The organism is Micromonospora sp. NPDC049171, from assembly GCF_040648275.1.
Lineage (GTDB): Bacteria > Actinomycetota > Actinomycetes > Mycobacteriales > Micromonosporaceae > Micromonospora.
Genome location: NZ_JBEZDJ010000017.1, coordinates 111485 through 165964, shown reverse-complemented (window position 1 = coordinate 165964; position 54480 = coordinate 111485). Strand labels below are relative to the sequence as shown.

General features: G+C 71.9%; 61 protein-coding genes and 1 riboswitch (1 of these 62 running past the window's edge). Of the genes, 33 read left to right on the top strand and 28 right to left on the bottom strand.

Annotated elements, in window-relative coordinates:
- The 6 genes from AB0B14_RS22215 to AB0B14_RS22190 form a co-directional block, all read left to right on the top strand.
- Positions 1 to 448 carry the 3' portion of a MerR family transcriptional regulator gene (locus AB0B14_RS22215; protein ID WP_357067565.1) on the top strand. 254 nt of this gene lie to the left of the window's left edge, so only the last 448 of its 702 coding nucleotides appear in the window; its start codon lies beyond the left edge, outside the window; the stop codon is at positions 446 to 448.
- Between the two features lie 186 nt (positions 449 to 634).
- A complete protein-coding gene (locus AB0B14_RS22210) occupies positions 635 to 1099 on the top strand; it encodes a bifunctional nuclease family protein (RefSeq protein WP_357067563.1) in 465 nt (154 codons plus the stop codon).
- A gap of 198 nt (positions 1100 to 1297) precedes the next feature.
- On the top strand, positions 1298 to 1894 hold the full coding sequence (locus tag AB0B14_RS22205; RefSeq protein ID WP_357067561.1) for a MerR family transcriptional regulator: 597 nt from the start codon (positions 1298 to 1300) through the stop codon (positions 1892 to 1894).
- Between the two features lie 258 nt (positions 1895 to 2152).
- Positions 2153 to 2551: a group 1 truncated hemoglobin gene (locus AB0B14_RS22200; RefSeq protein ID WP_357067559.1), complete on the top strand. Its 399-nt coding sequence runs from the start codon at positions 2153 to 2155 to the stop codon at positions 2549 to 2551.
- A 2-nt stretch (positions 2552 to 2553) separates the two neighbouring features.
- A complete protein-coding gene (locus AB0B14_RS22195) occupies positions 2554 to 3735 on the top strand; it encodes a globin domain-containing protein (protein WP_357067557.1) in 1182 nt (393 codons plus the stop codon).
- Between the two features lie 52 nt (positions 3736 to 3787).
- Complete coding sequence (locus AB0B14_RS22190) at positions 3788 to 4483, top strand: cell division protein DivIVA (RefSeq protein ID WP_357523908.1); 696 nt, start codon at positions 3788 to 3790, stop codon at positions 4481 to 4483.
- Between the two features lie 47 nt (positions 4484 to 4530).
- On the opposite strand, the gene AB0B14_RS22185 is transcribed toward AB0B14_RS22190, so the two are convergent.
- The 3 genes from AB0B14_RS22185 to AB0B14_RS22175 are packed head-to-tail and all read right to left on the bottom strand — an operon-like array spanning position 4531 to position 6428.
- Positions 4531 to 4809 (bottom strand): DUF1905 domain-containing protein, encoded by a 279-nt coding sequence (locus tag AB0B14_RS22185; protein ID WP_357067553.1) that lies wholly within the window; start codon positions 4807 to 4809, stop codon positions 4531 to 4533.
- Between the two features lie 23 nt (positions 4810 to 4832).
- The gene (locus tag AB0B14_RS22180) at positions 4833 to 5489 is read right to left on the bottom strand and encodes an NAD(P)H-binding protein (protein WP_357523906.1); all 657 of its coding nucleotides are present in this window, start codon (positions 5487 to 5489) and stop codon (positions 4833 to 4835) included.
- Positions 5490 to 5498: 9 nt separating this feature from the next.
- Positions 5499 to 6428 (bottom strand): sigma-70 family RNA polymerase sigma factor, encoded by a 930-nt coding sequence (locus AB0B14_RS22175; protein WP_357523904.1) that lies wholly within the window; start codon positions 6426 to 6428, stop codon positions 5499 to 5501.
- Between the two features lie 168 nt (positions 6429 to 6596).
- Here AB0B14_RS22175 and AB0B14_RS22170 point away from each other — a divergent pair, with 168 nt between their 5' ends.
- The 4 genes from AB0B14_RS22170 to gcvP all read left to right on the top strand — a co-directional run bounded on the left by AB0B14_RS22170 (position 6597) and on the right by gcvP (position 12253).
- Positions 6597 to 6932 carry a DoxX family protein gene (locus tag AB0B14_RS22170; RefSeq protein ID WP_357523902.1) on the top strand — a complete coding sequence of 112 codons (336 nt, stop codon included), beginning with the start codon at positions 6597 to 6599 and terminating at the stop codon, positions 6930 to 6932.
- A 148-nt stretch (positions 6933 to 7080) separates the two neighbouring features.
- A complete protein-coding gene (locus AB0B14_RS22165; RefSeq protein ID WP_357523900.1) occupies positions 7081 to 8148 on the top strand; it encodes a MerR family transcriptional regulator in 1068 nt (355 codons plus the stop codon).
- Positions 8149 to 8346: 198 nt separating this feature from the next.
- Positions 8347 to 9192: an NAD-dependent protein deacetylase gene (locus tag AB0B14_RS22160; RefSeq protein WP_357523897.1), complete on the top strand. Its 846-nt coding sequence runs from the start codon at positions 8347 to 8349 to the stop codon at positions 9190 to 9192.
- A 64-nt stretch (positions 9193 to 9256) separates the two neighbouring features.
- A riboswitch (glycine riboswitch) is annotated at positions 9257 to 9355 on the top strand.
- A 75-nt stretch (positions 9356 to 9430) separates the two neighbouring features.
- Positions 9431 to 12253 carry an aminomethyl-transferring glycine dehydrogenase gene (gcvP, locus tag AB0B14_RS22155; RefSeq protein WP_357523895.1) on the top strand — a complete coding sequence of 941 codons (2823 nt, stop codon included), beginning with the start codon at positions 9431 to 9433 and terminating at the stop codon, positions 12251 to 12253.
- A 135-nt stretch (positions 12254 to 12388) separates the two neighbouring features.
- Here the strand turns inward: gcvP and AB0B14_RS22150 are convergent, their stop codons facing one another.
- Positions 12389 to 12589 carry a DUF5999 family protein gene (locus tag AB0B14_RS22150; protein WP_007460326.1) on the bottom strand — a complete coding sequence of 67 codons (201 nt, stop codon included), beginning with the start codon at positions 12587 to 12589 and terminating at the stop codon, positions 12389 to 12391.
- Positions 12590 to 12841: 252 nt separating this feature from the next.
- On the opposite strand from AB0B14_RS22150, the gene AB0B14_RS22145 reads away from it, so the two are divergent.
- Both AB0B14_RS22145 and def read left to right on the top strand, forming a co-directional pair.
- Positions 12842 to 14026 (top strand): chorismate-binding protein, encoded by a 1185-nt coding sequence (locus AB0B14_RS22145; RefSeq protein ID WP_357523950.1) that lies wholly within the window; start codon positions 12842 to 12844, stop codon positions 14024 to 14026.
- 10 nt (positions 14027 to 14036) lie between these two features.
- Positions 14037 to 14546, top strand: a complete 510-nt coding sequence (def, locus tag AB0B14_RS22140) for a peptide deformylase (RefSeq protein WP_357067536.1) — start codon at positions 14037 to 14039, stop codon at positions 14544 to 14546.
- Here the strand turns inward: def and AB0B14_RS22135 are convergent.
- Entirely contained in the window at positions 14526 to 15311 is a 786-nt protein-coding gene (locus AB0B14_RS22135) for a GNAT family N-acetyltransferase (protein WP_357523893.1), read from the bottom strand. The two genes, def and AB0B14_RS22135, sit on opposite strands and share 21 nt — an antisense overlap.
- On the bottom strand, positions 15311 to 16084 hold the full coding sequence (locus tag AB0B14_RS22130; protein ID WP_357523891.1) for a TSUP family transporter: 774 nt from the start codon (positions 16082 to 16084) through the stop codon (positions 15311 to 15313). The genes AB0B14_RS22135 and AB0B14_RS22130 overlap by 1 nt, the downstream gene beginning before the upstream one ends.
- A gap of 184 nt (positions 16085 to 16268) precedes the next feature.
- Between AB0B14_RS22130 and AB0B14_RS22125 the strand changes: the two genes are divergently transcribed.
- Entirely contained in the window at positions 16269 to 17048 is a 780-nt protein-coding gene (locus AB0B14_RS22125; RefSeq protein ID WP_357523889.1) for an endonuclease/exonuclease/phosphatase family protein, read from the top strand.
- 62 nt (positions 17049 to 17110) lie between these two features.
- A complete protein-coding gene (locus tag AB0B14_RS22120) occupies positions 17111 to 17911 on the top strand; it encodes an alpha/beta hydrolase (protein WP_357523887.1) in 801 nt (266 codons plus the stop codon).
- Between the two features lie 44 nt (positions 17912 to 17955).
- Here the strand turns inward: AB0B14_RS22120 and AB0B14_RS22115 are convergent, their stop codons facing one another.
- Positions 17956 to 18648, bottom strand: coding sequence for a TetR/AcrR family transcriptional regulator (locus AB0B14_RS22115; protein WP_357523885.1), 693 nt, complete (start codon positions 18646 to 18648; stop codon positions 17956 to 17958).
- A 53-nt stretch (positions 18649 to 18701) separates the two neighbouring features.
- On the opposite strand from AB0B14_RS22115, the gene AB0B14_RS22110 reads away from it, so the two are divergent.
- Entirely contained in the window at positions 18702 to 19820 is a 1119-nt protein-coding gene (locus AB0B14_RS22110; RefSeq protein ID WP_357523883.1) for an NAD(P)/FAD-dependent oxidoreductase, read from the top strand.
- A 24-nt stretch (positions 19821 to 19844) separates the two neighbouring features.
- Here the strand turns inward: AB0B14_RS22110 and AB0B14_RS22105 are convergent, their stop codons facing one another.
- Positions 19845 to 20846, bottom strand: a complete 1002-nt coding sequence (locus tag AB0B14_RS22105) for a tyrosine-type recombinase/integrase (protein ID WP_357523881.1) — start codon at positions 20844 to 20846, stop codon at positions 19845 to 19847.
- A 468-nt stretch (positions 20847 to 21314) separates the two neighbouring features.
- Between AB0B14_RS22105 and AB0B14_RS22100 the strand changes: the two genes are divergently transcribed.
- A complete protein-coding gene (locus AB0B14_RS22100; RefSeq protein ID WP_357067520.1) occupies positions 21315 to 22928 on the top strand; it encodes a DUF885 domain-containing protein in 1614 nt (537 codons plus the stop codon).
- A 44-nt stretch (positions 22929 to 22972) separates the two neighbouring features.
- Here AB0B14_RS22100 and AB0B14_RS22095 read toward each other — a convergent pair whose 3' ends face one another.
- Positions 22973 to 23755 carry an alpha/beta hydrolase gene (locus AB0B14_RS22095; protein ID WP_357067518.1) on the bottom strand — a complete coding sequence of 261 codons (783 nt, stop codon included), beginning with the start codon at positions 23753 to 23755 and terminating at the stop codon, positions 22973 to 22975.
- Positions 23756 to 23975: 220 nt separating this feature from the next.
- On the opposite strand from AB0B14_RS22095, the gene zwf reads away from it, so the two are divergent.
- The 3 genes from zwf to AB0B14_RS22080 all read left to right on the top strand — a co-directional run bounded on the left by zwf (position 23976) and on the right by AB0B14_RS22080 (position 27009).
- On the top strand, positions 23976 to 25355 hold the full coding sequence (zwf, locus tag AB0B14_RS22090; protein WP_357067516.1) for a glucose-6-phosphate dehydrogenase: 1380 nt from the start codon (positions 23976 to 23978) through the stop codon (positions 25353 to 25355).
- 119 nt (positions 25356 to 25474) lie between these two features.
- On the top strand, positions 25475 to 26887 hold the full coding sequence (locus AB0B14_RS22085) for an OFA family MFS transporter (protein WP_357067514.1): 1413 nt from the start codon (positions 25475 to 25477) through the stop codon (positions 26885 to 26887).
- Entirely contained in the window at positions 26884 to 27009 is a 126-nt protein-coding gene (locus AB0B14_RS22080) for a hypothetical protein (RefSeq protein WP_357405466.1), read from the top strand. Before AB0B14_RS22085 ends, AB0B14_RS22080 begins: the two co-directional genes overlap by 4 nt.
- 47 nt (positions 27010 to 27056) lie before the next feature.
- Here AB0B14_RS22080 and AB0B14_RS22075 read toward each other — a convergent pair whose 3' ends face one another.
- Positions 27057 to 27785: an SDR family oxidoreductase gene (locus AB0B14_RS22075; protein ID WP_357067510.1), complete on the bottom strand. Its 729-nt coding sequence runs from the start codon at positions 27783 to 27785 to the stop codon at positions 27057 to 27059.
- Between the two features lie 197 nt (positions 27786 to 27982).
- On the opposite strand from AB0B14_RS22075, the gene AB0B14_RS22070 reads away from it, so the two are divergent.
- Entirely contained in the window at positions 27983 to 28444 is a 462-nt protein-coding gene (locus AB0B14_RS22070; protein WP_357067508.1) for a peroxiredoxin, read from the top strand.
- Between the two features lie 83 nt (positions 28445 to 28527).
- The gene (locus tag AB0B14_RS22065; protein WP_357067506.1) at positions 28528 to 29217 is read left to right on the top strand and encodes a hypothetical protein; all 690 of its coding nucleotides are present in this window, start codon (positions 28528 to 28530) and stop codon (positions 29215 to 29217) included.
- A gap of 6 nt (positions 29218 to 29223) precedes the next feature.
- Here AB0B14_RS22065 and AB0B14_RS22060 read toward each other — a convergent pair whose 3' ends face one another.
- Entirely contained in the window at positions 29224 to 29676 is a 453-nt protein-coding gene (locus AB0B14_RS22060) for a MarR family transcriptional regulator (RefSeq protein ID WP_357067504.1), read from the bottom strand.
- Between the two features lie 97 nt (positions 29677 to 29773).
- Here AB0B14_RS22060 and AB0B14_RS22055 point away from each other — a divergent pair, with 97 nt between their 5' ends.
- Positions 29774 to 30232: a MarR family winged helix-turn-helix transcriptional regulator gene (locus AB0B14_RS22055; protein ID WP_357523879.1), complete on the top strand. Its 459-nt coding sequence runs from the start codon at positions 29774 to 29776 to the stop codon at positions 30230 to 30232.
- A gap of 60 nt (positions 30233 to 30292) precedes the next feature.
- Here the strand turns inward: AB0B14_RS22055 and AB0B14_RS22050 are convergent, their stop codons facing one another.
- The 5 genes from AB0B14_RS22050 to AB0B14_RS22030 all read right to left on the bottom strand — a co-directional run bounded on the left by AB0B14_RS22050 (position 30293) and on the right by AB0B14_RS22030 (position 35683).
- Complete coding sequence (locus AB0B14_RS22050) at positions 30293 to 31225, bottom strand: CU044_5270 family protein (RefSeq protein ID WP_357067500.1); 933 nt, start codon at positions 31223 to 31225, stop codon at positions 30293 to 30295.
- On the bottom strand, positions 31222 to 31806 hold the full coding sequence (locus AB0B14_RS22045; protein WP_357067497.1) for an RNA polymerase sigma factor: 585 nt from the start codon (positions 31804 to 31806) through the stop codon (positions 31222 to 31224). The genes AB0B14_RS22050 and AB0B14_RS22045 overlap by 4 nt, the downstream gene beginning before the upstream one ends.
- Before the next feature lie 54 nt (positions 31807 to 31860).
- On the bottom strand, positions 31861 to 33054 hold the full coding sequence (locus AB0B14_RS22040) for a GNAT family N-acetyltransferase (RefSeq protein ID WP_357523877.1): 1194 nt from the start codon (positions 33052 to 33054) through the stop codon (positions 31861 to 31863).
- Between the two features lie 203 nt (positions 33055 to 33257).
- Positions 33258 to 34256, bottom strand: coding sequence for a cytochrome d ubiquinol oxidase subunit II (cydB, locus tag AB0B14_RS22035; protein ID WP_357523875.1), 999 nt, complete (start codon positions 34254 to 34256; stop codon positions 33258 to 33260).
- Between the two features lie 14 nt (positions 34257 to 34270).
- Positions 34271 to 35683, bottom strand: a complete 1413-nt coding sequence (locus AB0B14_RS22030; protein ID WP_357523874.1) for a cytochrome ubiquinol oxidase subunit I — start codon at positions 35681 to 35683, stop codon at positions 34271 to 34273.
- A gap of 162 nt (positions 35684 to 35845) precedes the next feature.
- Here AB0B14_RS22030 and AB0B14_RS22025 point away from each other — a divergent pair, with 162 nt between their 5' ends.
- The 5 genes from AB0B14_RS22025 (at position 35846) to AB0B14_RS22005 (ending at position 40942) form a co-directional block, all read left to right on the top strand.
- Positions 35846 to 36616, top strand: a complete 771-nt coding sequence (locus AB0B14_RS22025) for a lysophospholipid acyltransferase family protein (protein ID WP_357523948.1) — start codon at positions 35846 to 35848, stop codon at positions 36614 to 36616.
- Between the two features lie 318 nt (positions 36617 to 36934).
- A complete protein-coding gene (locus tag AB0B14_RS22020) occupies positions 36935 to 37909 on the top strand; it encodes a hypothetical protein (protein WP_357523872.1) in 975 nt (324 codons plus the stop codon).
- 78 nt (positions 37910 to 37987) lie between these two features.
- On the top strand, positions 37988 to 38755 hold the full coding sequence (locus tag AB0B14_RS22015; RefSeq protein ID WP_357067487.1) for a glycerophosphodiester phosphodiesterase: 768 nt from the start codon (positions 37988 to 37990) through the stop codon (positions 38753 to 38755).
- Positions 38756 to 38774: 19 nt separating this feature from the next.
- Entirely contained in the window at positions 38775 to 40169 is a 1395-nt protein-coding gene (locus AB0B14_RS22010) for an MFS transporter (protein ID WP_357067485.1), read from the top strand.
- A 164-nt stretch (positions 40170 to 40333) separates the two neighbouring features.
- On the top strand, positions 40334 to 40942 hold the full coding sequence (locus AB0B14_RS22005) for a thymidine kinase (RefSeq protein ID WP_357067885.1): 609 nt from the start codon (positions 40334 to 40336) through the stop codon (positions 40940 to 40942).
- A 24-nt stretch (positions 40943 to 40966) separates the two neighbouring features.
- On the opposite strand, the gene AB0B14_RS22000 is transcribed toward AB0B14_RS22005, so the two are convergent.
- Genes AB0B14_RS22000 through AB0B14_RS21990 form a run of 3 tightly spaced genes read right to left on the bottom strand, consistent with a single transcriptional unit; the run spans position 40967 to position 43735 of the window.
- Complete coding sequence (locus AB0B14_RS22000; RefSeq protein ID WP_357523870.1) at positions 40967 to 42148, bottom strand: low temperature requirement protein A; 1182 nt, start codon at positions 42146 to 42148, stop codon at positions 40967 to 40969.
- A complete protein-coding gene (locus AB0B14_RS21995) occupies positions 42145 to 43338 on the bottom strand; it encodes a low temperature requirement protein A (RefSeq protein WP_357067481.1) in 1194 nt (397 codons plus the stop codon). Before AB0B14_RS21995 ends, AB0B14_RS22000 begins: the two co-directional genes overlap by 4 nt.
- Positions 43325 to 43735 carry a hypothetical protein gene (locus tag AB0B14_RS21990; RefSeq protein ID WP_357523946.1) on the bottom strand — a complete coding sequence of 137 codons (411 nt, stop codon included), beginning with the start codon at positions 43733 to 43735 and terminating at the stop codon, positions 43325 to 43327. Before AB0B14_RS21990 ends, AB0B14_RS21995 begins: the two co-directional genes overlap by 14 nt.
- 185 nt (positions 43736 to 43920) lie before the next feature.
- On the opposite strand from AB0B14_RS21990, the gene AB0B14_RS21985 reads away from it, so the two are divergent.
- Both AB0B14_RS21985 and AB0B14_RS21980 read left to right on the top strand, forming a co-directional pair.
- Positions 43921 to 45624, top strand: a complete 1704-nt coding sequence (locus tag AB0B14_RS21985) for an acyl-CoA dehydrogenase family protein (protein ID WP_357523868.1) — start codon at positions 43921 to 43923, stop codon at positions 45622 to 45624.
- A gap of 28 nt (positions 45625 to 45652) precedes the next feature.
- Positions 45653 to 46816: a PQQ-binding-like beta-propeller repeat protein gene (locus AB0B14_RS21980; protein WP_357523866.1), complete on the top strand. Its 1164-nt coding sequence runs from the start codon at positions 45653 to 45655 to the stop codon at positions 46814 to 46816.
- 13 nt (positions 46817 to 46829) lie between these two features.
- On the opposite strand, the gene AB0B14_RS21975 is transcribed toward AB0B14_RS21980, so the two are convergent.
- Entirely contained in the window at positions 46830 to 47675 is an 846-nt protein-coding gene (locus tag AB0B14_RS21975) for an LLM class flavin-dependent oxidoreductase (RefSeq protein WP_357523864.1), read from the bottom strand.
- A gap of 75 nt (positions 47676 to 47750) precedes the next feature.
- Here AB0B14_RS21975 and AB0B14_RS21970 point away from each other — a divergent pair, with 75 nt between their 5' ends.
- Entirely contained in the window at positions 47751 to 48116 is a 366-nt protein-coding gene (locus tag AB0B14_RS21970) for a VOC family protein (protein ID WP_357067473.1), read from the top strand.
- Positions 48117 to 48148: 32 nt separating this feature from the next.
- Entirely contained in the window at positions 48149 to 48556 is a 408-nt protein-coding gene (locus tag AB0B14_RS21965; protein ID WP_357067471.1) for a RidA family protein, read from the top strand.
- 31 nt (positions 48557 to 48587) lie between these two features.
- On the opposite strand, the gene AB0B14_RS21960 is transcribed toward AB0B14_RS21965, so the two are convergent.
- The 8 genes from AB0B14_RS21960 to AB0B14_RS21925 all read right to left on the bottom strand — a co-directional run bounded on the left by AB0B14_RS21960 (position 48588) and on the right by AB0B14_RS21925 (position 53597).
- A complete protein-coding gene (locus AB0B14_RS21960; protein ID WP_357523862.1) occupies positions 48588 to 49586 on the bottom strand; it encodes a tyrosine-type recombinase/integrase in 999 nt (332 codons plus the stop codon).
- Positions 49587 to 49653: 67 nt separating this feature from the next.
- Entirely contained in the window at positions 49654 to 50079 is a 426-nt protein-coding gene (locus tag AB0B14_RS21955) for an Hsp20/alpha crystallin family protein (RefSeq protein WP_357523944.1), read from the bottom strand.
- A gap of 102 nt (positions 50080 to 50181) precedes the next feature.
- Positions 50182 to 50670 (bottom strand): GNAT family N-acetyltransferase, encoded by a 489-nt coding sequence (locus AB0B14_RS21950; protein ID WP_357523942.1) that lies wholly within the window; start codon positions 50668 to 50670, stop codon positions 50182 to 50184.
- A gap of 222 nt (positions 50671 to 50892) precedes the next feature.
- Positions 50893 to 51306 carry a DUF6069 family protein gene (locus AB0B14_RS21945; RefSeq protein WP_357523860.1) on the bottom strand — a complete coding sequence of 138 codons (414 nt, stop codon included), beginning with the start codon at positions 51304 to 51306 and terminating at the stop codon, positions 50893 to 50895.
- Between the two features lie 76 nt (positions 51307 to 51382).
- Entirely contained in the window at positions 51383 to 51859 is a 477-nt protein-coding gene (locus tag AB0B14_RS21940) for a MarR family transcriptional regulator (RefSeq protein ID WP_357067465.1), read from the bottom strand.
- A 52-nt stretch (positions 51860 to 51911) separates the two neighbouring features.
- Positions 51912 to 52427 (bottom strand): DUF2087 domain-containing protein, encoded by a 516-nt coding sequence (locus tag AB0B14_RS21935; protein ID WP_357523858.1) that lies wholly within the window; start codon positions 52425 to 52427, stop codon positions 51912 to 51914.
- Between the two features lie 220 nt (positions 52428 to 52647).
- Positions 52648 to 52839 carry a DUF397 domain-containing protein gene (locus tag AB0B14_RS21930; protein ID WP_357523856.1) on the bottom strand — a complete coding sequence of 64 codons (192 nt, stop codon included), beginning with the start codon at positions 52837 to 52839 and terminating at the stop codon, positions 52648 to 52650.
- Positions 52830 to 53597: a DUF5753 domain-containing protein gene (locus tag AB0B14_RS21925; RefSeq protein ID WP_357523854.1), complete on the bottom strand. Its 768-nt coding sequence runs from the start codon at positions 53595 to 53597 to the stop codon at positions 52830 to 52832. Before AB0B14_RS21925 ends, AB0B14_RS21930 begins: the two co-directional genes overlap by 10 nt.
- Positions 53598 to 53819: 222 nt before the next feature.
- On the opposite strand from AB0B14_RS21925, the gene AB0B14_RS21920 reads away from it, so the two are divergent.
- Positions 53820 to 54116, top strand: coding sequence for a hypothetical protein (locus AB0B14_RS21920; protein ID WP_357523852.1), 297 nt, complete (start codon positions 53820 to 53822; stop codon positions 54114 to 54116).
- Entirely contained in the window at positions 54116 to 54361 is a 246-nt protein-coding gene (locus AB0B14_RS21915; RefSeq protein ID WP_357523850.1) for a flavin reductase, read from the top strand. The genes AB0B14_RS21920 and AB0B14_RS21915 overlap by 1 nt, the downstream gene beginning before the upstream one ends.
- Positions 54362 to 54480: the final 119 nt, after the last annotated feature.

The window sequence follows — 54480 nt, the reverse complement described above, 5'->3', positions numbered from 1 at the left end:
GCGGCCGGCGTTGGTGGCGGTTGGTCCTGATGGTGCGGTGCCGGGTCGTGAGTCGGTGGAGCCGGTCGAGTCGTCGCAGGTGCGGCTCGGCCGGTCGGATCTGGTGGCGCGTAGTGGGATCGACGAGTCGACGTTGGTGGAGTTGGAGCGGCTCGGTGTGGTGGTGTCGGATCCGCCGGGGTGGTATGACGCGGATGCGTTGATCATCGCGTCTGCGGTGGCGGGTTTGGCGTCGTACGGGTTGGAGCCGCGGCACCTGCGGGGTTATCGGACGGCGGCGGACCGTGAGGTTGGTTTGTTCGCGCAGTTGGTGGCGCCGTTGGCGCGGCAGAGTGATCCGGCGGCGCGGGCTCGGGCGGCGGAGACGGCGCGTGAGTTGGTGGCGTTGTCGGAGCAGTTGCACGCGGCGTTGGTGCGGGTGGGGCTGCGTTCGACGTTGGGTCGGTGAGGGTGCCCGGTGAGTGGTGGCTGAGCGGAAAGATCTCTTCCGGGAAGCGTGCCGTAGGCTTGCCGGGGTAACCCCTTTCTGGCGCGGGCGTGGTGCTGTAGCGGACGGGACGGCCGTGTCGCGGTCCGTGTACCGTGCAGGGAAAGGGCGCGGTGCGGCGTAGGTGACAACGACACGGAGGCGGCGGTGCGCGAGCTGAGCGTGGTCGGAGTTCGGGTGGAGTTGCCTAGCAACCAGCCGATCGTCCTGCTCAGGGAGGTCGAGGGGGACCGCTATCTGCCGATCTGGATCGGCGCGGTCGAGGCCACGGCTATCGCTTATGAGCAGCAGGGGGTCAAGCCGGCCCGGCCGTTGACGCATGATCTTTTGCGGGACGTGTTGGCGGCGTTGAAGGCGCCCCTGCAGGCGGTGGAGATCACCGAGCTCAAGGAGAACGTCTTCTACGCGGATCTGTTGCTCGGCGATGGGGTGCGGGTGTCGGCGCGTCCGAGCGATTCGATCGCGTTGGCGTTGCGTGTCGGTGCGCCGATTCGTTGTGCTGAGCAGGTCCTCACTGAGGCGGGGATCGTCATTCCTGATGAGCAGGAGGACGAGGTGGAGAAGTTCCGCGAGTTCCTGGAGCAGGTGCGTCCGGAGGATTTCGCGGGCTGAGTGGGCCGTGGGCTCTGCTCCCGGGTGTCACTGTGGGTGATGCCCCGCCGTGGTTGGTGATCTTTCTCGGTGGCTGCGCGGCGTGTCGTGTCGGTTCCTCCGTGGTAACCCCTGAAGGTGGCTATAGGGTTGCCGTGTCGAGGGGTGCGTGTCGGAAGGAAACGACGCGTTGCCGCACTGACGGGGGAGGTTGTCCGGATGCACGAGCCGCGGGATCCCGAGCCAGGCAGAGAGTTCGACGAGCCGGCTGCGTCGTCGCCAGGTGTGGCGGTCGACGGTGACGGTTCGGTCGGCTACCGGGGTGTGACGGCCTGCCACGCGGTGGGCATCAGTTACCGGCAGTTGGATTACTGGGCGCGGACGGCGCTGGTGGTGCCGAGCGTGCGGGACGCCTCTGGTTCGGGGACGCAGCGGTTGTACTCGTTCCGGGACCTGGTGGTGTTGAAGGTCGTGAAGCGGTTGTTGGATGCGGGGGTGTCCCTGCAGAACATCCGCAAGGCGATCGAGGCGTTGCGGTCGCGTGGTGTGGAGGATCTGGCCGGGATCACGCTGATCTCTGATGGGACGACGGTGTATGAGTGCCGGTCTCCGGAGGAGGTGGTCGACCTGTTGCAGGGTGGCCAGGGTGTCTTCGGGATTGCCATCGGTGGGGCGTTCAAGGAGATCCAGGGGTCGTTGTCGCATCTGCCGGCGGAGCCGGCGACGAGCGCTCCGGTGGAGTCCGCGGTGGCGTCGGGGTCGGATCCGGTGGGTGACGAGTTGGCGGCGCGGCGGGCGCGACGGCGGGCTGGCTGAGCGTAGGGGCGTTCGCCTTTTTTCGGGTTGGTTTTCTCGCGACCGTCGGTGACGGTGGGTGGCGGCGGTGGGTGAGTTCGCTCCACTGTGGACACGGTGGGTGTCGTTGTGGTGGCCCAGTGTGGAGATACCCGCCGGTAGTGGTGACGCTGCGTTTCGTCCCATTGTCGGGAACGCGATAGGGCGGCAATGACCCCGGGCGATTGACACGCTATGGTCCGACACGGTTATCGACCCTTCACCCCCGGAGGAACGACCGTGACGGTTACCGAAGAGGCTGCCCCCAAGTCGCACTACGACCGAATTGGCGGTGCCAGCTCGGTCAAGGCGGCTGTGGAGCTGTTCTATGACAAGGTGTTGGCCGACCCGGCTTTGGCGGGCTATTTCGCCGAGGTGGAGATGGTGGGTCAGCGGCGGCACCTGACGTTGATGTTGACCACGGTGCTGGGTGGCCCGAACGAGTACACCGGTCGTGGGTTGGCCGAGGCGCACCAGCCGCTGAACATCCCGGTGGAGCACTACGCGAAGGTGGGCGAGCACCTACTGGCGACGCTGACGGAGCTGGGTGTGCCGGGTGACGTCCTGGCCGACGTGCGGGTGGTGCTGGGGCAGGTGCAGGACCAGGTGGTGGCCTCCGGAGACCGGTCGGGCGCCTGAGCGTGGACGCGGCCCAACTCAAGCAGAGCTGGTCGGTGGTCGCCGGGCACGGTGATCAGGTGCCGCTCTATTTCTATTCGACGTTGTTCCTCGCTCATCCTGAGACGAGGCAGATGTTCCCGACGAACATGGCCGGGCAGCGGGACCGTCTGGTGACCGCGTTGGGGCACATCGTGTCCAACGTGGACCAGGTGGACCGGCTTGTTGGTTTCCTCCAGGATCTCGGCGCGGACCACCGCAAGTTCGCGGTCCGTGCGGAGCACTATCCGGCGGTCGGTGAGGCGCTGTTGGCGACGTTGCAGCATTTCCTCGCCGAGCAGTGGACCGACGAGTTGGCGGCGGACTGGGCGGCCGCGTACGGGTTGGTGGCGCAGGTGATGACGGAGGCGGCGCAGGCCGCCGAGGCGGTGAACCCGCCGTGGTGGGTGGCGGAGATCGTGGCGCACGAGCGGCGGGCGTTCGACGTGGCGGTGCTGACGGTGCGTCCGCAGTACCTGTTGCCGTTCACCCCGGGTCAGTCGATCGGGGTGTCGCATCCGTCGGTGCGGTCGTGGCGGTACTACTCGCCGGCGAACGCGCCGCGGGCGGACGGCACGTTGGAGTTGCATGTGCGGGCCGCGCCGGGTGGTGCGGTGTCGTCGCGGCTGGTGTACGGGTCGGCGATCGGGGATCGGATCCACCTGGCGGCGCCGGTCGGGGAGCGGCTGGGGTTGTGGGCGGCGGGTTCCAGTGATCTGTTGTTGTTGGTCGCGGGGACTGGCTGGGCGCCGGTGAAGGCGTTGGTGGAGCAGGTCGCGGCGGAGGGTTCGCGGCGGCGGGTGGACCTGTACGTGGGGGCCCGTTCCCGCAGTGAGCTCTACGACAGCGAGGCCATCGACAAGTTGGCGTCGTCGTACCCGTGGTTGACGGTGACCTATGTGGTGGGTGCCGATGTGCATCGGCCCGGGGAGTTCCTGCACGCGGTGGACCGGGCGTTGGCCGACGGTGACTGGCGTTCTCGGCACGTGTTCGTGTGCGGTTCGGACGAGATGGTGTCGTACGCGGTGCGGGCGTTGCTGCAGGCGGGTTTCCACTCGGGTCAGGTGCATCACGAGGGCCTGGGTGAGCAGTGGTATGGCCCGGCGTGGCGTACGGCGGTGCAGCAGTCGACCGTCGGTGACATTTCGGGAGGTGGGCACAGGTGAGCGCGAGGAGTGAGCTGGCGGGCCCCGCAGTGGTGAACGGAGGCGGCCGCAGGTGAGTGCGACTCCGATCAGTCGGTACGACGGGATGCAGGTGTCCGGCGCGGTGCAGGTGCGGATGACCGCCGATCGGGTGCGGCGGTGGCAGTTCGGGGCGGCGTCGTTCGCGCGTCGTGGCTATGACAACGCCGACGTGGACCGGTTCCGGATGCAGATCGCCGACGAGTTGGATGTGTTGGCGACGCAGCTCGCGACGTTGCGGGCGGAGAACGAGCGGTTGACCGACCGGGTGGAGCTGCACCGGCACGGGGTGATCCCGAGCACGGGGGCGGCGGGGAAGACCCCGGCGGCGCGGGAGGTGAATCTGCTGTCCGCGGCGCAGCGGGAGGCGGAGCAGATCATCGCGCAGGCGCATGACTATGCGCGGCGGGTCGCCGAGTACGCCCGGGTGCAGTATGAGAGTTACCTGCACGCGGCGGAGGCGGAGGCGAAGCAGGAGGCGGAGCGGGCGGTGGCGGAGTACCGCCGCGCGGCGGGGTCGAGCTTCGACGACACGGTGGCGACCCGGGAGGCGTTGCGGATCTTCGGGGAGATGATGGTGTCGCACATGCAGGCGGCGGCGCGGCATCTCGATGACGGCAGTGAGCAGTTGGCCCGGACGATGGATCGGATCTCGGCGGAGACGCCGGGTGCGCCGTTCGTCGGTGGTGTGGTGGGTCAGTCGGCGTTGCCGCGGCACCAGCAGCGGTGATCACCCCGGGGTGGGGTTCGTCGACGCGAATCCCACCCCGGGGGTGGTCAGCTGAGGCGTTGGTGGAGGTGGAAGGTCACCTCGGTGCCGGCGTCGCTCTTGCCGATGGTCTTGCACAGGGCGGCCCGGATGGGTAGCCAGTGCGGGCCGGCGCCGGAGGGCATGAGGGTGGCGTTGAACGGGTGACCGTCGATGGTGCCGGTGACCTTGACGGCGCGGCGGGTGCCGAGGAGCTGCGCGGAGTCGGGGACTGTCACGTAGGTGGCGAACGCGCCGTCTTTCTCGATGGGCGCGGTGAAGCGGTGATCGAGTGGTTGTGGGTCCATTGTTCTCCTCGGTCGGTGGGTGCTCAGGTGGTGGCGGCGCGGATGGCGTCGGCGATCGGGGTGGGCCCGTCGACGAGTTCCAGGGTCGCGCCGGCGGTGCCCGGCTCGTCGAGCAGTGCGACGAGGACGTGGGCGACGTCGGCGCGGCTGATCGCGCCCCGCCCGGCGTGTCGGGTGAGGGTGACCCGGCCGGTGGGCGGGTCGTCGGTGAGCCGGCCGGGCCGCAGCACCGTCGCGGCCAGGTCGCGGCCGCGCAGGTCGTCCTCGGCGGCGCGTTTGGCGCGCAGGTACGCCGCCCACACGTCGTCGGTGCCGGCGGCTGGTGGGTCGTCCACGCCCATCGAGGAGACGAGCAGGTAGCGGCGGACACCGGCGCGGGTGGCGGCGTCGGCGAGCAGCGCCGCGCCGGCCCGGTCGACGGTGTCCTTGCGGGCGGCGCCGCTGCCGGGGCCGGCACCGGCGGCGAAGATCACCGCGTCGGCGGTGTCGAGGTGCGCGGCGAGGTCGGCGACGTCGGTGTGTTCCAGGTCGCAGATGACGGGGGTGGCGCCGACGGCACGTAGCGTCGCGGCCTGCTGGGGGTTGCGGATCAGGCCGACGGCGCTGTCACCGCGCCCGGTGAGGTGACGTTGGACGAGTAGGGCGATCTTGCCGTGGCCTCCGGCGATGACGACACGCATGTGCCGAACCTACCGGCGGTGGGCTCGGGCGCGGCCGTGGCGTGCCGTGACGGCGATCGTCAGGCGATCGAGCCGGTTCGGTTCGCCGATGACGTCGATCGTGTGGATGAGTCCGGCGACGATGCCCAGACGCAGGGCGGCTTGCAGCCGCCCGCGTGGGGCGATCACGATGCCGGGCGCCCCGTCGACCCAGGCCACGGCGCTGGCGCGGGAGCGTGCGGTGAACAGCTTGGTCTCCTCGGCCACCAGGCGCGCGCCGCGGATCTCGGTCGCGACGTCATCGGGGACCAGAATTCGGTCGACCCGGCGGACCACGTCGGGGGCCAGCAGGTCGAGCAGCGCCGGTAGGTCACCACCACGGGACGCGGCGAGGAAGGCGTCCACGAGGAGCAGGTGCTCGGCCGTCTGCCGCTGGTGGACCGGCTGCTCGCCGGCGGCCGGGTAGACCCGGTCGCGGGCCCGGCTGGCCAGCTTCTTCGCCGCTGCCGGTGAGCGGTCCATCAGTGGGCCGATCTCCTCGAAGGGGACGGAGAACAGGTCGTGCAACACGAAGGCGACCCGCTGCGCCGGGGAGAGCCGGTCCAGCACCACCAGCAGCGCCAGTCCTACCGACTCGGCGAGGAGCACCTCCTCCTCGCCGGTGCGGGTCACGGCGGTGGGGCGCGACGTCATCCCGGCCGTCTCGATGCCGTCGCCGAGGATGACCTCGCCGCGGCGGCGCCTCGCCCGCAGCAGGTCCAGACACTGCCGGGCCGTCACCGTGGTGAGCCACCCGCGCAGATTCGCGACGTCGCTCAGATCCGCCTGACTGGCCTTGATCCAGGTCTGCTGCACCACATCATCGGCGTCGTGCCCGGAACCGACCAGGCGGTGGGCCACCGCCCGCAGATGGTGCCGGTGTTGCTCGAACCGTGCGGCCAGAGCCTCGTCCGAATCCACAGGGGTCACCTTTCCGCGACGGGCGACGTCATAGGGGTGACCAACCCGCGACGACCGTAGCGACCCTGAGGAGTCCGACACCGTGAACCTATCGCTCTCGAAGGTCCTCCGCGACCACCAAACGCCCGGGTGGGAGGGCTGACACCTGTGGCTGCCATCTACCTGATCGTGACCATCGCGACGATGAGCGCGAACGCCGCCATCGCGATCGCGGATTTCCGCCGCGCCGCCTTCGTGCTCGCGAACTCCGCGGCGGTCGGCGTGCCGTCCTCCTGGCTTCCGCTGCTGGGCGGCCTCAAGGCCGCCGGAGCGGCCGGTCTGCTTCTCGGTCTTGTCGGTGTTCCGCTCGTCGGTTCTGCCGCCGCCGCCGGCCTCACCCTGTTCTTCATCGGCGCGGTCGCCGCGCACCTGCGCGCCGGAGTTCACCACAATCTGATCTTCCCCGGCGCGTACCTGGCCCTGGCCGTCACGACCTTCGCCCTCAGTGTCAGCACCGCGAGGTAGGCGTGCGGGAGCCCGACGGTCGGCTGGGCGTCGGGGGTGCGAGGGGCGTCGTTGCTCGGATCCGACCGCCGGGCTTGACCTTGACCTTCGGGCAACCCCCAGCCTGGGGTGTGCCGGTCGCCGTGACCGGCACGAGGAGGATGGCGACGTGGGGCTGTGGACCATCGGGGTGTTCGCCCGGGCGGCGAGGCTGACGCCGAAGGCGCTGCGCCTCTACGAGCAGGTGGGGCTTCTGCTGCCAGCCGCTGTCGATCCCGAGTCCGGGTATCGACTCTACGACCCGGAGCAGTTGCCGGTGGCTCGGCTGGTCGTCCAGCTACGGCGCATCGGTATGCCGCTGGCGACGATCCGGGTCGTGTGTGCGCTGGAGCCCGTGGCGGCGGCGGAGGTGGTCGCCGCGTACTGGCGGGAGGTCAGCGCCGACACCGCGGTCCGGGCCCGGCTCGCCACCGTCCTCGTGGAGCATCTTCTGGAAGGGGACGTCACCGTGTCTCGAACGAATCCCGAGCTTGCCGTTCGCTGTGCCGCCGGGTGTGCCACCGGGGCGGCGCGCGACAGCAACGAGGACGCCGCGTACGCCAGTGAGCGGCTGTTCGCCGTCGCCGACGGTATGCGGGGGCCCGGTGGGGCTGCCGCCAGTGCCGCCGCCATCGACGCTCTCCTGCCGTTGGCGCTCGCCGACACCCCGGCGGTGGACCTGCTGACCATGCTGGCCGGTGCGGTCACCGACGTCGACCGCACCGTGCGGGCGTTGGCCACCGACGAGTACCAGCCGGTCACCACGTTGACCGCGTTGCTGCGCAGCGGCTCCCAACTGGCTCTGGTGCACATCGGTGACACCCGGGCGTACCTGTTGCGCGGCGGGGAGTTGTCGCTGCTGACGCAGGATCACACCTGGGTGCAGACCCAGGTGGATCAGGGTCGTCTCGACTCCGACGAGGCCGCCGCGCATCCGCAGCGGGCGGTGCTGGTGCGCGCGCTGGGTGGGGGCCGGCAGGTCGAGGCTGATCTGGCGCTGCGGACCGCGGTGCCCGGTGACCGGTACCTGCTGTGCTCCGACGGGCTGTGGGCGGTCGTGGATCGTGCTGATCTGCACGCGACGCTGGGTGCCGGCGGCGGTCCCGAGGACACCGTGGGTGCGCTGATCGACCTGGCGCAGGCGCACGGTGGACCGGACAACATCGCCTGCGTCATCGCCGACGTCGCAGCGGCGTAGTCCCCACCCCCACCCCACCCCCATCCCACCCCGTCCCCACCCGAGGCGGTTGATCATGGGGTTATTGTCACGACACGCCGCGACGGCCGACTATAACTCCATGATCAACGGGGTGGGGGTGGGGTGGGGGTTTCCTGCCGAACCGGCGACAGTCCCGGGGGTTCGGCGGGGGCGGGTGGGTTGAGGCAGCATGGAGGGGTGACGGACAGTTTCGAGGCGTTGCGGGCGCTGGTGGCCGGTGGTGGGGTGGTGGTGCTCAGCGGCGCCGGCCTGTCCACCGAGTCGGGCATCCCGGACTACCGGGGGCCCAGCGGGGTGGCGCGGCGGCACACCCCGATGACCTTCCAGGCGTTCACCCGGGATCCCCTCGCGCGGCGGCGTTACTGGGCGCGCAGTCACCTGGGGTGGCGGTTGATCGCGGGTGCGGCGCCCAACGCCGGGCACCGGGCGGTGGTCGGGCTGCAACACGCCGGCCTGGTCGATGAGGTGATCACCCAGAACGTCGACGGTCTGCACGGTGTGGCGGGCAGCACGTCGGTGATCGAGTTGCATGGTCGCCTGGACGAGGTGATCTGCCTGGACTGCGGCAACCTGACCTCCCGGGAGGAGGTGGACCGGCGGTTGCGCGAGGCCAACCCGGACTTCGTGGCCCAGGTCGCCGCGGTGAACCCGGACGGTGACGTGGATCTCCCCGATGAGCAGGTGGCCGCGTTCCGGCCGGTGGACTGCGGCATCTGCGGCACCGGGATGTTGAAGCCGGACGTGGTGTTCTTCGGCGAGACGGTCCCGCCGCAGCGGGTGGCGCGGTGCTTCGCCGCCGTGGAGCAGGCCCGGTCGTTGCTGGTGCTCGGGTCGTCGTTGACGGTGATGTCGGGGCGCCGTTTCGTGATCCGCGCCGCGAAACGGGGCATTCCGGTGGCGATCGTCAACCAGGGGCCGACCCGTGGTGACGGCCACGCCACCATCTGCGTCGACGCGCCCCTGGGTGCGGTGCTGTCGGAGTTGGCCGGCCGGGTGGGTGGTGCGGCGCCGGTCGGGGTGTGACAGCCCGGCCGGGGGTCGGACATCTGCCGGAAACACCGGCGCTGGTAGCGTTGACCATGCCGGTAACACCCACGTGGGAGAGACCGCCCGAGGGCACTCAGGGCGGCGCCGAAGGGGCAAATCCTCCCCGGAACCTCTCAGGCAAAAGGACCTCGTGGGCAGGCACTGTGGAGCACCCCTGCGCGGGTGCGACAGAGGGGGAGGCCGACACGTCGACCTCGCCCCGGGAGTGCCCCTGATGACCGTAGAGCAGTTCGCCACCCGTCACATCGGTCCCGGCCCCGACGACGAGCGTCGGATGTTGGAGGTCGTCGGGCATCACTCGATCGACGAGCTGATGGACGCCGCGATCCCCGAGGTGATCCGCTGGCACGGCACCCTGGACCTGCCCGATCCGGCCACCGAGGCCGAGACGATCGCCGAGCTGCGGGCCCTCGCGGCGCGTAACACCGTCGCCGTGTCCATGATCGGGTTGGGGTACCACGGCACGCACACCCCGGCGGTGATCCGCCGCAACGTCCTCGAAGACCCGGCCTGGTACACGGCGTACACCCCGTACCAGCCGGAGATCAGCCAGGGCCGCCTGGAGGCGCTGCTGAACTTCCAGACCATGGTCACCGACCTGACCGGCCTGACCACCGCGAACGCCTCCATGCTCGACGAGGGCACCGCCGCGGCGGAGGCGATGACCCTCGCCCGCCGGGCCTCCAAGAGCAAGAGCCGGGTGTACGTCGTCGACGCCGACGCGTTGCCGCAGACCATCGCGGTGATCACCAGTCGGGCCGAGCCGCTCGGCATCGACGTGCGGGTCCTCGACGTGCAGCGCGACGAGTTGCCGGCGGAGTTCTTCGGCCTGCACCTGCAGTACCCGGGGGCGTCCGGGGCGGTACGCGAGCACGCCAGCCTCGTGCGGGCCGCACACGCCGTCGGTGCCCTGGTCACCGTCGCGGCGGACCTGCTGGCGTTGACGCTGCTGCGCGCACCGGGGGAGATCGGCGCGGACATCGCCGCCGGCACCACCCAACGCTTCGGCGTACCCATGGGCTTCGGTGGGCCGCACGCCGGTTACCTCGCGGTACGCGCGGGCCTGGAGCGGATGCTGCCCGGGCGTCTGGTCGGGGTGTCGCGCGACGCGGACGGCAACCCGGCCTACCGATTGGCGTTGCAGACCCGCGAACAGCACATCCGGCGGGAGAAGGCGACCAGCAACATCTGCACCGCGCAGGTGCTGCTCGCGGTGATGGCCGGCATGTACGCCGTGTACCACGGCCCGGACGGGCTGCGCGACATCGCGGCGCGTACCCATCAGATGGCGGCGCGGCTCGCGGCCGGGCTGCGCGCCGGTGGCGTCGACGTCGCGGACGTCGCGTTCTTCGACACCGTCACCGCGCGCGTGCCGGGCGCGGCGGCGCAGGTCGTCGCGGCGGCCGCCCAGCGGGGCGTGAACCTGCGGCTGGTCGACGCCGACCGGGTGGGGATGTCCTGCGACGAGACGACCACCGACGCGCACCTGGCACTGGTGTGGGAGGCGTTCGGGGTGCCCGCGTTCGACGGGCCCGTGGACGCGGCCCTGCCGGCCGACCTGACGCGCGGCAGCGACTTCTTGACCCACCCGGTGTTCCGCAGCCACCACTCCGAGACGGCGATGCTGCGTTACCTGCGGCGGTTGTCGGACTTCGACTACGCCCTGGACCGGGGCATGATCCCACTCGGGTCGTGCACGATGAAACTGAACGCCACCACCGAGATGGAGCCGGTCAGCTGGGCCGAGTTCGCGAACGTCCACCCGTTCGCACCGGACGCGCAGACCGTCGGGTACCGGGAGATGATCGGCCAGCTGGAGTCGTGGCTGGCCGAGGTGACCGGCTACGACGCGGTCAGCGTGCAGCCCAACGCCGGGTCGCAGGGTGAGCTGGCCGGGCTGCTCGCGATCCGCTCCTACCACGCGTCGCGGGGTGAGTCGCACCGCGACGTGTGCCTGATCCCGTCGTCGGCGCACGGCACGAACGCGGCGTCGGCGGTGATGGCCGGCATGCGGGTCGTCGTGGTGGCCTGCGACGAGGACGGCAACGTCGACCTGGTCGACCTGGACGCGAAGATCGACAAGCATCGGGACGCGCTCGCCGGGATCATGGTGACGTACCCGTCGACGCACGGCGTGTACGAGACGGGCATCGCGTCGCTGTGCGCGAAGGTCCACGACGCCGGCGGTCAGGTGTACGTCGACGGGGCGAACCTCAACGCCCTGGTCGGGTTCGCCAAGCCCGGCAAGTTCGGCGCGGACGTGTCGCACCTGAACCTGCACAAGACGTTCTGCATCCCGCACGGCGGCGGTGGCCCCGGTGTGGGCCCGGTCGCGGTGCGCGCGCACCTGGCGCCGTTCCTGCCCGGCGACCCGCTCGGGGCGCACGCGGACGCCACGCCGGCGATCTCGGCGGCGAAGTACGGGTCGGCGGGCATCCTGCCGATCCCGTGGGCGTACCTGCGGATGATGGGCGCGCAGGGCCTGACCCGGGCCACCGGGGTGGCGGTCCTCGCCGCGAACTACGTGGCAGCCCGTCTGCGGGGACACTTCCCGGTGCTCTACGCCGGCAACAAGGGCCTGGTGGCCCACGAGTGCATCCTCGACCTGCGGCCGTTGACGAAGTCGACCGGGGTGAGCGTCGACGACGTGGCGAAGCGGCTGATCGACTACGGGTTCCACGCGCCGACGATGTCGTTCCCGGTGGCGGGCACGCTGATGGTGGAGCCGACCGAGAGTGAGGACCTGGCCGAGCTGGACCGGTTCTGCGACGCGATGATCGCCATCCGGGCGGAGATCGACCAGGTGGGTTCCGGGGCGTGGCCGCTGGGGGACAACCCCCTGGCGAACGCGCCACACACCGCGGCGATGGTCAGCGGTGACGAGTGGTCGCACGCGTACCCGCGGTCGGTGGGCGCGTACCCGGCCGGGGTGGACCGGGCCGGGAAGTACTGGCCGCCGGTGCGGCGCATCGACGGCGCGTACGGCGACCGGAACCTGGTCTGCTCGTGCCCGTCGCCGGAGGCGTTCGAGGACTGACAACGCCGTTCGACGGCGCGCCGGGGCGGGCGGTTACGGCCTGCCCCGGCAGCCGCTGCGACCTGGGCGGGGACGTCCCTTACCGGGGGACTAGCCTGGGTCGGCGGCGGCTAAACGGTGACGCTGGGTGGTCAATCAGGCCACGAGGGCGTGGCGGGCAGGACCGCGGTGCGGTGCGATGCTGCTGCCGTCGGGCAGCAACTCGCCGGTGTCCTCGAAGACGATCACACCGTTGCAGAGCAGGCTCCAGCCCTGCTCACGGAAGCAGGCGAGGACTCGCGCGGCTTCCCGGTCGGTGGCTTCAGCGGAGGGGCAGGTCGGTTGGTGCTGGCACATCGGGTTCTCCGGACTGTGGGGGCACTGTGTCATGGTTCACATGACCAGTGACGCACAGTACCAAGCGAAAGTGTCCAGCATCGAGCAGGTGTCGGCCCGGCGCACGGGAAATCCACTGAACGGATGAGGAAGGTCGGACCATACGGCGTGGAAACGCTCCCACAGGCGTATACCGCGGGCAGCAGCGCGGCTGCGGTGGCCGCGGGCAGCGGCCCGGCCGCGGCGTACCGCGGCGCGGCGGCGTCGCTCGATGTGCCGGCGGCATCGGTCCATGCGCCGGCGGCACCCGCCGCGTGTCGGGACTCGCTCACCGAACGCGCCCGCCTGCAGTGGCACCGCCGCGACGGCGGCGACCCGGCGGCACTCGCCGAGGAGTTCCTCGCCGCGCACGGTCTGCCCCTGCACGACCTGACCCGACCCGCCCGCCCCCACCACCAGGACAGCGGGGTGTGCGGCGCCGCGCTCTACCTGTCCGCCGCGGCCGGCGCGCACCTGGCCGGCGCACCCACCACCGCACCCGAACCCGCGCCGACCCTGCCCGACCTCACCGTCGTCGTCTACCAGCACGGCCCCACCCGGGCCACCCCACCAGCCGCACCCACCCCCTGGTGGCTCGGCCCGTGGACCGACAGCTGGACCACCCGCCAACACGCCGACGCCGTCGACGCGGTCCGCGCCGCCATCAGCCGCGGCGACGTCTACCAGACCAACCTCGTCGGGCACGCCGCCGCCCGCTACACCGGCGACCCCCTACCCGCCCTGAGTCGCCTCGGCGCGCTCCCCGGCGCCCGCTACGGCGGTGTCCTCACCGGCGACGGCTGGGCGATCGGCTGCGCCTCCCCGGAAACCCTCATCGAGGTCACCGACGGGCAGCTGATCACCCGACCCATCAAGGGCACCCGCCCGGCCACCGCCACCGGCCGCGCCGACCTGCTCGCCAGCGCCAAGGAACGCGCCGAACACATCATGATCGTCGATCTGGAACGCAACGACCTCGCCCGCATCGCCCGCACCGGCACCGTCACCGTCGACGACCTGTTCGCCGTACGCCGCTGGTGCGACCTGTGGCAGGCCGAGTCGACAGTCCGCGCCACCGCCGCCGACGGCCTCGGCCTCGCCGACCTGCTGCGCGCCACCTGCCCCGGCGGCTCCGTGACCGGCGCACCCAAACACGCCGCCCTCACCCAGATCAACGCCCTCGAACCCGTCGGCCGAGGCGCCAGCATGGGCGCACTCGGCTGGGTCACCCCCGGGCACGTCGACCTGGGCCTGACCATCCGCACCGCCGCCGCCGACGGCCAGCACCTGCACACCTGGGCCGGCGGCGGCATCACCTGGGACAGCGACGCCCACGCCGAGGTCGCCGAAGCCGCCGCGAAGACCGCCCCGATCCGCGCCACCCTGGCCGGACGCGGAAGCACCCACCACCGGCGATAAACTCACCCCCATGACCATGCGGCCCATCCGGATCATCGGCGACCCCGTCCTACGCACCGGATGCGAGCCGGTCACCACCTTCGACGCCGAGCTGCGCACGCTCGTCACCGACCTGATGGACACCCTGCTCGGCGCCCCCGGCCGCGCCGGCGTCGCCGCACCACAGATCGGCGTCAGCGCCCAGGTGTTCGTCTACGACGCCGACGGGCACCGCGGCCACCTCATCAACCCCACCCTCGAGCTCTCCGACGAGCTCCAGGACGACGAGGAAGGCTGCCTGTCCATCCCCGGCCTGTACTTCCCGACCGTCCGGGCGCTGCACGCCACCGCCCACGGCGTCGACCAACACGGTGAGCCGCTCACCATCACCGGCAGCGGATTCCTCGCCCGCGCCCTGCAACACGAGACCGACCACCTGCACGGCACCCTGTACGTCGACACCCTGCGCGGGGACACCCGCCGCCGGGCCCTGCGCGAGATCCGCGCCGGGCGCTTCGACTCACCCAGCCGCCGCGCCTAGGGTGGTCAACGTCCACTCGTCGTAGTCGGCGACCCGGGTGAAACCCACCCGCTCGTACAGCCGCACCGCGGCCGCGTTGTCCGCCTTCACATTCAGCGTCACATGCTGCACGCTCTCCCGCAGCCGCGCGCACAACGCCGCCACCACCGACGCGGCCAGCCCCCGCCCCCGCCACCGCGGATGCGTCGTGACGTTACCCAACGCCGCCACCCGGTACGTCGGCGAGAACACGTGCACCCCGGCCACCGCGACCAACGCCCCCCCGTCGCGGATCCCCAGGTACTGCCCGGTCTGCATCATCCGCTCGTCGAACCAGTTACCCGGGTACGCCTGCGCGTACAACTCCCGCACCTGCGGCAGATCCGCCGCCCCCAACACCACCCCCACCGGGGACACCGCGCCCAGCCGCCCCGGATCGGTCAACGCCATCCGGTGGTGCCGGCCACCGGCATCCAGGCGGAACGACCCAGCCAGCACACCGGTCAGACCGGGGGACAGGTGCGCGTACAGCCGGGCCGGCAGCACCGGCGCCACCTGCGCCAGCAACACCGACAGCGCCGCGGTGTCCGCCGGCGCGGCGAACGCCAACAACGTCGGCAGGTCGGTGCCGTGGTACAGCAACGCCACCTGGTCATCACGGCGAAACCACGACGTGTACGGCCAGAAGAAGTCGTCCAGGTCACCCAACTGGTAGGCGTGCAGCACCGGGTCGCGCCCCAGCAGCCGCGCCAGCACCGCCCGGTCGTGCTCCGCCCGTACCGGCATCAGCGAGCCACCCACTGGTCGTGCCCCAGCTTCGCGACCAACGCCAACACCACCACCAGCAGCACCACCCGCACGAAACCCGACCCACGGCGCAACGCCATCCGCGCACCCAGCACCGCCCCCGCGATGTTGCACACCGCCATGCCCGCGCCCAGCAACCACCACACATGCCCGGTCATCCCGAACACCACCAACGCACCCAGATTCGTTCCCGCGTTGACGACCTTCGCCATCGCCGAACCGTGCACGAAGTCCGCGCCGACGAGGGTGGTGAACGCCAACACCAGGAACGTGCCGGTGCCCGGACCGATCAACCCGTCGTACAGGGCGATGCCCACCCCCGCGACCGCGATCACCGCCGCCACCCGCACCGGGGTACGCCGCCGCGGCACCGCCACCACCCCCAACCGGGGACGCAGCAGCACGAACACGGCCACCGCCACCAACACGACAAGCACCACCGGCCGGTACGCCGACGCCGGCACCGCCCCGGCCAGCGCCGCGCCCACGCCGGCACTCACCACCGCCAGCCCCGCCGCCGGCGCCACCACCCGCCAATCCACCTCGGTCCGCCGCGCGTACGTCGCCGCCGCCGTGGCCGTACCGAAGATCGCAGCCAGCTTGTTCGTGCCCAGCGCGGTGGCCACCGGCAACCCCGGCGCGGCCACCAGCAACGCCGGCAGCAGCAACAACCCACCACCACCGACCACGGCGTCAACCCACCCCGCCATCGCGGCAGCGGCCAACAGGGTACTCAGCGATACGGCGTCCACGGGCGGCAATTCTCCCCACCGAGGCACCCCCGACCGGCACCGGAGTGGCCAGCCTCACCCGGTCAGCGACCCCGGGAACGCCGCAACCACACCCCCAACGCGCCGACCGCCACGAACACCAGCACGGAACACAGCAACACCTTCGCCACCCGGTAACCCTGTCACGGGGACGTAGGGTGCAGACGTGCGCCTGGCCACCTTCAACGTGCTGCACGGACGATCCCTGAGCGACGGGCTCGTCAACTCCGACCGCCTCGCCGCCGCCGTCCGCGCCCTCGACGCCGACATCCTCGCCCTCCAGGAGGTCGACCGCGACCAACACCGCAGCGGCAACCTGGACCTCACCACCATCGCCGCGCACGCCCTCGACGCACCACAGCACCGCTTCGCCGCCGCCCTCGTCGGCACCCCCGGCGAACAGTTCCGCCCACTGCGCCACGACGACGACGGGCACGGCGAACCCTGCTACGGCATCGGCCTGATCAGCCGCCACCCCGTGCGCAGCTGGCACATCACCCGACTCAAGCCCGCACCCGTCCGATCCCCGGTCTACGTACCCGGCCCCCGCGGCGGCCTCATCCTGCTGCACGACGAACCCCGCGTCGTCCTCGCCGCCGTCCTGGACACCCCACACGGCCCACTCACCGTCGCCGCGACCCACCTGTCCTTCGTACCCGGCTGGAACGCCCGCCAACTGCGCCAGACCGTCCGCGCCCTGCGCGCACTACCCGGCCCCCGCATCCTGCTCGGCGACCTCAACCTGCCCGCCGGCCCCGCCCGACTCATCTCCGGCTGGCACCCCCTGGGCCGCCGCCCCACCTACCCCTCCGGGCAGCCCCGCGTGCAACTCGACCACATCCTCGCCGACCGGCACACCCTCGACCAGCTCCCACCCGTACGGGCCGTCACCGCACCACCGTCCACCGTCTCCGACCACCGCCCCCTGCTGGTCGACCTCGGCTGAACCCGCCGGCCACCCGCCCGGCAGTGCGTAGGTTGGAAACCACCACCGCCACGGAGCTGACCATGAGCGACACACCGGACACGATCGTGCTCATCCACGGGTTCTGGGTCACCCCCCGCAGCTGGGAACACTGGGCCACCCACTACCGGGCCAACGGCTTCCAGGTGCTCACCCCCACGTACCCCGGGCTGGAAGCCGAGGTCGAAGCGATCAACGCCGACCCCAGCCCCCTGGAGACACTCACCGCGCCGCAGATCATCGCGCACCTGTGCGCCGTACTCGACGCACTGCCCACACCGCCGATCATCATGGGCCACTCCGCCGGCGGGGCGTTCACCCAGGTGCTGCTCGACCGCGGGTACGGCACCTCGGCGGTCGTGCTCAACTCCGCACCCACCGAAGGCGTCACGGTGACCCCCTTCTCGCAGCTGCGCTCCACCTTCCCGGTCCTGAAAAACCCCGCCAACCGGCACCGGGCCGTCGGCTTCACCTTCGACCAGTGGAACTACGCGTTCACCAACACCTTCGACGAGGACGAGGCCCGCGCCCTGTACGAGCGCTACGCCATCCCCGCCGCCGGCGGCATCCTCTGGGACGGCGTCCTGGCCAACCTGCTGCCCGGCCCGCAGGACATCGCCGTCGACTACCACAACGACAAACGCGCCCCGCTGCTGTTCATCTCCGGCTCCGAAGACCACATCATGCCGCCCAGCGTGCAACGCGCCAACGCCGCGCACTACCAGGGCGACACCATCACCGAGGTCGAGCTCTACGACGGGTACGCCCACCTGCTGCCCGCCCAGCACGGCTGGCAGCACATCGCCGACCACGCCCTCGACTGGGCGCTGCGGCACGCCCGCTGACCGGCGCGGACGCTCGCCGGTCGCGGTCAGCGGGCGGTTGAGCGCTACGCCGGCGGTCGGGTGAGCTTGGCGGCCACGGCGTCGAGGACCCAGTCCAGACCGGTCGCGAAGGACACCTCGGCGTCCACCTCCGCGCCGTCGTGCACGGCCCTGCTCAGCGCCGGGAAGCGGCCCGTGGCCAACATCGTCGTCAGGTGCGGGCCGGAGGCGCGCTGCCAGTCGCGCTTGGACAGGCCCGTGGCACGCTCGGCCCGCAGGTTCGCGACCTCGCGCCTGATCGCACCGGTGACGTAGGCGCTGACAGTTTCCACGGCCCGCAGCACGGTGTCGACGTCGGCGAGACCGTCGAGGGCGGCCAGCCTGGCCTCGGTCACGGCGAAACCGTTCGGCCCCAGGGTCGGGCGACCACCGAGCAGGTCGGCCAGCCACTCGTGCCGCAGAACAGCCCGCCTGGTGCGGTGGGCGAGGACACGCAACGCCTCCCGCCACTCACCGGGCAGCTCCCCGGGGAGCAGCTCGGCGTGCACCTCGTCCACCATGAGGTCGAACAGCTCGTCCTTGGTGGAGATGTACCCGTACAGCCGCATCGGGCCGGCGTTCAACCGGGCCGCGACCTTGCGCAACGACACCGCCTCCAGCCCACCCTCGTCGGCCAGCGCGACGGCGGCCGCGATGATCCGCTCCCGGTCGAGCGGCACCGGGGGAGCCGGCGGCTCCGGCCGGTCCCACACCGTCATGGTCACTCCCTGCTGTTGCGACGCATTCTACGAGCCCGATACGGTGTATCGCTATGAGACAGCGTATCGCGGTGGTCGGGGGTGGCCCCGCAGGCCTCACCTTCGCCCGCGTCCTGCACCGCCACGGCCACCCCGTCACCATCCTCGAACGCGACCCCGCACCCGACGCCCGCCCCCCAGGCGGCACCCTCGACCTGCACGAAGGGCTGGGCCAACTGGCACTGGACAAAGCCGGCCTGCTCGCCGACTTCCAGGCACTGTCCCGCCCCGAAGGGCAGGCCATGCGCATCCTGGACACCGCCGGCACCGTCCTGCGGGACTGGCAACCCCGACCCGACGAACAGACCAACCCGGAAATCGACCGCGGACAACTCCGCGACCTCCTGCTCGACACACTCGACACGCAGTGGGGGCGAGAGGTGACACAGGTGCTGCCCAGGACCGCCGACGGCACCCCTGTCCACTTCGCGGACGGACGGCAAGAGACGTTCGACCTCGTGGTCGGCGCGGACGGCGCCTGGTCCCGCGTCCGCCCGGCAGTCTCACCCGTCACACCGCACTACACCGGCGTCACCTCGGTCGAGACCTCCCTCGACCACATCGACACCCGCCACCCCGACCTCGCCCAGTTGATCGGCGACGGCTCAGTGGCCGCCTACGGCGTCAACCGATCCCTCGTCGCCCAACGCAACAGCGGCGGCCACGTCAAGGTGTACGCCAAACTCCGCGCCCCGCTGGACTGGCACGCGGACCTGGACCCCACCGACGTCGAGGCCACCCGAACGCGCCTGCTGGCCCTGTTCGACGGCTGGGCCCCGCCCCTCCTCGACCTCCTCGGCCACGGCACCGCCTTCGTCCACCGCCCCTTCTACGTCCTGCCCGAATCCCACACCTGGACCCACGTCCACGGGGTGACGCTACTGGGCGACGCCGCCCACCTGATGCCACCACTGGGCGCAGGCGCGAACCTCGCCATGCTCGACGGCGCCGAACTCGCCGAAGCCATCGCCGCCAACCCCGAAAACCTGGACCAGGCCGTACGCGCCTTCGAGGAACAGATGTGGGCACGAGCCGCCACCTGGGCGAAGATCACGACAGCCGGCCTGGAACGCCTCGTGAGCCCCGACCCCGCCGAAGCCCTCGCCCTCTTCGACGACGTCCAACCATCCTGACCCCAGCACCACGCGGCCACCCGCTCAATCCCGGTCCACCCCCACCAGCGACGCCAACACCCGATTGGTGCGGTTGGCCCGCACCGCCTCACGCTGCTGCCCCGCCGTCACCTCGATGTACGTCTGCGACGACGCCAACGACGCGTGCCCCAACAACCGCATGATCTCCGCCGCGCTCGCCCCGTCCTCCGCCAACCGGGTCGCGAACGTGTGCCGCAACGCGTGCAGCCGCGCCCCACGCGGCACCCGGTCCCCGATGCCCGCCCGCCGATAACACGACTCCACCAGATACTGCAGCCCACCACGGCGTAGCGGCTCACCCTGCCGATCCACGAGCAACGCCGAATCGGAGCGCACCGACCGCACCCCGAAGCGCCGACGCCGACTGTCCAGGTAGTCCGCCACCACCCGATCCAGATCGGACTCGATCGGCACCACCCGGGGCCGCCCGCCCTTGCCGGCCACCTCGATGCGCCGCTCACCCGGCCGACCCACCAGCGAACCAACCCGCAACGCCAGCAGCTCCGACAGGCGCAGCCCCGCGCACAACGCCACCGCCAACACCGCCACGTCCCGCTCCGGCCACGGGTCACGCTGCCGGCCGTCGTCGCGCGCCACCGACGCGAGCAGCACCTCGGGGGTGTCCGTGCCGCGCAGCGGCTTCGGCTGGGGGAGTAGTGCCCGAGGTCGCCCGACCGCCGGCATCGGGTTGCCCGCCATCAGCCCCTCGGCCACCAAAAACGAGCAGAAGCTGTTCCAGGTGGACCAGGCCCGGTGCACCGACGCGGCCGCCCGGGGAGCGGCGAACCGAGCGAAGGCCGCGCGCATCACCCGGGGGGAGAGGTCGGTGATCGACAGCGCGGCCAGGGGCAGGGGAGGGGCGGCATCTTCGGCGATCAGGGCGGCCACCGTGTGCAGATCCCGGCGGTACGCGTCCAGGGTGTGCGGGGAGGGCTTGCGGGTGGCCCGGGCGGTCAGGAACTCCTCGATCAGCATCCCGAGCGATTCGTCCTTTTTGTCATGCATAAGGGATATTATGCAGCATTTTCGCCTTTCCGGGAAGGGTGAGCGAGGGGAGAGGCGGGGCCTCGCTCAGGCGGCCAGGGCCGTCGCCGCCTGCTGTTGAGCGCCTGTCGAGCTGCCCCACTGACGGGGCGGGTCGTCCGCGGACTGCGGGGCAGCCCGTCGCGGCGCCGAGCAGCCATGACCCAATCATCGGGCAGCTCGACAGGCACCCAATGCCACACCTGCCCGACACGCGCCGCAGCCGGCACCACCGCGAGAACGGCCGGCCTGGCCGGTCGGCGCGCCACCGCATTCCGCCGGTCGACGCGCGCCTCGTCCGATCCGATGAGGATGCCTGCCCGCCGGGCCTGACGCGCGACCGAAGACCGCGAGGGGACCAGCCAACCCGGCTTACTTTACATAATGTGCATTATCGAATCGGCTCTGGCGCTGCTGCGGCACACCCCGCAACGCCCTAGCATTGCCGGCGTGATCGAGGACTTCGCGGATCGACTCCTGTGCGACATGGCTGGCCTCGACCCCTGCACAGCGGTCGTCGAGGCTGGCGAGCAGGATGTCGACGGGCTTACCGACTACAGCCCGGAGGGCCACCAGGCCCGCGCCGACCTCGCCGCCCGCGCCCTGCGCCAGCTTGAGATCTTGGGTGACGCACCGCCGGCCGCGACCCCGCTGTACGCCCACCTCGCGGAACGGCTGCACACGCGTGTCGCCATCCACGACGCCGGGGAGGATCTGCGCGAACTGCACGCGGCGGCCACCGGTCCGCCCCAGCTCATCCGCCAGGCCGTCGAGGCCGCGGTACCCGGCCGCGGCACCGAGGGCGCGGCCTTCGAGGAGGGCTGGGCTCGGGTCGGCGCACGCCTGGCCGCGATCCCCGCGGCCCTGGACGGGTACGCCCGCAGTCTTCTCCTCGCCGCGGAACGCGGCAATCTGCCGGCGCGCCGTCAGGTGGAGCTCGTCGCGCAGCGCTGCCGTAACTGGGTCGACGACGATGTCGCCCTGGTGGATCGCTACGGCGAGGGGCGTCAGCGGGCGTCGTTGCAGGCCGCGGCGACGGGCTCGCGAGAGGCGTACCGGAAACTGGCCGAGATGCTGACCGCGGACCTGGCACCGCGGGCCGTTGCGCAGGAGGCGTTCGGCCAGCAGCGGTACGCGCTCTGGGTGCGCACCTTCCTCGCCGCCGAGCCCGACCTGCGCGAGCTGTACGAGTGGGGCTGGGACGAGTTCCGGGCGACCGAGGCAGAGCTGATCGCGGAGGCGAACGTGCTGGGCGGGAGCGTGCCAGAGGTGCTCGCCCGGTTCGCCAGCCCCGACGCGCCCGGCACGCTGCACAGCAGGGAGGCGTTCGGTGCGTGGCTGCAGGAGCTGTTGGAGGCCGCCACCGAGCGGCTGGACGGCGTCCACTTCGACATCCCCGCCCCGCTGCGGCGCATCGAGTCGCGGTTGACCACGTCGTCCGGCATTGCCTACACCGGGCCGTCGCGGGACCTGACGCGACCGGGTCGCATCTGGTGGTCCCTCCCCGAGGACGCGGCGAGTTTCCCCACCTGGTACGCCCACAGCACCGCCTACCACGAGGGTGTCCCCGGCCACCACCTCCAGCTCGGCTCCGAGGTCTGCCGGGGAGGTCTCGGGCAGCGGCTGAACCTGCTCGGCGGTCTTTCGGGCAGCCAGGAGGGCTGGGCGCTGTACGCCGAGCGGTTCATGGACGAGCTCGGGTTCTACGAGCAGCCGGGTGCACGATTGGGGTACCTGTTCATGCAGCTGCTGCGGGCGGCACGGGTCGTGCTCGACATCGGCCTGCACCTGCGACTTGCGATGCCCTCAGGTGACGGGGCGGTGTGGACGCCGGATGCCGCGCTGGCGCTGCTGCGGGACCGCTGCCACCAGGGGCCGTACGCGTCCGCCGAACTCGCGCGTTATCTGGGCCGGCCAGGGCAGGCACTGACCTACAAGGTGGGTGAGCGGGTGTGGCTGGCAGGCCGCTCGTCCTTCCCCGGCGACCGGCGCGCATTCCATCGGCAGGCCCTGGAGCTGGGTTCGCTGGGCTTGGATCAGTTGACGGCCGCCCTTCCAGGGTGACCGGGCACCACTCGTGCACGGCCCCGCTCCCCCAGCTCGCGCTGTCAGGTGTGCGTACGGCGCAGCCAGTCCTGGGTGAGTGATCGCAGCGGGGTGGGCTGTTCGTACGGGAGGTAGTGTCCGGCCGCGTCGAGCACGGTGTAGGTGCCGCGGGGATAGCGGCGCATGGCGCGGAACTGGTCGGCGTAGCCGACGATCCGGTCCTGGCGGCCGGTGAGCACGGTGACCGGGCCGTCGAAGGCGACCTCGGTGGTCTCGTCGGGCAGCGCGTAGTCGGGGCTGGACTGCAGTTTCTGCTGGAACGTCGCGTCGCCGGGGCCGCCGGAGTCCAGTGCCGCGAGCACCGTCGCGACGACCTCGGGGGTGCGCTGGCCCAGGGCGGCGTCGAAGTGCTGGTGCAGGGCGGTGGGGGCGGCGTCGAGCCAGCCCGGGGGCGCGGTGAGCGGTGGGTCGTCGGGCAGGTCGCGGCTGTCGCGGGCGATGGTGACTCCGGGGCAGACGAGGAGCAGGCCGCGGACGAGGTCGGGTCGTTGGCGTGCGATGCCGGCGGCCAGGTACGCGCCGTAGGAGCCGCCGGCCAGTAGGGCCGGTGCGTCGAGGTGGTGGTCGAGCCACGCGCAGACGGTGTCCAGCACTGCCTGGGAGGTGGGTGCGCAGTTCGCGGGGGTTTCTCCGTGGCCGGGCAGGTCCGGGTAGATCTCGCGGAGGCCCGCGCCGGCGAGGGCGGGGCTGAAGGCGGCGGCCGTGGCGGCGCGGCTCAGGCTGAACATGGGCAGGCACACCACCGCTGGTCCGGTTGCCGCTGTTTGGTGGAACGCCAGGTTCATGGGAGTCCTTGTGGGTGGTGGTGGTGCACCAACGTCTCATGCCGTGGCGGTGCGGTGAAGGGGATGGTGGAGGGCGCTGGTCCATCGGGTCGGTAAGCCTGCACGGTAGGCGCCGTCGCTGTCGCCGACCTCACGCGCGCCGGCCGCCGGGGAATTCTCGGTACGGGTCGTGCCGTTGTCCGTTCGGAAGATCAGGACAACGTGATCGAATGGAAGTGCCATGCACATGCGCTCAGATGCGGTAGTGCTGTTCGGCGTCACCGGCGACCTCGTCTCGAAGAAGCTGTTCCCGGCGCTGTACGAGTTGACTCGGCGCGGCCGCCTCGATGTCCCGGTGATCGGCGTGGCCCGGTCCCCCTGGGATGATCAGCAGCTCGTCACGACGGCTCGTAAGTCGGTCGCCGAGGCCAACGACGAGGTCGACGACGAGACCTTCGACGTGCTGGCGCACAACCTGTCGATGATCTCGGGTGACTACGCGGATCCGGCCACGTACCAGCGGCTGGCCGAGCGTCTGCGGGGTGCTGAGCGGCCGGTCTTCTATCTGGCGATCCCTCCGGCGGTGTTCGGTGCCGTGGTGCAGGGTCTCGCGGCGGCCGGTCTGGCCGATCGGGGTCGGGTGATCGTGGAGAAGCCGTTCGGGCGTGACCTGGAGTCCTCCCGCGAGTTGGATCGGACGCTGCGGGGGGCTTTCGATCCGGAGCGGGTGTTCCGTATCGACCACTACCTGGGCAAGGAGGCCGTCGAGGGTCTGTATGCCTTCCGGTTCGCCAACCGGTTGTTCGAGCCGTTGTGGAACAACCAGCACATTGACAACGTCCAGGTCACCCTGGCTGAGGGTTTCGGCACGCAGGGCCGCGCCGGCTTCTACGACACGGTGGGTGCCACCCGGGACGTGTTGCAGAACCACATCCTGCAGGTCGTCGCGTTGATCGCGATGGAGGCACCCGACAGCGAGGACGTCGATGCGTTCCGTGCGGCGGAGGTGTCGGTGTTGCGGCAGATCGTGCCGTTGTCGCCGGAGTTCACCGTGCGGGGTCAGTACGCCGGTTACCGGGACGAGCCGGGCGTGGCAGCGGATTCGAACACGGAGACGTTCGTGGCCACCCGGTTGACCGTCGACTCCCCCCGCTGGGCCGGTGTGCCGTTCTACCTGCGGGCCGGTAAGTCGTTGCCGGGGACGGCGACGGAGGTCGTGGTCGAGTTCAAGCAGCCGCAGCGTTCGCTGATCCCGGCCGAGCGGGGCACGGCGACGGCTGCGAATCTGCTGCGGTTCCGGCTCGGGCGTGGGGACGGCATCACGATGTCGATCCAGGCGAAGAGTCCGGGTGCCGAGGTGGCGAGTCGTCCGGTGGATCTGTCCGTCGACTTCGGCGCGGCTTTCGGTCGTCGTCAGGAGGCGTATGAGCGGCTGCTCGACGACGCGATGGATGGGCTGCACCTGCGCTTCGCGCGCGAGGAGACGATCGAGCAGGAGTGGCGCGTTGTCGAGCCGATCCTGGACTTGCCGGCGGCGGTGCAGTCGTACGACAGGGGCAGTTGGGGTCCGGCGGACGCCGAGGCGTTGGCGGGTGGCTGGCACACGCCGGACCTGCGGTAGCTGACTGACCGCTCAGCTCAGCGGCGGGACCGTCCGGCGCTGGTGAGGTTTGCCGCCTGGGTGTGCTGTGGGCACGTTGTGCGGGACGTCTCTCGTCCTCGTCGGAGAGGAAGCAGCGCATGCTTTCCGCACTCGATCGTCGGCACACCGTCGCGCCGCCCGGCTACAGCCGGTGGCTCATTCCCCCGGCGGCGTTGGCCATCCACCTCTGCATCGGTCAGGTGTACGCCACAAGCGTCTACAAGAACTCGCTGATCGCCCACTTCGACACCAGTCAGACCGCGATCGGGGTGATCTTCAGCATCGCGATCGTGATGTTGGGGTTGTCCGCGGCGGTCGCCGGGACCTGGGTGGAGGCGAACGGGCCGCGTAAGGCGATGTTCGTCTCGGCCTGTTTCTGGGCGGCGGGCTTCCTGGTGGGTTCGCTGGGTATCGCCACGAAGCAGTTGTGGTTGCTGTATCTGGGCTACGGGTTGCTCGGCGGCATCGGTCTGGGCATTGGGTACATCTCCCCCGTCTCCACGTTGATCAAGTGGTTTCCGGATCGGCCGGGTCTGGCCACCGGGTTGGCGATCATGGGGTTCGGTGGTGGGGCGATGGTCGCCTCTCCCCTGTCGCGGCAACTGTTGTCGTTGTTCGACGCCGGCTACGATCCGGCCAACGCGGGCTCGACGGCGTCGGGCAGCGCGCTGGTGTGGTTGTTCGTGACGCTCGGCCTGGGCTACTTCGTGATCATGATGTTCGGGGTGGCGAACGTGCGGGTGCCGGCGCAGGGTTGGCGCCCGGCCGGGTTCGACCCGGCGAGTGTGGCGGCGAAACCGCTTGTCACCACGGCGAACGTGTCGGCGGCGAACGCGGTGCGGACCCGCTCGTTCTGGCTGCTGTGGGTGGTGCTGTTCTGCAACGTGACCGCGGGCATCGGCATCCTGGAGCAGGCCAGCCCGATGATCCAGGACTTCTTCCGGGACAACGGCACGTCGGCGGTGTCGGTGGCGGCGGCCGGCGGGTTCGTGGGGCTGCTGTCGCTGTTCAACATGGCCGGCCGGTTCGTGTGGTCGTCGACGTCGGACGTCATCGGTCGCAAGCCGATCTACCTGGTGTACCTGGGGGTCGGCATGGTGCTGTACGCGCTGTTGGCCCTGGTCGGGCAGAGCGCGACGGCGTTGTTCGTGCTGTTGGCGTGCGTGATCCTGTCGTTCTACGGCGGTGGGTTCGCCACGGTGCCGGCGTACCTGCGGGATCTGTTCGGCACGTTCCAGGTCGGTGCGATCCATGGCCGGTTGCTGACCGCCTGGTCGGCGGCGGGGATCGCGGGTCCGCTGATCGTCAACGGTTTCCTCGACGCGCAGGGTGAGCCGGGTTCGTTGACGGCGGCGGCGTACCGGCCGGCGTTGTTCACGATGGTGGGTGTGTTGGCCGTGGGGTTCGTGGCGAACCTGCTGGTGCGGCCGGTGCCGCAGCGCTACCACGAACCGTCGTCGGAGCGTGGCGTGGATGAGGACACCGTGGCGGAGAGGAGTGGCACGCGATGAGCGACGACAGCCGATCCGGGCAGCAGGCCCGGTTGTGGATCTCCTGGTTGGTGGTGGCGGTGCTGCTCGGCTACGGGGTGGTGCAGACGGTCATCACGGCGGCGAAGCTGTTCACGCACTGAGGGTGTGCACGCCCTGAGCGGTGAGCCGGGGTGCCGCGCGCCCCGGCTCACAGGCCGCCGGAGACCCGCAGGACGGTGCCGGTGGTGTACGAGGCGTCGGGGCCGAGCAACCAGGCGATGGCGGCGGCGATCTCGTCGGGTTCACCGGCGCGGCCCAGGGGGATGCGACCGACGGCGGTGTCGGCGCGGTCGGGTACGCCGGAGTCGGCGTGGATGTCGGTGCGCACGATGCCCGGTGCGACGGCGTTGACCCGGATGCCCCTGGGGGCGAGTTCCTTGGCGAGGCCGATGGTGAGGGTGTCGGTGGCGGCCTTCACGGCGGCGTAGTGCACGTACTCCCCCGGGCTGCCGAGGGTGGCGGCGGCCGACGAGACGTTGACGATCGCGCCGCCGTCGGTGAGTCGGCGGGCGGCCTGTTGGGCGCAGAGGACGTAGCCGACGAGGTTGACGTCGACGACGCGGCGCAGGTCGTCGACGCGTAGCTCGGTGAAGGGCCCGATGGGGCTGGTGACGCCGGCGTTGTTGACCAGGCCGGTGAGGGGGCCGAGTTGGGTGGCGGCGTCGAACAGGCCGGCGACCTGGTCGGGGTCGGTGGTGTCGGCGCGTACCGCGATGGCCTGTGCTCCGGCGGTGCGCAGGTCGGTCAGGACGGTCGCGGCGGCGGTGTCGTCGCGGCGGTAGCACAGGGCGATGTGGTGACCGGCCTGGGCGAGGCGGCGGGCGGTGGCCGCGCCGATGCCACGGCCGCCGCCGGTGATGACGGTGACGGGTGCCATGGTGCCTCCCGAGCTTCTGTCGGCTGCGCGTCGGTCGCGCCGACGCTACCGTGACCGGCGCGGCCGGGTTCGTCGGGAGGAGGGTCACCTGCGGCGGGCGGGCGCGGCGCGGGCGGGCCCAGGCCGACGAGGTGGCGGCGTTCCGGGTGTGATCGCTTACGCTCACCGCGCGTTCGATCGGACAACGGAGGTGTGCGGTGGCGGGTGTGGGTGTCGGCGACGTGGTGCGGGATTTCGAGCTGCCGGATGAGACGGGCACGCCGCGGCGGCTGTCGGAGTTCCTGGCGACCGGGCCGGTGGTGTTGTTCTTCTATCCGGCGGCGATGACTCGGGGGTGCACGGCGGAGAGCTGCCACTTCCGGGACCTGGCGGCGGAGTTCACGGCGCTGGGTGCGTCGCGGGTGGGCATCAGTCGGGACCCGGTGGCCAAGCAGGCCGAGTTCTCGAAGTTGCACGGTTTCGACTATCCGCTGCTGTCGGATGTCGACGGCACGGTGGCGCAGCTGTTCGGGGTCAGGCGGCGGGTGCCGTTGGGGCCGTTGAGCATGAAGCGGATGACGTTCGTGATCGGTACGGACCGGCGGATCATCGAGGTGATCCACAGCGAGGTCAGCATGAACGACCATGCGGACCGGGCGCTGCGCGCCTTGGGCGGCTGAGCGGCGGTGAGCCCCGTGCGGCGGGTGTCGCAGCCGGCTGGTATCAAGACAGCAATCAAACAGGTGTACGGAAGAGGGTTGTGATGGATGCCGGCCAGGGTTTGTCCACTAGCGAGGTGCAGAGCATCCGGGAGGCGTTGGCGGCCGGGCGCAAGCCGCGGGTGGTGTTCACCGCGGCGGCGGGGCAGATCGCCGGTCAGGTTGGTCAGGTGGTCGAGCTGACCGACCCGGAGGTGTCTGACGAGTTCGTGGTGGTGCGCTTCGGTCGCGACGAGTTGCCGTTCTCCCCCGCCGACCTGGCGGTGGCGCCCAAGGGTGCGGGTCGTCGGGTGGTGGAGGCGAAGCCGGAGCCGGAGCCGCAGGAGGCGCCCGTGACGCCGCCCGCGCCGGAGTTCGTGTTGGACACGCCGCGGGTGCCCGCGCAGCGACAGGAGGAGCCGAAGGTGGAGCAGACGGAGAAGCCGCCGGCGCGGCGGGCGGTCAAGGCCGTCAAGCCGAAGGGTCCGGCGGGGCTGACGGTGACGTTGGCGTACGCCGACGGTGAGTGGACCGTCGCGGCGCAGCAGGGCAGCAAGGCTCTCGCGAAGCCGTACGTGGTGAAGCCGGCGGAGGCGTTGAAGATGGTGGCGCTGGTGGACGTGCCCGGGGTGCAGGAGGCGGTGGAGCAGATCCTCGGCACCGAGCGGGCCGAGGCGGAGCAGCAGGCGGAGAAGCTGCGCGCCGAGCTGGCCGAGATCGAGGCCCGGCTGGCGGAGCTGCGCGAGGCCCGCTGAGGCGGGTCAGGGCCGGCTGTGGTGCTCCAGTAGCCGAGTGAGCAGTCGGGTCAGTTGGGCACGCTCGGTGGTGGACAGTGGGGCGAGCAGGTCGTGTTGGACGCGGTCGAGGGTGTCGCCCAGCCGGCGGGCCTCGGCGGCGCCGGCTTCGGTGCTGCTGATGATGTTGCGGCGGCGGTCGGCCGGGTCGGGGGCACGCACGACGAGCCCTCGGCCGGCCAGGTCGTTGACGGCCGCGACGACGTCGCTGCGGTCGATGCCGCAGCGGCGGCCGAGGTCGGCCTGGCTGGCCGGCCCGTCCTCGGCGAGGGTGGCGAGCAGCCGGTAGTGGTAGCCGCGCAGGTCGTGCGCGGCGAAGGCCTCGCTGATGAGCCGGCCGGCGTGGGTGGCGGTCTGGTTGAGCAGCCAGGTCGGGGTGGTGCGCAGCCCGGCGGGTGACTGCGGGGCCGCGTGGTCCATGGGGTGCAGCCTACCAGCAATCGTTGGCGCGACCCACAATCGAGTGTTACGTTGGCGCGACCAACGTTGGCTCGACCAACGTTTCGAAGGAGGCGTCATGTCCACCGTCCCCACCCTCAACGGGCAGGTCATCGGCCAAGCCCACTACGCCACCCGCGCCCTGCTCGAACGGGCCACCGCACCCCTGGGCGTCACGTTCACCCAACTGGTCGCCCTCAACGCCCTCGCCCAGGGCCCGGTCGAGGCCGCACACCTCACGCAGCGGGTCACCAGCACCCTCAAGGTCGACGAGCCGACCGTGCACCAGCTGATCGCCCACCTCGTCGACGCCGGCCTGGCAACGGTCGAGCGCCCCTCCTCCCCGGCCGGCGAGGAGCCGTTGGTGGCGCTCACCGACACCGGTCACGCCGCCCAGCGCGGCGTCGTCGCCGCCGTCGCGGACCTCAGTGCCCGGCTGTACGCGGACATCCCCACCGACGAGGCCAGCACGGCAGCCCGGGTGCTCACCCTCGTCACCCACCGCGCGAACGCCGAGCTGGCGGCGATCCCCGTCTGACCGGACGCCGGCAGTCAGGCGGCCGGCACCCAGCGCGTTGGGTGCCGGCCGCCTGGTCACCTACCGCGCCGGGCGCTGCCCGAGCTGCGACACCACGGCCCGTTGCAGCACCGCGGTCGTGCCCAACACCGTCCCGGCCGGCCCGTCGGCGGTGTCCGCCACGAGATAGCTGCGCTCACCGAGGTAGTCGAACGTCTGCTCATCGAAGATCCACTCGTCGCGGCGGCTGCGTTCGGTGTGCGCGACGGCTATCCCCCGCCGTCCGGCCGCGTCGGTGGCTCCGCGCACCATCTCGACCCCGGGGATCTTCGCCGCGGCCCGGTAGAGCGCGGCGCTCGTGCGCGGCGGCACCAGCGACTCGCGCAGGATGTCGCCGATCGCGGTGAACGCCGCACCGTCGCGGCTGGTGCCCGGGCCCCGCTGCGCGCGCTCGGCGTACAGCTTCGCCAGCAGGGCGTCCGGGTCCTCGGGCAGGTCGACCAGCGCGGCGTTCGGTGTCACGTCGGTGAGCGTCTCGCGCTCAGGAATCACGCCGACGATCGGCGCGTCGAAGAACGGCTGCCGCAGCAGGCCCTCACCCCGCTCGTCGCGGGGGATCCAGATCTCCCGCTCGTGCACCTGTCGCAGCCGCGCCGGGCCGTCGCCGAGTTCGGCGAAGGCCCCCCGGCTCCTGATGTAGACGTAGCGGCCCGTGCCCGCCGGTGGCACCGGCTTCGCGGCGGCGGCCGCGGCCATCCGGTTGAGCAGCAGCGTCGCGCCGAGGCGTTCGCCCTGCGCGACCGGGACGACGAGTGGCGCGCTGTCCGGTGCCCACGGCTGGGTGATCATCCCGGTCGTGATCGCGACGGCCAACGCCGCCGACACCGGCACGAGCACCCGTACCCGTCGGGGCCGCCGCGACGGCCGCCGGACCTCGGTCAGCAGATGATGCCGCAGCGCCTGTCGGCGCACCGCCGGCAGAGCCGGCACGGGCGGAGCGGACGGCTCTGTCATCGGTACTCTCCCTGCTCGACGGGGGTCATCGGGGTGCCGGCCAGTTCCTGCTGCGCCAGCGCGCGCAGTCGGACGCGGGCCCGCGACAGCCGGGAGCGCACGGTCCCGACGGGTACGCCCAGCGCCTCGGCCGCCGCCGCGTAGTCCAGTTGCGACCACACACAGAGCAGGAACACCTCCCGGTCCGCGCGGCGCAGCGCCCGCAGCCCGGCCAGGGCGGCAGCCACCTGCTCGGCGTCGTGCATCCGGTCGACCACGGCGTCGGCGAAGTCCGGGACGGTGTCGCGCACCGGCAACCGCCGCAACGCCTCCCGGTGTCGGCGCGCCGCCCGGCGGCGGTTGCGCAGCACGTTTGTCGCGATCCCCAGCAGCCACGGCCGCAGACTGTCCCCGTCCGGGCGCAGGGACTCGCGGATCCGCCACGCCTCCAGGAAGGTCAGCGACACCACGTCCTCGGCGTGCGCCGGATCGCTCCCGCTCCACAGCGCATGTCGATGAACCGCGTCGGCGTGCTCGTCGAAGAGCTCACCCAACGCGTCGGAGTCTCCGGCCCGGATCCGGGCCCGCATCTCGGCTGTCACACCTGTATCTGTCCGCTGCCGCTGGCGAGTTCCCGATCAATCATCGGCCGCCGGTCAGAAGTAGTCGAGCAACTGCGCCGGACCCCCGGCGCCCAGCAGGTCGAGCGCGGCCGGGTCGACACCCGGGCTGTGGTGCAGCAGCCCGGCCTGTGCCACCGAGCGGGCGAGGGCCGCCCCGGTGTAGAGCAGGGCGAAACCGCAGACGTCCAGTCGCAGGTCGACCTCGCCGCCGACCCGGGTCAGCTCGGCGGCGCCGTCGGCGACTGTCAACCGCCAGGTGCCGGTGTTCCAGTCGGCGAGCGCGTCGGTGAGGCCGAAGTCGACCACGCCCCGGGCATGGGCGGGCCACCCCCGTGCGCTCACGGCGCGGGCGACGTCGACCGGTCGGTGCATCCACAGGTCGCGCTCGTGGTCGCGGGCCGACTCCAGCGGCAGGTGCGGGCTGACCGCGTCGCCGTCGAGCGGGCACAGCCGCAGCGTCGGTGCGACGCTGGCCCAACTGCCGAGCACCCCGACGAGCTCCCGGGCGGCCTCGGCGGTGACGGCCAGGGCCTCGTCCACGGTGAGCACCGAGTCGGCGCCGTAGCCGCGGCCGCGCTGCCAGGTGGCGTACCCGACCAGGTGGCCGTCGTCCTCGACCAGGGTGAGACCGTCGCCGGGCAGGCCCCGGTCGGCGGCGAAGAAGTCGAACAGCTCACCCCGACGGGTCAGCATGCCGTTGCGGTGCCGCGCGACTCGCTCGTACAGGCCGGCGACGGCGGGCAGGTCGGCCGTCGTGCCGGCCCGCACCGCCAGATCCGGCGACGGCCGATGCCGGGGCAGCGCGGCGGTGGCCAGATCGACGGTACGCAGTACACCGCCGGCTTCCCACCCACACGCCCGGTACGGGGCGGCGATGGTCGGGTAGAGGGCGCTGACCGCCGCCTGACGCTCGCGGGCCCCGCGCAGCAGAGCGGTGAGCAGGGCACGGCCCATGCCCCGGCCCCGGGCCTCGGGGGCGACCGCCACCCCGGCGACGTCGGCGGCGGGCACCGCCCGGCCCGACCACCACTGGTCGTGGTGCAGGTCGACGGCCTTGCCGACGAGCCGACCGCTGTCGTCGAACGCGCCGTAGCGGGTCATGCCGGCAGGCGTGACGGTGGCGTGCGCGGGGGGCTGCGGGTCGGAGCCGAACGCGAACCGTCCCAACTCCCAGGCGGCGTCGAGGTCGTCGGTGGCGAGTTCACGAACGTGCACAGGCTCGGGCATCGGCACACCCTAGCGGGGGCGGATCGGAGCCGACCGCCGATTCCCCCGCCCCCGCCCCGCCCTCCGCCGCCCTCCGCCGCCCTCTGCCGTCGATCAAGGAGTTGTGGTGGGTGACAAAGGGCCCGAACCGGCCCAGGCCGGGCACCACAATTCCATGATCGACGGGGTCGGCACGGGCGCGATCGTGCGCCGGCCTGATCCGCTCAGTGCTGGGGGATGTTGGCCACGCCGATGCGCTTGCGGAACACCCAGTACGTCCAGGCCTGGTAGCCGAGCACGACCGGAGTGAAGATCACCGCGACCCAGGTCATGATCTTCAGGGTGTACGGGGTGGAGGCGGCGTTGGTGGCCGTGAGCGTGCCGGCCGCGTCCAGGGTGGAGGGCAGCACGTTCGGGAACAGCGCCGCGAACAGGGTCGCCACGGCCAGGCCGATCGCCACGGCGGTGCCGGTGAACGCCCAGCCCTCCCGGCGTACCCGGGCGGCGGCGAGCCCACCGAGCAGGGCGAGGGCCGCGGCGACGGCGAGCACGACGGCGGCGGTGCTGGAGCGGATGCTCAGCGTCCAGGTCAGGAAGGCGACCGTGAGCACGGCGGCGCCGACGCCCAGGCGCACGGCGAGGGCGCCCGCGCGCTCGCGGATGTCGTCGGTGGTCTTCAGGGCGAGGAACACCGCGCCGTGGGTCGCGAACAGCGCGAGCGTGGTCGCGCCGCCCAGCAGGGCGTACGGGTTGAGCAGGTCCAGCAGGCCGCCGACGTACTCGTGGTCGGCGTCCAGCGGCACACCGCGCAGGATGTTGGCGAAGGCGACGCCCCACAGGATCGCCGGCACCACCGAGCCCACCACGATCGCGGTGTCCCAGCGGCGCTTCCAGGACGCCTCGGGGCGCTTGTGCCGGTACTCGAAGGCGACGCCGCGGGCGATCAGGGCCAGCAGGATCAACAGCAGCGGCAGGTAGAAGCCGGAGAACAGGGTGGCGTACCACTCCGGGAACGCGGCGAACATGGCGCCGCCGGCGGTGATCAGCCAGACCTCGTTGCCGTCCCAGACCGGGCCGATGGTGTTGATCAGAACGCGGCGTTCCCGGTCGTCGCGGCCCAGGACGGGCAGCAGCATGCCGACGCCGAAGTCGAAGCCCTCCAGGATGAAGTACCCGGTGAACAGCACGGCGACGAGGAGAAACCAGATGGTGGTCAGGTCCACGATGGGCTCCGGGATCAGTAGGCGAAGGCGAGCGGGCGCTCGGCGTCGTCGGTGTCGTCGGTGGGGGGTTGTTCGGTGACGTCCGGTACGCCGGCCTTGGCGTAGCGCAGCAGCAGCTTGACCTCGATCACGGCGAGGGTGGCGTAGATCAGCGTGAAGGCGGTGAACGAGGTGAGCACCTCGGCCAGCGAGACGCTGCGCGACACTCCGTTGCGGGTGAGCATCTCGCCGAAGACGATCCACGGCTGGCGGCCCATCTCGGTGAAGATCCAGCCGAAGGAGTTGGCCAGCAGCGGCAGCACCGGCATCGCCAGCCCGGCGCGCAGCAGCCACCTGCTGCTGGGGGTGCGGCCCCTGCGCTGGCTCCACAGGACCAGCAGGGCGATGGCGCCGGCGGCCATCCCGAAGGCGATCATGAAGCGGAAGCTCCAGTAGGTGACCGGGATGATCGGGGTGTAGCTGCCCGCCCCGTACTGGGTGGCGTACTGGGCCTGCAGGTCGTTGATGCCGTGCACGGTGCCGTGCGGGTCGCCGGTGCCCAGGTACGACAGCAGGTACGGGATCTTGAGGGCGAACACCTCGCGGCTGCCGTCGAGGCTGCCGATGGTGAGCACGGAGAACGAGGCGGGGCTCTCGGTGGTGTAGAGGCCCTCGGCGGCGGCCATCTTCATCGGCTGCACGTCCGTCATGATCTTGCCTTGGATGTCGCCGGTGAACAGCACGGCGGCGGAGGCGACCAGGACCACCCAGGAGCCGAACTTGGTGGCGAAGCGGTACGCGCCGGTGTCGGCCGAGTCGCGGTTGCGGATCAGGTGCCACAGGCCGACGGAGACGACCAGCGACCCGGCGACCAGGAACGAGCCGGCCAGGGTGTGCGGGAAGGTGATCAGGGCGACCTTGTTGGTCAGCACGGCCGGGAAGTCGGTCAGCTCGGCGCGCCCGCTGTCGGGGTTGATCCGGTAGCCGACCGGGTTCTGCATGAACGAGTTCGCGGCGAGGATGAAGTACGCGGACAGGTTCGTGCCGATCGCGGCGGCCCAGATGCTGGCCAGGTGGGCGCGCTTGGGCAGCCGGTCCCATCCGAAGATCCACAGGCCGATGAAGGTGGATTCGAGGAAGAACGCGACGAGCGCCTCGATGGCCAGGGGCGCGCCGAAGATGTCGCCGACGAAGCGGGAGTAGTCGCTCCAGTTCATGCCGAACTGGAATTCCTGCACGATGCCGGTGACCACGCCCATCGCGAAGTTGATCAGGAACAGCTTGCCGTAGAACTTGGTGAGTTTCAGGTAGCGCTCGTTGCCGGTGCGGTGCCACATCGTCTGCAGGATGGCGACCAGCACGGACAGGCCGATGGTCAGTGGCACGAAGAGAAAGTGGTAGACGGTGGTGACACCGAACTGCCAGCGGGCAACGTCCAACGCGTCCACTCGAAACCCCCACCCATTCGTACTACGAGACGTAGTAAATACTACTGCTCGTCGTAGCGGATTCGGCAGGGCCGGGCGACCCGAACCGACCCGGGACCAATGACCCTGATCACCCCGACCCGCGCTCGCGACCACACCGCCGCGTGCGACGATGGCGCGCTGATGGACACCGCACACTCCCCCTGGCAGCCGCCGCTGATCTGGCGCGCCGCCCTCCTGCTGGTGCGGGGCCTGGTCGGCCTGCTGGCTCGCCTCGAGGTCACCGGCGACGTCCCGGCGCACCTGCGCCGCGGCCCGCTGGTGCTGGCCGCCAACCACATCAGCCCGTTCGACCCCCTCGTCATGGCCGCCGCCTGCCAGACCCGCGGCATCGCCCCCCGGATCATGGCGACCGCCGGGCTGTTCCGCGTGCCGGTGTTCGGTGCCGCCATGCGCCACGCCGGGCACATCCGCGTCGACCGGGGCACCAGCGCCGTGCACCGGGCACTCGACGACGCCGCCAGCGCCGTCGCCCGGGGATCGGTGATCCTCATCTACCCCGAGGGGCGCATCGGCCTGGACCCCGGCATGTGGCCCGAACGCGGCAAGACCGGCGCGGCCCGACTCGCCCTGGCCTGCGGCGCTCCGGTCGTGCCGATCGCCCAGTGGGGCGCCCACGAGGTGCTGCCCTACCGGGCGCCGCGCGGAATGCTGCGCGGCATCGCCCGCGCACTGTGGCGCCGCCCGGTGATCCGGGTGCACTTCGGCGCTCCCGTCGACCTGGGCGAGACGAACACCGACACCCCCGGCGCCGCCCGCCGGGCCACCGACCGGATCATCGACGCGCTCACCGACGCCCTCACCCCGCTGCGCCCCGACGAGCCGGACCGGCCCCGGCACGTCGACCCCGGCCGCCCGACCGACCTCAGCCGGGCGCACCGCCGGTCGAGCTAGCCGACCGCGGCAGGCGCCGATGATCGACTCGGCTTCCGGAAAACCGGGGCATACCCGCGCCCCGGACACCCCGCCTTTCCGGAAGCCGAGTGGATCACGGGCCGCACCGCCCTCCCCCACGCACAGGAGGTATCTCCCGTGGTCGGGGGATCCGTGACGCCCACGAACCGTCGACGATCGACCCGATCGGTTCGGCAAGATACCGCGGCCCGCTTCTTCGGTGCCGGCCACGCAGGCACGCAGGCAGGCAGGCACGCAGGCGAGAAGGTGCCAGCACGTCGCGGAACCGCCCGCGCGCGTTCACCAGGGAGGTCGGTCATGACGGCGGAGACCAACGGCGCGGGAGAGCGGTGGACGACGCTACGACGCTTCGCCGGGTACGGAGCCGCTCTCGCGATGACGCCGTACCTCATCGTCAAGATCGTCTGGACGCTTGACGGTCTCCGTGGCGACGGCCTGCACGACGGCGCCTGGAGCAGGCTGAACTGGACGGCGGTCAACGGACTGACTGTCGCGATGGCCGCAGCCGCCATCCTGCTCGGCCTGGCGCTGGGGCAACGGTGGGGCATGCGGATCCCGGGTTGGCTGATCCTCCTGCCGGCGTGGGTTGGCACCGGGTTCCTCGTACCGATGATCCCGATCCTGCCGGTGCTGGCACTGACCGACAGCGGAGGTGACACCGCGGCCGACGCGGTCGTGCCCGCCTGGGAGATCGCTCTGCTGTCGGTGTCCTTCGCCGGATTCGGCCTCGGGGTGGCCGTCGCCGTTCCCCTCTACGTCTGGCAACGCTGGCCGCAGGCCTTCACCGACCCGACACCCGCGAGGTCGGCCGTGGAAGGCACGACCTGGGCGGTGCAACGCACCGTGGCCAACCTGGCGGCGGCCGTGAGCGTCGCACTCGGGCTACCGCAGATCTACTGGTCGCTGGGCGGCAGCGTCGGACTCGACCAGGCGGCCCTCGACCACCGTGATGCCCAGTGGTACATCTGGACCGGCAACAGCGGACTCTGGGCCCTGATCGCCGCCGGGGGAACGTGGGCTGTCCTGCGCCGGCGCGCCGGCGCGGGCCTCCGGACACCCATGCTGCTGACCTGGGTGGCGTCCGGAGGGCTGTTCGCCTGGGGATCGTGGAAGGCGATCTTCACCTACGCGGTCGCGTCCTCGTTCCCTTCGCCGGAGCCCCCGTTGACACTGGCGGCACAGAACCACCTCGGCGCGCTCGCCGGGGCGATGCTGCTGGTCGTGCTGCTGCTGGTCGCCGCGCACCGGGCGACCGCCGAGAAGCTGGCCTGACCCCGGGCGGCGGCGCGCACGGGCGACAGACGCCGGCCCGTCACCCCCCGGCCACCAACCGGGGGCATACTGCGTCGCGTGTTGACCCGATTCGGCTACCTGGACGCGCCCGCGCCGCTGGCGTTCGCTCACCGTGGCGGTGCCGCCGAGGGAGACGAGAACACCACCGAGGCGTTCGCCCGCGCCATCGGGCTGGGCTACCGGTACGTGGAGACCGACGTGCACGCCACCGCGGACGGCGTGGCGGTGGTCTTCCACGACCCGACGTTGCGACGGGTCACCGGCGAGGCGGGGCGCATCGCCGAGCTGAACTGGGCCGACCTCGCCTCGGTACGCGTCGGCGGCGCCGCCGTCGTACCCCGGCTCGACGAGGTGCTGGGCGCCTGGCCGCAGGTCCGCTTCAACATCGACGTGAAGGCCGACGGCGGCGTCGAGCCGGCGGTCGCGACGGTGACCCGGGCCGGCGCCGGCGACCGGGTGTTGCTCGCGTCGTTCAGCGACGCCCGGCTGACCCGGCTACGCGCGCTCACGCAGGGGCGGGTGGCGACCAGCCTCGGCATGCGCGGGGTCGCCCGGCTGCGGCTCGCGTCGCTGCACGGGCGGCCGCTGCGGCTGCCCCCGTCGGTGGTCGCCGCGCAGGTGCCACCGCGCTACGGGCGGGTGCCGGTGGTGGACCGCCGGTTCCTCGACTACTGCCACCGACTCGGCCTTCAGGTGCACGTCTGGACGATCGACGAACCCGCCCAGATGCACGACTTACTGGATCGTGGCGTGGATGGCATCATGACCGATCACGTCGGCGTGCTGCGCGACGTCTACCGCAGCCGCGGCCACTGGGCCGCCTGATCCGTCGAAGGACCCCCGGATGGCCGAGACCGTGACCCCCACGGTGGACGACACCCCGCCCGCGTCGAGCACCCGCCGCGAGCGTCGGGGCTGGTACATCTACGACTGGGCCAACTCCGCGTTCCAGACCACGGTGATCACCGTGTTCCTCGGCCCGTTCCTGACCACCGTCGCCGAGCTGGCCGCCGGCTGCGAGTTGGGCGCGGACACCTGCGACGGGTCCGTGCACCCGCTGGGCATCACCATCGCCGCCGGGTCCTACTACCCGTACCTGATCTCGCTGTCGGTGTTCCTCACCGTGTTCGTGCTGCCGGTCATCGGGGCGATCGCCGACCGGTCGGCGCACAAGAAGCGGCTGCTCGGCGGGGCCGCGTTCACCGGTGCCGGCGCGACCATCGCGATGGCCTTCGTCACCGGCGACCGCTACCTGCTCGGTGGGGCGTTGTTCCTGGTCGCCAACATCTCCTTCGGCGCGGCGGTCGTGGTCTACCACTCGTTCCTGCCGCAGCTCGGCGGCCCCGACGAACGCGACGGCATCTCCAGCCGCGGCTGGGCGATCGGCTATCTGGGCGGTGGTCTGCTGCTGGCGCTCAACCTCGTCGCGATCACCCTGCTCGACGAGGGGGACAACCCGCAACGCACCCTGGACCTGGCCCGCTGGTCGATCGTGTCCGCCGGGGTGTGGTGGGCGGTGTTCACGCTGGTGCCGCTGCGCTGGATGCGCGAGCACCCCAGCGCGGCGGCCCTGGCCGGTGGCGGCGGCAACGTGGTCACCGACGGGTTCCGGCAGCTCGGTCGGACCATGCGGGAGATCAAGGCGTACCCGTTGACGTTGTTCTTCCTGCTCGCCTTCCTGGTCTACAACGACGGCATCCAGACCGTCATCACCCTGGCCAGTCAGTACGGCACCGAGGAGCTGCGCCTGGAGCAGAGCACCCTGATCATCACGATCCTGTTGGTGCAGTTCCTCGCCTTCGGTGGCGCGCTGAGCCTCGGCGCGTTGGCCAGGCGCATCGGCGCGTGGAAGACCGTGCTGCTCAGCCTGGTGCTCTGGACCGGTGTGATCATCGCCGCGTTCCGGCTGCCCGCCGAGGCGCCGGTGCCGTTCATGATCCTCGGCGCGGGCATCGGCCTGGTCCTCGGCGGTAGCCAGGCGTTGAGCCGGTCGCTGTTCAGCCAGCTCATCCCGGTCGGCAAGGAGGGCGAGTACTACGGCTTCTACGAGATCAGCGACAAGGGCACCAGTTGGCTCGGCCCGCTCGCCTTCGGCCTGGTGTTCCAACTCACCGCCTCCTACCGGGTGGGCCTGGTCTCACTGCTGATCTTCTTCGTGGTCGGTTTCCTGCTCCTGGCCGCCGTGCCGATCCGCCGTGCCATCGTCGCCGCGGGCAACACGCCACCGCGGGTGCTCTGAGCACGCGTCCCGCGCCCGACAGATCAGCCTCGGCCGATCGGCTAGGCTGCCCGACCGTGACAGACGACGCCGCCACCGCTCCGACCTGCCTGGCTCACCCGTTCCCCGGCCAGCCGCACGCACCGGCCGGGTGCGCGGCCGCGCGCGGGCTCGACGGGCGGCCGGTGCACGCCGCGGCGTTGAAGTTCTTCTGGGGGCCGATGGACTGCGGCAAGTCGACGATGGCGTTGCAGATGAACTACAACCACGCCCGGCAGGGCCGCCGTGGGCTGGTCACCACCCGCATCGACAGGTCGCTGGGGCCGCAGGTCACCACCCGCATCGGCCTGGCCCACGAGGCCATCGAGGTCACCGACGACCTGGACCTGCGGGCCCTGGTGCGCGGGCGGTGGGCCGACGGGGTACGCGTCGACTACCTGATCTGCGACGAGGCGTGCTTCTACACCGTCGAGCACGTCGAGCAGATGGCCGAGCTGGTCGACAGCTTCGACGTGGACGTGTTCGCGTTCGGCCTGGCCACCGACTTCCGCTCGCAGCTGTTCCCCGCCGCGCAACGGCTGTTCGAGCTGGCCGACGAGGTGGCCCGCATCCAGGTCGAGGTGCTCTGCTGGTGCGGCCGGGAGGGGTTGCTCAACGCCCGCGTGGTCGACGGGCGGGTGGTCCGCGAGGGCGCCCAGGTCGTCATCGGCGACACCGTGGACACGGCCGAGGTGCGCTACCAGGTGCTGTGCCGCCGGCACTACCGCAGCGGCGACCTCGGTCCCCGCGACTGAGCCACCCGCCGCGCCGACACCCGATCACCCCGACTGAGCCGCCCGCCGCGACGAGACCTGGTCGGCCACGATCACCCCGACCGTGACCAGCAGCGCCGCAGCGGCGGCCACCGCGACCGGGGACCGCAGCGCGACCGCCGCCGGCGACAGGGCGAGCAGCAGCGCCGCCGCCGCGAACCGGGCCACCGCCCCGTCGGCGCGCAGCACCAACTGGTACGCGCCGTGCCCGGTCAGGAACAGCGCCGGACCGCCCAGCATGACCAGCGCGGTCGCCCACTCGACCGGTTCACCGGGAGCGTTGAGCAGCCGCTCGTCGCCGACCGCGGTGACGACGATGCCGGCCACCATGACCGGGTGCAGATAGTTGAACACCAGCCGCGAGAGCCCACCGGCGCGCTGCCCGGCACCGGCCAACGCCGCCGTGACGGCCTGCGCCCGGTCGAAGTACACCCACCACAGGGCCACCGAGCCCGCGAAGGCGAGCAGGAACGCGGCGATCGTCATTCGGTCCAGCCGCTGCGTCAGCGTTCTTCCGGTGATCAGGATCGACTCACCCAGCGCGATGAGGATGAACGCCTGGCAGCGTTCGGCCAGGTGCCCGCCCTCCACCTCCCAGTGCTCCGGGGTGCTGCGCCCCAACCCGGGCACCGGAAACCCGGTCGCCAGCCCGATCGAGTCGACGACGATCACCGCGATCCAGATCACCTCCCGGGCCGGGGTGTCGACAAGCCCGCCGATGACCGCGAGCGTGCCGGTACCGGCGATCCAGACGACGCACTGGCGGAAGCTGTCGCCGAGCCAGGGTTGTCCGCGGATGGCCCACATGGCGAAGACCGTCCGCCCCACCTGCACCGCCGCGTACGCCCCGGCGAAGAGCAGCCCGTGATCGCCGAACGCGCCGGGCAGCGCCGCCGCGAGCAGCAGACTGCCCAGCGTCACCAGCAGCAGGACGGCTCGCACCGGCGCCCGGTCCGGGTGCAGCCAGTTGCCCGCCCACACGGTGTAGATCCAGACCAACCAGACCAGGCCCAGCAGGACGGCGGTCCGGCCGGCGCCCGACCAGCCGAGGTCGTTGCTCAGGTAGTGCGACAACTGGGTGATGGTGAAGACGTAGACCAGGTCGAAGAACAGCTCGGTGGAGGTGGTCCGCTCCACGCCCCGACGCGGGCGCAGCAGATCCGGGTGCAGCGGCTCGGAGCGGGTCACCGCGCACCCCGCTTCACCCGGGACCGGTCGGCCACGATGACGGCGACGGTCACCGCCACCGCCAGCGCGGCACACACCGCGACGGGCAGGCCCAGCCCCACACCGGCCGGCATCAGCGCGAGCAGCACCAGCACCGCCGTGATCCGGCTGGTCGGCAGGTGTCGCCACAGCAGCGCCTGGTACGCGCCGTGCCCGGCCAGGAACAACGCCGGCCCGCCCAGGACGAACAGTGCGGCGACAGTGGTGGCGGGCGCGTCGGGCTCGCGTAGCAGCGACTCGTCGCCGGCGGACACGACGATCACGCCGGCGACGATCACCGGGTGCAGGTAGTTGAACGCGACCCGGCTCAACGCGCCGGTGCGCTCGCCCGCCCCCGCGATGACCTCGGTCGCGGCCGGGGCCGACCGGGCGAAGTACACCCACCACAGCGCCACCGAACCGGCGAACGCCAGCAGGAACGCCCCCGACGTCTCCAGGTCCACGTGCGACGTGAGGGTGCTGCCGGTGACCAGGATCGACTCACCCAACGCGATCAGGACGAACGCCGCGCACCGTTCGGCCAGGTGCCCACCCTCCACCATCCACCGTTCGGGGCGGCTGCGACCCCGCCCCGGCAGCGGGTAACCGATCAGTAGGCCGACGACCTCGATCACGATCACCGCCGCCCACAACGCCTCCCGGGCAACCCCGGCGGCCAGGCCGCCGAGCACCACGAGCACCGATGTCCCGGTGATCCACGGCAGCGACTGTTGGAACCCGGCGACCAACCACGGGGTGCCCCGCACCGCCCACAACGCGAACACGGTGCGGCCCATCTGCACGACAACGTAGATCACCGCGAAGAGCAGGCCGGTCCCGGCGAACGCCTGTGGGATCGCCGCCGACAACGACAGGCTGCCCAGCGCCACGCCGATCAGCAGGACCCGCACCGGCCCCTGATCCGGTTGCAACCAGTTGGTCAGCCAGGTGGTGTAAACCCAGACGAACCAGACCAGGGCCAACAACAGCGCGGTACGCGCGGCGCCCCGCCAATCCGGGTGGGCGATCAGGTAGTGCGACAACTGGGTGATGGTGAAGATGAAGACCAGGTCGAAGAAGAGCTCCGTCGAGGTGGTCGGTTGCACTCCTTCGCGCGGGCGCAACAACTGCGGACGTACCGGGGTGGTGGCCGGTGACTCAGAAGGGGTCACCGCACACCCGCCAGTCCCCGCCCTCGCGGACCACCGGTAGGCGGCGTTCCTCGCTGCGCCCGCCGTCGCGGGTTACCTTCACCGTCACCGTCCCGTGCGGGCGTCCGCTGCGGGTGGCCACCGACACGTCGGTGATCTCGTAGTCGGTGACCATCGGCGGTGTCCGCACCCAACTGGTGAAGCCGATCGCGCTCCACCGGCTGCGGGCGTCGGCGCAGAGCCGCTCGTACGCGCGGTCGCTGTCGCCGAGCGCCACCTCGCTGAGGAAGTCGTCGGCGGTTTCCCGGATCGGGCCGGCGGCCTGCCGGACGGTCTGGAGGTTCCAGGCGGCCAGCCCGGCCACCCCGACGCAGCACAGCGCCACACCGAACCCGGCGAACGCGAGCCCGGTGCGCATCGGGCGGTTGCGCCGGGCCGGTCGGCTCCACGACTGGCCGGCACCCACGACTACCGACCGTAGAGAACGTGATCGTGCTGAAGTGTGACAAGTCGGAAATCAGCGACAGGTGACTGCCCTGTTCGGACCGGCCACGGATCGTCTACGGTCGGCGCACACCCCCGAGCAGTGCCAGGAGCCGATCGATGAGCCGCTTCGTGCAGCCGCCACCACCTCCCGTCGACCCGTACGCCGGTGACGGCCTGCTGCGGTCCTGGCTGGAGCGCCACCTGGGCCCGGCCGGGCACGCCACCGCGAAGGGCCGCCTCGCCGACCTGGCCGCCGACGTCGCCGGGCCGCTGCGCGCGGCGCACGCCGACGCGGAGGCGCACCCGCCGACGCTGGTCCGCTACGACCCGTGGGGCGCGCGGATCGACCGGATCGACACCTCCGCCGGCTGGCAGGCGCAGCGCGCCGCCGCCGCCCGACACGCCGTGGTCGCGCTGCCCTACCTGCCGGACGCGCGCGGCACCTGGGGTGCCGCCGCGCGGGTCGTGCAGCACGCCCTGCTGCACCTGTACGGGCCGGAGTCGGCGACGTTCTCCTGCCCGGTGGCGATGGCCGACGGGGCGGCGGCGCTGCTCAGCACGCCCGACGTGGACGCCGGGGTCCGCGACGCGTGGCTGCCCCGGCTGATCTCCACGGACCCGGCCACCGCGATCACCAGTGGGCAGTGGATGACCGAGTCGCAGGGCGGCTCCGACCTGGGCCGTTCCAGCACCATCGGCCGACCCGCGGCGGACGGGTCCTGGCGGCTGACCGGGGAGAAGTGGTTCTGTTCCGCCGCTGACGCGGCGATGGCGGTGGCGCTGGCCCGGCCGGAGGGCGCCGGGCGGGGCAGCCGGGTGCTCGCACCGTTCCTGGTCCCCCGCTACGCGGCCGACTCGCCGTTGAGCATCGGCGAGGCGCCGGGCGCGCCCGCGTCGGGTGTCACCGTGCACCGCCTCAAGGACAAGCTCGGCACCCGTGCGCTGCCCACCGCCGAGATCGGTCTGCACGACGCGTACGCGCTTCCGCTGGGTGATCCGGCGGTGCCCGGCCTGGTGCGGGCGATGACCCTGGTCGTGGTGACCCGGGTGCACAACGCCGCCGCGGCGGCCGGTGGGATGCGCCGCGGGCTGGACTACGCCCGCGCGTACGCCGAGGTGCGGCACGTCGCCGGTGGGCCGCTGGCGTCCTCGCCGCTGCACCGGGCCACCCTGGGCACCCTCGCGGTCGACGCGGCGGGCGCGTTCGCCCTCGCCGGGCACGCGTTCGCGCTGCTCGGGCGGGTCGAGGTGGGCGCCGACCCGGAGGCCACGGCGGAGCTGCGCATCGTGGCGCCGCTGGCGAAGCTGGCCACCGGCCGGCTCGCCGTCAGCTCCGCCAGCGAGTACCTGGAGAGTTTCGGCGGGGCCGGTTACGTGCAGGACACCGGCGTGCCCCGGCTGCTGCGCGACGCGCAGGTCCTGCCGATCTGGGAGGGCACCACGAACGTGCTGGCCCTGGACGTGCTGCGGGCGTTGACCCGGGAGGACGCCGGGGCACCGGTGCTGAGCCGGCTCGCCGCCGCCGTCGACCTGGCCCGACCGCTGTCGCCGGCGCTTGCCGACACCCTGGCCGCCGCCGCCTCGGAGTTGGGCGACACCATCGCCGCGGTCACCGCCGATCCGAGCGCCGCGGCGGTGCAGGCCGGTGCCCGTGGTCTGGCGCTGCGCCTGGCGTACGCGCTGACCACCGCGCTGCTCGTCGAGCACGCCGCGTGGGGTGACGAGCGGGCGGAGTTGGCGGCCCGGCTGTGGGCGCGACGCTGGCTGCGGCACGAGGAGATCGCCGAGGACGCCCACCACCACCTGGAGCTGCTCTGCTGAGCGGCCGAGGCGAGCGCGGGCAGGAGCCATGTCGGTGCTGATCGAGCTGGGTGACGACCGGGGCGCACCCCTGGACGAGCCCGGGCCGCCGCCGCCGGTGTCGCGCCGTTGGCGGGTGGCGCTGCTGCTGGTGGCGTGCGCCCTGCTCGGCGGCGCGACCGGGCCCGCGTACCTGACGCCCCAGGTCGGGCCGGCGGTGCCCGCCGGGGCGACAGTGCTCGGCGCGGGGCCGCTGCTGCTTGTCGTCGACCCCGGCACGAACCCGCCGACGCTGAGCGCCTACGACTCGGCCGCGCCGAACGGCCCGCCCCGGTGGCGGGTCACCGTGCCGTCCGCCGCCGGGTGGTTCGCCGAGGCCGCCGGCGAGCTGCTGCTGCTTGTCGAACGCGACCAGACGCGCGGGGCGAGGATGACCACCGCGCGGTCGATGCGGACCGGCCAGCTCATGTGGGGGCGACGCGAGCGGGTGTACGCGGCCGGAGACGCGCCGGTCGCGGTGCGCGAGGTGCGCAGTGCCTCCGAGCCGGGACGGCGGGTCGAGGGCACGGTGCACGGTGTCGATCCGGCGACCGGCGCGACCCGCTGGTCGGTTCCGGTGCCCTCCACGGCGGTGCTGCGGGCGCTGCCCGGGCGGTTGCTGCTGGTGCAGGACGACGGGCTGGCCCGGCTACTCGACGCCCGCGACGGCACGGAACGGGGGCGGGGACAGCTTCCGCCGGCCGACTACGGCCCGGACAACCCCCAGGTCGTGGGCGAGCACCTGGTGCTGCGCCACCCGAGCGGCAGTGGGCCGGCGCTGACCGGCTACGACCTGCCCGGCCTGGCGCAGCGGTGGCGGTTGCCGGTCGAGCCGGGTGAGCTGACCCTGCGGCCCTGCCAGGGTCTGCTCTGCGGGCAGGACGAGCGGGGCCGCTGGGCGATCGACGCCGGCACCGGGGAACGGCGCTGGACGTGGCCGGCCGGGACGCGCTGGCGCACGGTGGCGGGCGCACGGCCCGACATCGAGCCATTGGTGCTGGTGGGACTGGCGGCGGACGGCCGGCGTGTCCTGGTCGCGACGGTGGGCCGCGACGGTCACCGGGTGACCGCGGTGCTCCCGGCGGGGCTGACCGACTGCCGGCGGGTCGGCGCGGGGCTCATCTGCCGCGACGGCACCGACCGGGTGACGGTCTGGCCGCTCGGCGCCCGCTGACCGACCACCACGGTCAGCGCAGCGGTCCTCGCGCGACGGCGGCGCGCATCGTCTCCGGGTCGCCCGCCGGGACGAACTCCAGCCACCAGGTCGCACCGGCCGCCGCGAGCTCGTCGAGGTACGCCCGTTCGGCGCGTTCGTCGGGTCGTCGCCGCCGGCCGCCGATCGCCACGTCGAACGGCTGGCCGTCGGCGCGGGTGGGTGGCAACGCCTTGACCAACTCGCGGACTTCGTCGGGGGTGAGGTCGGACCACCCGTCGGTGTCGGTGAGCTTGTACGGCACGATGCCGTCGGCGCGGGCCGCGCGGCGGCGCACCGCCCCGGCCTGGAGGCTGCCGCCGACCCAGACCGGCACCCGGGGCGACTGCACCGGCGGGGGTCGCAGTGCCACCCCGTCGGCGCGGTAGTGGGTGCCCTGATGGCTGACCCGCTCGCCGCCGAGCAGCCCGGTCAGCAGGTCGAGACCCTCGTCGAGCATCGCGGCGCGCACGGACGCGTCGGTCTGCTCGCCGAACGCGGTCAGCCCCCGGTCGGCGGGGTCACCGACGCCGACCGCGACGGTGGCGCGGCCGGCGCTGAGATGGTCGAGGGTGAGGACCTCCCGCGCCAGCTTCGCCGGCCGACGCCGGGGTAGCGCGGTGACGGTGGTGCCCAGGCGCACCCGGGCGGTGCGCCCGGCGATCGCGGCGAGCACCAGCCACGGGTCGTAGGTGGACGGCTCGTCGCCGGAGTAGTGGATCAGATAGTCCTCCAGGAACACGCCGTCCCACCCGGCGCGCTCGGCGACCTCCCCCAGCTCGACCAGGGTGGACACCGCGAGGGAGCCGCCGCCGCAGGAGATTTCCAGGCCATGTCTCATCGGTCGACCGTACGAGTGGGGTACGACGGGTGTCGGGGGAGCGCTCCTGTCGGACCCCGGGGACATACTGCCGACGTGACGACTTCTGCCGACCTCGCCATGGTCAACCTCGACAGTTCCGACCCCGCCGGCCACGCCGCGTTCTATCACGAGGCGCTCGGTTGGGAAGTCACCCACAGCAACGCCGAGTACGCGATGATCAGCTCCGGGGCCGTCTCCATCGGCTTCGGTCTGGTCGAGGGCTACCAGCCGCCGGCCTGGCCCGACGGCGACAAGCGCTACCACCTCGATCTCTACGTCGACGACCTCGCGGCGGCGGAGGACAGGTTCGTCGCGGCGGGCGCGTCCAAGCCGGATTTCCAGCCCGGCGGCGACAAGTGGGTGGTGCTGCTCGACCCGATCGGGCAGCCGTTCTGCATCTGCCCCCGCCCCCAGAGCTGAGACGGCTCGGCGCAACCACCGAAGGAGCCAGGATGGCCATCACTCTCGTCAACCCCGATGGGTTGCCGAAACCGGACGTCTACCGTCAGTTGTCGATCGCGACCGGGTCCAAGCTGGTCTTCCTCGCTGGTCAGGTGGCCCGCGACGCCGACGGGCGCAAGGTCGGCGAGGGAGACTTCGCCGCCCAGGTGGAGCAGTGCTATCTCAACATCGGCACCGCCCTGGCCGAGATCGGCGGGTCCTTCGCCGACGTGGCGAAGCTGACCATCTACGTCGTCGACTGGTCTGCCGACAAGATGCCGCTGTTGGGCGAAGGTGTCGCCCGGGCTGCCGCGAAGCTGGGAGTCGACCCGGTCAAGCCCATCACGCTGCTGGGTGTCACTGCTCTGGGCGAGCCCGATCTGCTCGTCGAGGTCGAAGCCACAGCGGTTCTCGACTGACCGCGCAGCCCCACCGTCGGGCGTGCGGCGGTCAGGCCCGGCGACGGGAACGGGCCGCCCACACCGCGTACGCCGGGTCGCGGTCGAGGTTGTGTCGGTCGCGGTCGTAGCGGCGGGTGGTGCGCGGGTCGGCGTGGCCCATCGCGTCCTGCACGTCTTCCAGCGGCACGCCCTCGGAGCGGGCGGTGGTGGCGAAGGCGTGTCGCAGCGAGTGCGGGGACAGCTTCGCCCAGGCCGGGATGCCGGCGGCGCGGGCGAGCCGGCGGACCATCCGGAACACCGAGTGCCGGTCCAGTCGGGCGCCGCTGGCGGTGACCAGCAGTGGGCCGGTCAGCTGTGGCACCGGCACGCCGGTGGCGGCGGCCCGCTGGGCCAGGTAGGCGTCCACCGCGTACCCGGTGCCGGGGGTGAGGGCGCGGCGGCGTTGCTTGCCGCCCTTGCCGACGAAGCGCACGCTGCGGTGTCCGCGTTCGGTGCCGAGGTCGGTCAGGTCCAGCGAGATCAGCTCCCCGACCCGCAGGCCCAGGTCGGCCAGGAGCGCGAGCGCGGCCCGGTTGCGCGCGGCGGTCGGGCCGGTGTCGGCGTCGGCGGCGCCGAGCAGCGCGTCCACCTCCTCCGGGGTGAGCCCGATGGTCGCGGAGTGGTCCCGGTCGACGCGGGGCCGGTCGACTCCGGAGACCGGGTTGGCCGCCACGCCGCCGAGCTTGACGAGGAAGTCGTACCAGCTGGACAGCGCGGAGAGCCGACGGGCCACGGTGGCCGGGGTCAGCGGCCGGCCGCTGCGGGCGCCGATGGTGGACTCCAGCGCCCGGGCGTACTCGTTGACGTGCAGGAACGTGACCCGCAGCGGGTCCAGGTCGCGGCTGGCGCACCAGCGCAGCCAGCCGGTGACGTCGCGGCGGTAGGCGTCGCGGGTGTGCTCGGACAGCCGCCGGTTACGCAGCCACGCCTCGGTGACCTCGATTGGTCCGCTCGGCAGCGCGGGCGGCGCGGACGGGCGGATCAGCGCCGGAGCGTCGGAGATCACCATGTGAAAAAGGCTCTCAGCCTCGGGTGGGATCAGCGCGCAGGCGCGCCGAACCCACCCGTCACCGTGATCAGGCGTTGATCTGCCGGCGCCCGTCGCCGTTGGAGCTGATGGTCACGCGGCGCGGCTTGGCGCGCTCGGCGACCGGGATGCGCAACGTCAGCACCCCGTGCTCGTAGCCAGCTTCCAGCTTGTCGGTGTCCAGGGTGTCGCCCAGGAAGAGCTGCCGGGTGAAGGTGCCCATCGGGCGTTCGGCGGCGACCAGCTCGACGCCGTCACCGGCGGGCCGGCGACGCTCGGCGCGGACGGTGAGCACGTTGCGCTCGACGGTGCAGTCGATGGTGTCCGGGTCGACGCCGGGAAGGTCGAACGCCGCGTAGAAGTGGTCGCCGTCGCGGTAGGCGTCCAGGTGCATCATCGCGGGGCGGGCTGCCGTACCGAAGAACTGCTCGGCGAGTCGGTCGATCTCGCGGAAGGGGTCGGTACGCATCAACATGGTCATGCCTCCTCGGTTCTCCTGGCCGAAGGTGATGAGTTGAGCCGGGGTGACTCAACTTCCTCTTCTTATTTAACGCATCCGCCGACCGGCGTCAACCGCTCACCGCAACCGCTTCTCGAACCAGTGCTCGGCGTAGGGGCCGTGCGAGTACGCCGGGATCTCGGCGTAGCCGTGCCGGGCGTACAGGGCGCGGGCCTCGACCAGATCGGCGCGGGTGTCGAGCCGGATCCGGTCCGCCCCGGCCGCCGCCGCCCGCTCCTCGACGACGGCCAGCAGCGCGGCGCCGCCACCCGTGCCCCGATGGGCGGGTCGGATGAACACCCGGGTCAGCTCGGCTGCGCCGGACTGCCAGCGCAGCCCGGCGCAGCCAGCCACCTCGTCGCCGCGGTGGGCGAGCAGGAGCAGCCCGGTGGGGGCGGTCAGGTCGTCGCTGGGCAGCTCGGCCAGAGCCCGTTCGACCTCGCCGGGCAGGGCCGGGCGACGGTGGTAGCGAACCACCATCTCGGTCATGTACTCGTGCAACAGCAGCACGGCGTCGGGGTGGTCGGGCCGGGCAGCGGTGGTTGCCCAGGCGGACCGGGCGGTCATCGTCACCTGCTGATCATGACCGCCCGGTCAACGGTTTTATCCGGCCGCCTGGGCTCGCGCGCCCGGTGTCGACGACTCGCCGATCCGCAGGCGCGGCCAGTCGGACAGGTCTCGCAGTAGTTGCCGGTCGTGGGTGGCGGTGCCCCGACCACACGGTTTGCGCCCACCCCGTCGCCCCGGAGGGCTGGGGTGGGCGGCGACAATCCAGCGGGCCGGGTGCCGTCAGCGGCGAGGGCGGGGCAGCAGGGCGATCAGGGGGATCGCCACGGCCAGGTGCGTCGCGCCGAGGGTCAGCTTGGCGCCGCCGGTGGCCTCGACGCCGAACAGGGGGAAGAGGGACACCACCGTCACCACCACGGCGAGGGAGATCCAGACCGGCCGGGCGACCCGTGGGGCGAACCGTTCCAGCAGTGCCAACGCCGCCCAGCCGACCAGGGCGGCGCCCAGGGCGACCACGAGGATCGCGCCGGCCCCGATGTCGATGGCGGGTTGGCCCGGGTTCTCGACGGTGTAGTCGACGCCGGCCAGCGCGCCGATCGCCCAGATGGCCAGGGCGGCCACCACGGCGGCGGCGACGCCGAGGGCACGGCGGCGCAGGGTCGAGGTGGTGGGGGTCGTGACGGCGGTAGCGCTCATGACGGCTCCTCGTTCAGGGGAAACGAACGAGTACGACCGTAGCAGATAGTCTTGTTCGGAACTATCTTTCTCGGAACTAACAGCCGGAGCGGGCACCCGGCGCGTACGGGGAGGTATGGGCCAGCGGGCCGCCCACCAACGCCAGCAGGGCCCGCAGGAACGCCTCCCGGTCCTGCTCGGGCAGGGTCGCGAGCAGGTCGTCCTGAATGCGCTGGACCACCTGCCGCGCCCGTTGCAGGACCTGCTCCCCCGCCGGCGTCACCACGACCAGCCGGGCCCGTCGATCCGTCGGCGCCGGACGGCGCTCGGCCAGCCCGGCCCGCTCCAACTGGTCGAGCGTGACGACCATCGTGGTCTTGTCCACGCCACACCGCTCGCCGATCTCCCGCTGGGTCAGCTCACCGGTGTGAGCCTGCGCCAGCACGTAGTGCGCCCGCGGCGAGATGCCCAGCTCGGCCAGCCCCGCGGCGTGCTCGGTCTGCAACGCGTGACTGGCCCAGGAGAGCAGGAACAACAGGTCCGGTGGGCCGTCGGCGGGCGTGCAGGAGGTCATGCGCCGAGGCTAGCAAGATCCGCCGCGACCAGACGGTTTGCGCCGTGGACGATCAGGCCCGCTGGTAGATGCCGTGCTCGCGGGTGAGCAGCCGCTCGTCGATGAGATATCGACGCAGCGTGGCGTGGTCCGACCCGCCCGCCGCGCACCACACCTTGAGCGCCTCGTCGACGGCCCGCTCCGGATAGCGGGTGCCCGGCGCGAACGACCGCTGCGCGATGTGGATGAGCAGGACGCGCCGCCGTTTCGGCTGCGCCGGCAGGCCCACCAGGACGTCCCCGCGCAGGAAGGTCCGCAGCACCGGATCGGCGGTCGGGTCGGTGTCGTCGGCCGGGCGGCTGTCGCGGGCAGCAACCCGCAACGACGCCTCGTCGGCCGCGAGCGCACCGTCCACGTCGGTGACGAGACCCGCGTCGGCGAGCCGGCGGACCCCGGTGAGCACGACCCGCGCCGGCAGGCCGGTCCGCTCGCCGACCTGCGCCGCGCTTGTCGCGCCCAGCACGATCGCCGCGAAGATCCGTCGCCGTCCGTCGTCGGCCAGGGCCCCGGCCAGAGCATGCGCAGTCACGCCGGTCACCCTCGCATCAGCGGTACGCGGACCGCCAGGCGTTTTCCGGCCCGCCCAGGCGTTTCCGGCTGCTCGACAACTGGCTCAGCCGATTGCCGCCTGACCTGGACGACGACCCCCACAACCGCAACCGGCCAACCCTGCCGGCGTCCGCTGGTTCCGGCCGGTCCACGCGAAAGGCCCCCGACCAGCGTCGGGAGCCTCCGTGCGGTGTCCTCGGTCAGCCGGCGTCGCGGGTCATGGCGACGAAGCCACCCCACGCCTGCGGGCTGAAGGTCAGCGTGCCGCCGTCACGATCCTTCGTGTCACGCACGAGGACCACCCCCGGGAGATTGTCGGCGACCTCGACACAGTTGCCGCCGTTGCCGCCGCTCTTCGTGCTCTTACGCCACCGCGCACCGCTCATGTCCATGATGCTGCCGCTTCTCTGAGAAGGTCCAGGGAACGCCCTCGGGGCAGTGCCTCTCCACGAATACGCTCCCACCGCCGTTCCAGATTAACAAGCTCCGATGCCTGGTCGAGGATCTGCGCCTGGGCCGGGCCGTCGACGTGCCCGACCCGCGACCCGTCCGGCATGTCGGCGATGGTGAACGGGCCGTCCAGCCCGGGATAGCTGGGCGCGTCCACCGGGACGATGTGCAGCTGGACGCTGTCGGTCTCGGCGTGCCCGAGCAGGCGGGTGAGTTGCGCCGCCATCAGGGCGCGGTCGTCGCCGACGCGCCGCCGCAGCACCGCCTCGTCCAACACGGCGATCAGCAGCGGCCCACTGTCGCGGGTGAGGATCGTCTGCCGAGCAATCCGCGCCTCGGCGAACTCAACTACCGCGTCCGGTCTCAACACCCCACCCGCCAGGGTGGCCCGCGCGTACGCCTCGGTCTGCAACAGACCGGGCACCCAGGCCAGCTCGAACGACCGCAGCGTCACCGCCTCGCGTTCGATGTCGACCCACCGCCGGAACCACACCGGTTCGCGACGACGGACGACGTCCGGCCAGAGCGCGTCGGTGTCTTTCGCCAACAACTCCGCGACGGTGGAGCGGTGCCGGCTCTGTGGAATGTAGCCGGGGTTCGCCCATCTCGCGACGGTCTTCGGGTGCACACCGATGCGACCGGCGAGGCTCTCGGCGGTGTGCCCCGCCTCGGCGAGCGCAGCGACAAATGCGTGGTTCATGCCGTCCCTCCCTGGGGGCAGATCAGCCGTCCGAAAGAGATTACACAACGCTGTGTGATTGTCCGACAACCCTGGGCAATGTGGTGTGTGGACGGTGCGACCGGCGAGGTTCCGAACCCGACGGAAGCGCCCGACGCGGGGGCCGCCCCGATGGCACGGCGGGCCCCTTCCCACGGAAGCAAGGGGAGAGCAGATGCCAGACGAGCAAGCGGAGGAGCGGCGATGACCGACCCACTGCGAGCCGGCGACGTGGTCCGGTTGACCACCGCCGCGAGCGTGCAGTTCAGCAAGCCGATCGTCGTACGGGTCATCCGGGAACTAGCCGACCGGCACACCTACGACGGCTGGCTCTGGCTGGACGCCTACGAGCTGAGCCCGAAGGGCGAAGCGATCGCACGCCGCGAGCTGTACGTACGGCGCCACGGCGTGCAGGTGCAGTTCCGGGCCCCCCGTCGGGGCAACAACGAGACCCGCCCGCCCGCGCCGGTCCGGCGCACCGGCCCCGTGCGGGCGCTCTGATGCCCGAACGCCGCAAGCACCTCCCACTGCGCCCGTCGTGGCGCTGCCCGGTCTGCGGCATCCTGTGGCCGTGCTCGGCCGCGAAGCTGCGCCTGCTCGGCGAGTACCGCGAGGACCGGCCGGGCCTGTTGGCGCACCTGGCGACAGTGCAGGAGGCAGCCGAAGCCGACCTCACCGCACTCAACCCGGGCGTCGCGCTGCCCGACCTGACCCCGCGTTTCGTCGGCTGGGCCGAGGCCCGCTAGGCAGTCCGTGTGGCGGGCGCACCCGCGCGCGCGAACCTGGCCCTGCCACTACCAGGAAAAGCGGGACCAAGCCTGAATCCGGGGGATGCGGGAAGAGTGGGTCACCAGGCACGACGAGA

Coding starts and splice junctions, on each gene's coding strand:
- AB0B14_RS21940 (WP_357067465.1), bottom strand. CDS start 51,859: ATGACCTCCTGCACGCCCGCCGACGGCCCACCGGACCTGTTGTTCCTG.
- AB0B14_RS22065 (WP_357067506.1), top strand. CDS start 28,528: ATGGATGCCGGCCAGGGTTTGTCCACTAGCGAGGTGCAGAGCATCCGG.
- gcvP (WP_357523895.1), top strand. CDS start 9,431: ATGACCGTAGAGCAGTTCGCCACCCGTCACATCGGTCCCGGCCCCGAC.
- AB0B14_RS21980 (WP_357523866.1), top strand. CDS start 45,653: ATGTCGGTGCTGATCGAGCTGGGTGACGACCGGGGCGCACCCCTGGAC.
- AB0B14_RS21985 (WP_357523868.1), top strand. CDS start 43,921: ATGAGCCGCTTCGTGCAGCCGCCACCACCTCCCGTCGACCCGTACGCC.
- AB0B14_RS22205 (WP_357067561.1), top strand. CDS start 1,298: ATGCACGAGCCGCGGGATCCCGAGCCAGGCAGAGAGTTCGACGAGCCG.
- AB0B14_RS22085 (WP_357067514.1), top strand. CDS start 25,475: ATGCTTTCCGCACTCGATCGTCGGCACACCGTCGCGCCGCCCGGCTAC.
- AB0B14_RS22055 (WP_357523879.1), top strand. CDS start 29,774: ATGTCCACCGTCCCCACCCTCAACGGGCAGGTCATCGGCCAAGCCCAC.
- AB0B14_RS21930 (WP_357523856.1), bottom strand. CDS start 52,839: ATGGACATGAGCGGTGCGCGGTGGCGTAAGAGCACGAAGAGCGGCGGC.
- AB0B14_RS22080 (WP_357405466.1), top strand. CDS start 26,884: ATGAGCGACGACAGCCGATCCGGGCAGCAGGCCCGGTTGTGGATCTCC.
- AB0B14_RS21950 (WP_357523942.1), bottom strand. CDS start 50,670: ATGACCGCCCGGTCCGCCTGGGCAACCACCGCTGCCCGGCCCGACCAC.
- AB0B14_RS21945 (WP_357523860.1), bottom strand. CDS start 51,306: ATGAGCGCTACCGCCGTCACGACCCCCACCACCTCGACCCTGCGCCGC.
- AB0B14_RS21920 (WP_357523852.1), top strand. CDS start 53,820: ATGACCGACCCACTGCGAGCCGGCGACGTGGTCCGGTTGACCACCGCC.
- AB0B14_RS21965 (WP_357067471.1), top strand. CDS start 48,149: ATGGCCATCACTCTCGTCAACCCCGATGGGTTGCCGAAACCGGACGTC.
- AB0B14_RS21975 (WP_357523864.1), bottom strand. CDS start 47,675: ATGAGACATGGCCTGGAAATCTCCTGCGGCGGCGGCTCCCTCGCGGTG.
- AB0B14_RS22060 (WP_357067504.1), bottom strand. CDS start 29,676: ATGGACCACGCGGCCCCGCAGTCACCCGCCGGGCTGCGCACCACCCCG.
- AB0B14_RS22110 (WP_357523883.1), top strand. CDS start 18,702: ATGAGACAGCGTATCGCGGTGGTCGGGGGTGGCCCCGCAGGCCTCACC.
- AB0B14_RS22115 (WP_357523885.1), bottom strand. CDS start 18,648: ATGACGGTGTGGGACCGGCCGGAGCCGCCGGCTCCCCCGGTGCCGCTC.
- AB0B14_RS22025 (WP_357523948.1), top strand. CDS start 35,846: ATGGACACCGCACACTCCCCCTGGCAGCCGCCGCTGATCTGGCGCGCC.
- AB0B14_RS22020 (WP_357523872.1), top strand. CDS start 36,935: ATGACGGCGGAGACCAACGGCGCGGGAGAGCGGTGGACGACGCTACGA.
- AB0B14_RS22095 (WP_357067518.1), bottom strand. CDS start 23,755: ATGAACCTGGCGTTCCACCAAACAGCGGCAACCGGACCAGCGGTGGTG.
- AB0B14_RS22185 (WP_357067553.1), bottom strand. CDS start 4,809: ATGGACCCACAACCACTCGATCACCGCTTCACCGCGCCCATCGAGAAA.
- AB0B14_RS21915 (WP_357523850.1), top strand. CDS start 54,116: ATGCCCGAACGCCGCAAGCACCTCCCACTGCGCCCGTCGTGGCGCTGC.
- AB0B14_RS22180 (WP_357523906.1), bottom strand. CDS start 5,489: ATGCGTGTCGTCATCGCCGGAGGCCACGGCAAGATCGCCCTACTCGTC.
- AB0B14_RS22075 (WP_357067510.1), bottom strand. CDS start 27,785: ATGGCACCCGTCACCGTCATCACCGGCGGCGGCCGTGGCATCGGCGCG.
- AB0B14_RS22050 (WP_357067500.1), bottom strand. CDS start 31,225: ATGACAGAGCCGTCCGCTCCGCCCGTGCCGGCTCTGCCGGCGGTGCGC.
- AB0B14_RS21960 (WP_357523862.1), bottom strand. CDS start 49,586: ATGGTGATCTCCGACGCTCCGGCGCTGATCCGCCCGTCCGCGCCGCCC.
- AB0B14_RS21925 (WP_357523854.1), bottom strand. CDS start 53,597: ATGAACCACGCATTTGTCGCTGCGCTCGCCGAGGCGGGGCACACCGCC.
- AB0B14_RS21990 (WP_357523946.1), bottom strand. CDS start 43,735: ATGCGCACCGGGCTCGCGTTCGCCGGGTTCGGTGTGGCGCTGTGCTGC.
- AB0B14_RS22010 (WP_357067485.1), top strand. CDS start 38,775: ATGGCCGAGACCGTGACCCCCACGGTGGACGACACCCCGCCCGCGTCG.
- AB0B14_RS22150 (WP_007460326.1), bottom strand. CDS start 12,589: ATGTGCCAGCACCAACCGACCTGCCCCTCCGCTGAAGCCACCGACCGG.
- AB0B14_RS22120 (WP_357523887.1), top strand. CDS start 17,111: ATGAGCGACACACCGGACACGATCGTGCTCATCCACGGGTTCTGGGTC.
- AB0B14_RS22040 (WP_357523877.1), bottom strand. CDS start 33,054: ATGCCCGAGCCTGTGCACGTTCGTGAACTCGCCACCGACGACCTCGAC.
- AB0B14_RS21955 (WP_357523944.1), bottom strand. CDS start 50,079: ATGTTGATGCGTACCGACCCCTTCCGCGAGATCGACCGACTCGCCGAG.
- def (WP_357067536.1), top strand. CDS start 14,037: ATGACCATGCGGCCCATCCGGATCATCGGCGACCCCGTCCTACGCACC.
- zwf (WP_357067516.1), top strand. CDS start 23,976: ATGCACATGCGCTCAGATGCGGTAGTGCTGTTCGGCGTCACCGGCGAC.
- AB0B14_RS22135 (WP_357523893.1), bottom strand. CDS start 15,311: ATGCCGGTACGGGCGGAGCACGACCGGGCGGTGCTGGCGCGGCTGCTG.
- AB0B14_RS22105 (WP_357523881.1), bottom strand. CDS start 20,846: ATGCATGACAAAAAGGACGAATCGCTCGGGATGCTGATCGAGGAGTTC.